This is a genomic window from Aliiroseovarius conchicola, assembly GCF_041403445.1.
GTDB classification, from domain to species: Bacteria; Pseudomonadota; Alphaproteobacteria; order Rhodobacterales; family Rhodobacteraceae; genus Aliiroseovarius; species Aliiroseovarius conchicola.
This window is the reverse complement of sequence record NZ_JBGEHL010000015.1, coordinates 1-52,735: the sequence shown is the minus strand read 5'-3', so window position 1 is coordinate 52,735 and position 52,735 is coordinate 1. Positions and strand designations below refer to the sequence as shown.

Annotated in this window: 46 protein-coding genes and 2 tRNA genes; 23 read left to right on the top strand and 25 right to left on the bottom strand. The window is 55.6% G+C overall.

Features of this window, described 5'->3' with window-relative positions:
• Positions 1 to 52 precede the first annotated feature (52 nt).
• The 3 genes from V6N04_RS16965 to V6N04_RS16955 all read right to left on the bottom strand — a co-directional run bounded on the left by V6N04_RS16965 (position 53) and on the right by V6N04_RS16955 (position 2,204).
• Entirely contained in the window at positions 53 to 346 is a 294-nt protein-coding gene (locus V6N04_RS16965) for an NINE protein (RefSeq protein WP_371171385.1), read from the bottom strand.
• 449 nt (positions 347 to 795) lie between these two features.
• Positions 796 to 1,542, bottom strand: a complete 747-nt coding sequence (locus tag V6N04_RS16960; RefSeq protein ID WP_371171384.1) for a pyridoxine 5'-phosphate synthase — start codon at positions 1,540 to 1,542, stop codon at positions 796 to 798.
• Entirely contained in the window at positions 1,539 to 2,204 is a 666-nt protein-coding gene (locus tag V6N04_RS16955) for a pyridoxamine 5'-phosphate oxidase family protein (protein ID WP_371171383.1), read from the bottom strand. The genes V6N04_RS16960 and V6N04_RS16955 overlap by 4 nt, the downstream gene beginning before the upstream one ends.
• A gap of 60 nt (positions 2,205 to 2,264) precedes the next feature.
• Between V6N04_RS16955 and pdxR the strand changes: the two genes are divergently transcribed.
• Positions 2,265 to 3,740, top strand: a complete 1,476-nt coding sequence (gene pdxR, locus V6N04_RS16950) for a MocR-like pyridoxine biosynthesis transcription factor PdxR (RefSeq protein ID WP_371171382.1) — start codon at positions 2,265 to 2,267, stop codon at positions 3,738 to 3,740.
• A gap of 222 nt (positions 3,741 to 3,962) precedes the next feature.
• Here the strand turns inward: pdxR and fosX are convergent, their stop codons facing one another.
• The gene (gene fosX, locus V6N04_RS16945) at positions 3,963 to 4,367 is read right to left on the bottom strand and encodes a FosX/FosE/FosI family fosfomycin resistance hydrolase (RefSeq protein ID WP_371171381.1); all 405 of its coding nucleotides are present in this window, start codon (positions 4,365 to 4,367) and stop codon (positions 3,963 to 3,965) included.
• Positions 4,364 to 5,572 (bottom strand): MFS transporter, encoded by a 1,209-nt coding sequence (locus V6N04_RS16940; RefSeq protein ID WP_371171380.1) that lies wholly within the window; start codon positions 5,570 to 5,572, stop codon positions 4,364 to 4,366. Before V6N04_RS16940 ends, fosX begins: the two co-directional genes overlap by 4 nt.
• 82 nt (positions 5,573 to 5,654) lie before the next feature.
• On the opposite strand from V6N04_RS16940, the gene V6N04_RS16935 reads away from it, so the two are divergent.
• Positions 5,655 to 6,617 carry a GlxA family transcriptional regulator gene (locus tag V6N04_RS16935; protein WP_371171379.1) on the top strand — a complete coding sequence of 321 codons (963 nt, stop codon included), beginning with the start codon at positions 5,655 to 5,657 and terminating at the stop codon, positions 6,615 to 6,617.
• A 60-nt stretch (positions 6,618 to 6,677) separates the two neighbouring features.
• The gene (locus V6N04_RS16930; RefSeq protein WP_371171378.1) at positions 6,678 to 7,214 is read left to right on the top strand and encodes a phosphotransferase-like protein; all 537 of its coding nucleotides are present in this window, start codon (positions 6,678 to 6,680) and stop codon (positions 7,212 to 7,214) included.
• On the opposite strand, the gene V6N04_RS16925 is transcribed toward V6N04_RS16930, so the two are convergent.
• Positions 7,211 to 8,089 carry a LysR family transcriptional regulator gene (locus V6N04_RS16925; protein WP_371171377.1) on the bottom strand — a complete coding sequence of 293 codons (879 nt, stop codon included), beginning with the start codon at positions 8,087 to 8,089 and terminating at the stop codon, positions 7,211 to 7,213. The two genes, V6N04_RS16930 and V6N04_RS16925, sit on opposite strands and share 4 nt — an antisense overlap.
• 120 nt (positions 8,090 to 8,209) lie before the next feature.
• Here V6N04_RS16925 and V6N04_RS16920 point away from each other — a divergent pair, with 120 nt between their 5' ends.
• Both V6N04_RS16920 and V6N04_RS16915 read left to right on the top strand, forming a co-directional pair.
• The gene (locus V6N04_RS16920) at positions 8,210 to 8,845 is read left to right on the top strand and encodes a LysE family translocator (protein WP_371171376.1); all 636 of its coding nucleotides are present in this window, start codon (positions 8,210 to 8,212) and stop codon (positions 8,843 to 8,845) included.
• A gap of 358 nt (positions 8,846 to 9,203) precedes the next feature.
• Positions 9,204 to 12,485, top strand: a complete 3,282-nt coding sequence (locus tag V6N04_RS16915; RefSeq protein WP_371171375.1) for a DEAD/DEAH box helicase — start codon at positions 9,204 to 9,206, stop codon at positions 12,483 to 12,485.
• Positions 12,486 to 12,550: 65 nt separating this feature from the next.
• Here V6N04_RS16915 and V6N04_RS16910 read toward each other — a convergent pair whose 3' ends face one another.
• A complete protein-coding gene (locus V6N04_RS16910; RefSeq protein WP_371171374.1) occupies positions 12,551 to 14,170 on the bottom strand; it encodes a DnaJ-like cysteine-rich domain-containing protein in 1,620 nt (539 codons plus the stop codon).
• A gap of 235 nt (positions 14,171 to 14,405) precedes the next feature.
• Positions 14,406 to 15,254, bottom strand: a complete 849-nt coding sequence (locus tag V6N04_RS16905; protein ID WP_371171373.1) for a helix-turn-helix domain-containing protein — start codon at positions 15,252 to 15,254, stop codon at positions 14,406 to 14,408.
• 547 nt (positions 15,255 to 15,801) lie between these two features.
• Between V6N04_RS16905 and V6N04_RS16900 the strand changes: the two genes are divergently transcribed.
• Positions 15,802 to 16,917, top strand: coding sequence for a tyrosine-type recombinase/integrase (locus V6N04_RS16900; protein WP_371171372.1), 1,116 nt, complete (start codon positions 15,802 to 15,804; stop codon positions 16,915 to 16,917).
• A 15-nt stretch (positions 16,918 to 16,932) separates the two neighbouring features.
• On the opposite strand, the gene V6N04_RS16895 is transcribed toward V6N04_RS16900, so the two are convergent.
• Positions 16,933 to 17,006: transfer RNA gene (locus V6N04_RS16895), tRNA-Cys, on the bottom strand.
• A gap of 261 nt (positions 17,007 to 17,267) precedes the next feature.
• Between V6N04_RS16895 and V6N04_RS16890 the strand changes: the two genes are divergently transcribed.
• From V6N04_RS16890 to V6N04_RS16880, 3 genes are all read left to right on the top strand, one after another.
• Entirely contained in the window at positions 17,268 to 17,921 is a 654-nt protein-coding gene (locus tag V6N04_RS16890; protein WP_371171371.1) for a protein-L-isoaspartate O-methyltransferase family protein, read from the top strand.
• Positions 17,922 to 17,969: 48 nt separating this feature from the next.
• On the top strand, positions 17,970 to 19,364 hold the full coding sequence (locus V6N04_RS16885) for a TolC family outer membrane protein (protein ID WP_371171370.1): 1,395 nt from the start codon (positions 17,970 to 17,972) through the stop codon (positions 19,362 to 19,364).
• A gap of 100 nt (positions 19,365 to 19,464) precedes the next feature.
• Positions 19,465 to 20,304: a hypothetical protein gene (locus V6N04_RS16880; RefSeq protein ID WP_371171369.1), complete on the top strand. Its 840-nt coding sequence runs from the start codon at positions 19,465 to 19,467 to the stop codon at positions 20,302 to 20,304.
• A gap of 8 nt (positions 20,305 to 20,312) precedes the next feature.
• Here V6N04_RS16880 and V6N04_RS16875 read toward each other — a convergent pair whose 3' ends face one another.
• Positions 20,313 to 21,758 (bottom strand): cobyric acid synthase, encoded by a 1,446-nt coding sequence (locus tag V6N04_RS16875; protein WP_371171387.1) that lies wholly within the window; start codon positions 21,756 to 21,758, stop codon positions 20,313 to 20,315.
• A 123-nt stretch (positions 21,759 to 21,881) separates the two neighbouring features.
• On the bottom strand, positions 21,882 to 22,199 hold the full coding sequence (locus V6N04_RS16870) for a DUF6280 family protein (RefSeq protein WP_371171368.1): 318 nt from the start codon (positions 22,197 to 22,199) through the stop codon (positions 21,882 to 21,884).
• Positions 22,200 to 22,416: 217 nt separating this feature from the next.
• On the opposite strand from V6N04_RS16870, the gene efp reads away from it, so the two are divergent.
• Together efp and V6N04_RS16860 are read left to right on the top strand one after the other, a co-directional pair.
• Positions 22,417 to 22,980, top strand: a complete 564-nt coding sequence (gene efp, locus V6N04_RS16865) for an elongation factor P (RefSeq protein ID WP_371171367.1) — start codon at positions 22,417 to 22,419, stop codon at positions 22,978 to 22,980.
• A 64-nt stretch (positions 22,981 to 23,044) separates the two neighbouring features.
• Positions 23,045 to 23,590: a pseudouridine synthase gene (locus V6N04_RS16860; RefSeq protein WP_371171366.1), complete on the top strand. Its 546-nt coding sequence runs from the start codon at positions 23,045 to 23,047 to the stop codon at positions 23,588 to 23,590.
• 70 nt (positions 23,591 to 23,660) lie between these two features.
• Here V6N04_RS16860 and ygfZ read toward each other — a convergent pair whose 3' ends face one another.
• Genes ygfZ through V6N04_RS16845 form a run of 3 tightly spaced genes read right to left on the bottom strand, consistent with a single transcriptional unit; the run spans position 23,661 to position 27,022 of the window.
• Positions 23,661 to 24,404 carry a CAF17-like 4Fe-4S cluster assembly/insertion protein YgfZ gene (ygfZ, locus tag V6N04_RS16855; RefSeq protein ID WP_476774979.1) on the bottom strand — a complete coding sequence of 248 codons (744 nt, stop codon included), beginning with the start codon at positions 24,402 to 24,404 and terminating at the stop codon, positions 23,661 to 23,663.
• Between the two features lie 54 nt (positions 24,405 to 24,458).
• Positions 24,459 to 26,339: an ABC transporter ATP-binding protein gene (locus V6N04_RS16850; protein ID WP_371171364.1), complete on the bottom strand. Its 1,881-nt coding sequence runs from the start codon at positions 26,337 to 26,339 to the stop codon at positions 24,459 to 24,461.
• The gene (locus tag V6N04_RS16845) at positions 26,336 to 27,022 is read right to left on the bottom strand and encodes a protein tyrosine phosphatase family protein (protein ID WP_371171363.1); all 687 of its coding nucleotides are present in this window, start codon (positions 27,020 to 27,022) and stop codon (positions 26,336 to 26,338) included. The genes V6N04_RS16850 and V6N04_RS16845 overlap by 4 nt, the downstream gene beginning before the upstream one ends.
• Positions 27,023 to 27,178: 156 nt before the next feature.
• Here V6N04_RS16845 and V6N04_RS16840 point away from each other — a divergent pair, with 156 nt between their 5' ends.
• Positions 27,179 to 28,378, top strand: a complete 1,200-nt coding sequence (locus tag V6N04_RS16840) for a pyridoxal-phosphate-dependent aminotransferase family protein (RefSeq protein WP_371171362.1) — start codon at positions 27,179 to 27,181, stop codon at positions 28,376 to 28,378.
• Here V6N04_RS16840 and V6N04_RS16835 read toward each other — a convergent pair.
• On the bottom strand, positions 28,375 to 29,499 hold the full coding sequence (locus tag V6N04_RS16835) for a pyridoxal phosphate-dependent aminotransferase (protein ID WP_371171361.1): 1,125 nt from the start codon (positions 29,497 to 29,499) through the stop codon (positions 28,375 to 28,377). The two genes, V6N04_RS16840 and V6N04_RS16835, sit on opposite strands and share 4 nt — an antisense overlap.
• 95 nt (positions 29,500 to 29,594) lie before the next feature.
• Here V6N04_RS16835 and V6N04_RS16830 point away from each other — a divergent pair, with 95 nt between their 5' ends.
• Positions 29,595 to 29,771, top strand: coding sequence for a Tat pathway signal protein (locus V6N04_RS16830; protein ID WP_371171360.1), 177 nt, complete (start codon positions 29,595 to 29,597; stop codon positions 29,769 to 29,771).
• Between the two features lie 62 nt (positions 29,772 to 29,833).
• On the opposite strand, the gene V6N04_RS16825 is transcribed toward V6N04_RS16830, so the two are convergent.
• The 4 genes from V6N04_RS16825 to V6N04_RS16810 form a co-directional block, all read right to left on the bottom strand.
• Positions 29,834 to 32,983, bottom strand: coding sequence for a valine--tRNA ligase (locus V6N04_RS16825; RefSeq protein ID WP_371171386.1), 3,150 nt, complete (start codon positions 32,981 to 32,983; stop codon positions 29,834 to 29,836).
• 128 nt (positions 32,984 to 33,111) lie between these two features.
• Positions 33,112 to 35,250 carry an autotransporter domain-containing protein gene (locus tag V6N04_RS16820; RefSeq protein WP_371171359.1) on the bottom strand — a complete coding sequence of 713 codons (2,139 nt, stop codon included), beginning with the start codon at positions 35,248 to 35,250 and terminating at the stop codon, positions 33,112 to 33,114.
• A gap of 251 nt (positions 35,251 to 35,501) precedes the next feature.
• A complete protein-coding gene (locus tag V6N04_RS16815; RefSeq protein ID WP_371171358.1) occupies positions 35,502 to 37,130 on the bottom strand; it encodes an alpha-D-glucose phosphate-specific phosphoglucomutase in 1,629 nt (542 codons plus the stop codon).
• Positions 37,131 to 37,169: 39 nt separating this feature from the next.
• A complete protein-coding gene (locus tag V6N04_RS16810) occupies positions 37,170 to 37,601 on the bottom strand; it encodes an Lrp/AsnC family transcriptional regulator (RefSeq protein ID WP_371171357.1) in 432 nt (143 codons plus the stop codon).
• Between the two features lie 130 nt (positions 37,602 to 37,731).
• On the opposite strand from V6N04_RS16810, the gene V6N04_RS16805 reads away from it, so the two are divergent.
• Entirely contained in the window at positions 37,732 to 38,871 is a 1,140-nt protein-coding gene (locus V6N04_RS16805; RefSeq protein ID WP_371171356.1) for a type III PLP-dependent enzyme, read from the top strand.
• A gap of 11 nt (positions 38,872 to 38,882) precedes the next feature.
• On the opposite strand, the gene metF is transcribed toward V6N04_RS16805, so the two are convergent.
• A complete protein-coding gene (gene metF, locus V6N04_RS16800; protein WP_371171355.1) occupies positions 38,883 to 39,749 on the bottom strand; it encodes a methylenetetrahydrofolate reductase [NAD(P)H] in 867 nt (288 codons plus the stop codon).
• Positions 39,750 to 39,846: 97 nt separating this feature from the next.
• Between metF and V6N04_RS16795 the strand changes: the two genes are divergently transcribed.
• From V6N04_RS16795 to V6N04_RS16785, 3 genes are all read left to right on the top strand, one after another.
• The gene (locus V6N04_RS16795; RefSeq protein WP_371171354.1) at positions 39,847 to 40,761 is read left to right on the top strand and encodes a LysR family transcriptional regulator; all 915 of its coding nucleotides are present in this window, start codon (positions 39,847 to 39,849) and stop codon (positions 40,759 to 40,761) included.
• A 62-nt stretch (positions 40,762 to 40,823) separates the two neighbouring features.
• On the top strand, positions 40,824 to 41,612 hold the full coding sequence (locus V6N04_RS16790; protein ID WP_371171353.1) for an inositol monophosphatase family protein: 789 nt from the start codon (positions 40,824 to 40,826) through the stop codon (positions 41,610 to 41,612).
• Between the two features lie 70 nt (positions 41,613 to 41,682).
• On the top strand, positions 41,683 to 41,883 hold the full coding sequence (locus V6N04_RS16785) for a hypothetical protein (protein ID WP_371171352.1): 201 nt from the start codon (positions 41,683 to 41,685) through the stop codon (positions 41,881 to 41,883).
• Between the two features lie 68 nt (positions 41,884 to 41,951).
• Here V6N04_RS16785 and V6N04_RS16780 read toward each other — a convergent pair whose 3' ends face one another.
• Both V6N04_RS16780 and putA read right to left on the bottom strand, forming a co-directional pair.
• Entirely contained in the window at positions 41,952 to 42,701 is a 750-nt protein-coding gene (locus tag V6N04_RS16780; RefSeq protein ID WP_371171351.1) for a rhomboid family intramembrane serine protease, read from the bottom strand.
• A gap of 44 nt (positions 42,702 to 42,745) precedes the next feature.
• Positions 42,746 to 46,204, bottom strand: a complete 3,459-nt coding sequence (putA, locus tag V6N04_RS16775; protein ID WP_371171350.1) for a bifunctional proline dehydrogenase/L-glutamate gamma-semialdehyde dehydrogenase PutA — start codon at positions 46,202 to 46,204, stop codon at positions 42,746 to 42,748.
• A 109-nt stretch (positions 46,205 to 46,313) separates the two neighbouring features.
• Here putA and V6N04_RS16770 point away from each other — a divergent pair, with 109 nt between their 5' ends.
• The 3 genes from V6N04_RS16770 to V6N04_RS16760 all read left to right on the top strand — a co-directional run bounded on the left by V6N04_RS16770 (position 46,314) and on the right by V6N04_RS16760 (position 47,510).
• Positions 46,314 to 46,793, top strand: a complete 480-nt coding sequence (locus tag V6N04_RS16770) for an Lrp/AsnC family transcriptional regulator (protein ID WP_371171349.1) — start codon at positions 46,314 to 46,316, stop codon at positions 46,791 to 46,793.
• Positions 46,794 to 46,877: 84 nt separating this feature from the next.
• A tRNA-Leu gene (locus V6N04_RS16765) sits at positions 46,878 to 46,964 on the top strand.
• A gap of 258 nt (positions 46,965 to 47,222) precedes the next feature.
• On the top strand, positions 47,223 to 47,510 hold the full coding sequence (locus tag V6N04_RS16760) for a CBU_0592 family membrane protein (protein WP_371171348.1): 288 nt from the start codon (positions 47,223 to 47,225) through the stop codon (positions 47,508 to 47,510).
• A gap of 98 nt (positions 47,511 to 47,608) precedes the next feature.
• On the opposite strand, the gene ychF is transcribed toward V6N04_RS16760, so the two are convergent.
• A complete protein-coding gene (gene ychF / locus V6N04_RS16755; protein ID WP_371171347.1) occupies positions 47,609 to 48,706 on the bottom strand; it encodes a redox-regulated ATPase YchF in 1,098 nt (365 codons plus the stop codon).
• A 101-nt stretch (positions 48,707 to 48,807) separates the two neighbouring features.
• On the opposite strand from ychF, the gene V6N04_RS16750 reads away from it, so the two are divergent.
• Both V6N04_RS16750 and trpA read left to right on the top strand, forming a co-directional pair.
• Entirely contained in the window at positions 48,808 to 49,224 is a 417-nt protein-coding gene (locus V6N04_RS16750) for a VOC family protein (RefSeq protein WP_371171346.1), read from the top strand.
• Between the two features lie 59 nt (positions 49,225 to 49,283).
• Positions 49,284 to 50,075, top strand: coding sequence for a tryptophan synthase subunit alpha (trpA, locus tag V6N04_RS16745; protein WP_371171345.1), 792 nt, complete (start codon positions 49,284 to 49,286; stop codon positions 50,073 to 50,075).
• Between the two features lie 10 nt (positions 50,076 to 50,085).
• Here trpA and V6N04_RS16740 read toward each other — a convergent pair whose 3' ends face one another.
• Positions 50,086 to 51,297 carry an NAD(P)/FAD-dependent oxidoreductase gene (locus V6N04_RS16740; RefSeq protein ID WP_371171344.1) on the bottom strand — a complete coding sequence of 404 codons (1,212 nt, stop codon included), beginning with the start codon at positions 51,295 to 51,297 and terminating at the stop codon, positions 50,086 to 50,088.
• 24 nt (positions 51,298 to 51,321) lie between these two features.
• The gene (locus tag V6N04_RS16735) at positions 51,322 to 51,822 is read right to left on the bottom strand and encodes a DUF2478 domain-containing protein (protein ID WP_371171343.1); all 501 of its coding nucleotides are present in this window, start codon (positions 51,820 to 51,822) and stop codon (positions 51,322 to 51,324) included.
• 121 nt (positions 51,823 to 51,943) lie between these two features.
• Between V6N04_RS16735 and V6N04_RS16730 the strand changes: the two genes are divergently transcribed.
• Positions 51,944 to 52,702, top strand: coding sequence for an urea carboxylase-associated family protein (locus V6N04_RS16730; RefSeq protein ID WP_371171342.1), 759 nt, complete (start codon positions 51,944 to 51,946; stop codon positions 52,700 to 52,702).
• The last annotated feature ends 33 nt before the right edge of the window (positions 52,703 to 52,735 follow it).

Genomic DNA, 52,735 nt, shown 5'->3' with positions numbered 1-52,735 from the left:
CAGACAATCCGGCAACGACGCTTGCATCACGAAAAACAAGCCGCATAATCAATCACACAAACGAGCCAGAGCCTCCAATGCTCAAGCCGCTATGATGTCCAACTTTATATGACGACGGACACATGAACAGGTCCACAATCATGCCAAAAAACACTGCATAAAGGCCGAACGCTCCGATCCCGCCCAAAAACAGCAAAGGTAAGGAGATCAAAGTTACCCATAGAAATATCTTCGCAACCTTGATCTCGCCCAAATAGAATCTGTGCGTACCGAACCAACCAACGATAAGTAGCAGCAAATAGGCGATGACTAGGTTGGGTTTGATGGTTTTTGAATTATCGGTCAAAAGACACCCGCTTAATGATATGCAAGCTCGAAGGCGACAGCTCGAGTCCCAAAAAAGCGTGTTTGTTGAGACGAGCGATCGTGTTCTTATCTGCACTGTTTGACGTTCTTTCCACGGTAACTCCTAGATTCCATATCGTCGAGGCGACTCATCATTTGGTTGTTGAGGTGTTAGTGAGCACAGCGGTCATTGGGACATCTGCAGCGAAAACTAACTTCGTCCCGCGCCATGCCCGTTCGCGGATGATGATGCGGATGGCAGCGATTTCCGAAAGCACGCATTCGTACATCGAGCGGCGAAGGTGCTAGGAGAGCCCCAGAGCCACCAATGCTGCGCCTTTTACCAATGTCCGGTTCGGAGAATATCACTGAATGCTCTGCGCAACCCTAGAGCAGTCGGTTACGAACGGACGAGCAGCGTACGTATACACTTACCTGCCCAAATTTGCGTCATTCAGTTCGACCTTCGCAGGCTAAAAGATATCTCTGCACCGTTTTTTCTATCCCAAATGTCAGGGTGTCACAGAACAGGGCATGGCCGACGGAAACTTCGGCTAAGTCTGGAATGCGCCTGACCAGTGGCGTCAAATTTTCAACCGTTAGATCATGCCCCGCATTCACGTCCAGTCCGTTCCGCGATGCTTCAACGGTCGCGGCGGCGAGACAATCCAATTCGTTCGCTTGCGTCTTGAGGTTCTTGTGTGCACCGCCATAGGGTCCAGTGTAGAGTTCCACCCGGTCTGCACCGGTCGCGGCGGCATCACCCATCACTCCAGCATCTGCATCTGCAAAGACAGCGACGCGTTGTCCGTTGGCCTTAAGGCGCGCGACAACCGGAGCAAGCAGGTTTCTTTCTTCAACAAAGTCCCATCCATGATCACTTGTTGGCTGCTCAGGCGCATCCGGGACGAGTGTCACTTGATCTGCACGAAAGTCATGTACGAGGGTCAGAAACCGATCATCGGGGTAACCTTCAACATTGAGTTCCCGGTCGGGAAACTCGGCATCAATCAGTGCGCGCAGGTTACGAACATCAGACGCTTTCGTGTGGCGCTCGTCGGGACGCGGGTGAACTGTGACACTAGCTGCTCCGGCGCTAAGCGCCCTTCGAGCCAAGTCCACCATATTCGGCCACGGTTGGTTGCGTCGGTTGCGGAGCAACCCCGCCACATTCATATTTACGGAAAGCACGGTCATGCCCGTTGCGATCCATATCGGAACAAAGTGACATGATCCGGAATTTCCAAACCCTCAAGGTTTCGCGCGTCCGCAATCGGTGCGCCGACGGTTGTGTGTACAGGAATGACACCCGCCCAGATCGGCAACGCATAATCTGCTTCATCATCGGATGGGCCGCCTGTTCGGATTTTGGCGCTACCTTCCGCGATCTCCATGCCTAGCACAGTCGTAGCCTTGAGATCTTGCGCATAATCGGGACGCAGCGAGGCATAACGATCTGGAAATAAACCATCCACAAAGCGGGCAAGCTTTTTCAATTTTTCTTGGGGGTTTTCTACTTTGAAAGCAGTCCCAAACAGCGTCACAGACCGGGAATTAACCGAATGATGCATCCCTGAGCGAGCAAGAACAAATCCGTCGAGGATCGCGACCGACAGACATACTTCAGCATCCAATGAACTGCGCAAAGCGCGGCTGGCCGAGGAGCCGTGCCAATAGACATGATTGCCTTCACGCCATTGCAACGTCGGCGTCACAAATGGCGCACCGTCGATCACATAACCAACGCTGCACATGGGTTGTGCGTCCAGAATTTCGTTGACGGTTGCACAGTCAAAATGTGCGCGCTCGTGCATGCGCCTCAGGCGGGATTTCTCTGAAACAGGCAGTGTTTCTGTCATCGCGTCGACTTTCTTAGGCTCTTGTTTCCCATGCGATGCCATTATATTGGCTATAAGGAAATGACCAATTATGCACTTTCAAAAAAGGCCAATTTGCAACGTGAACTGCTGGCAATCACGTTGGACACCCGGGCAACAGGATCTTTGCAGTCACAGCTCGTCGCTGCATTGAGGCGGATCGTTTCATCATCACCGAACGCAGCCGGAGAACGATTGCCTGCAAGCCGCATGCTGGCGGAAGAGCTGTCAGTCTCGCGTACAACTGTGCAGGCAGCCTATGATCAATTGATCAGCGAAGGAATTTTTGCAGCACGCCAGGGCAGTGGGACATTTATTACCGATGAAATCAGTCACCTCATTAAACCACTACCGCAGGTAAAACGCCTTGCTGATCCGCCCACACCCCGCCCTTGGCAGCCATTTCAAGTGGGACTACCTGATCAATCGTTGATGCCGCATAAACTATGGTCGCAGCATCTTGAGCGCGCATGGCGAGACCCCGACACGGCGCTTTTGGCGTCACCTGATCTATTGGGGTGGTATCCGCTACGTGAGGCGATTGCCGACCATTTGGAAGCATGGCGCGGGCTTGCCTGCGACCCCGAGCAAGTGGTCATTACTTCTGGTGCACGAGAAGCATTTGAATTGGTGTTCAACGGGCTTTTGGGTGTGGGACAGCATGTGGCAATTGAAGACCCGTGCTGGCCAAAACTGCGTGCTGTTCTGGAGGATACCGGTAACCTAGCCCATCCGGTGAAAATCGACGCTGAAGGGTTTAATCCCGCAGCAATACCCCAGGATGCGGAGGTGGTTGTTATCTCTCCCTCGCGACACTACCCAACCGGCGTTAGTTTGCCGTTGCCGCGACGCCTCTCACTTTTGGCATGGGCTGAGCAATGTGGCGGCCTGGTGATTGAAGACGATTATGACAGCGAATTTCGCTATCGTGGGCAGCCCTTGCCGTCTTTGTGTGGTCTCGATGGACTGCGGCGCACACTTTACCTGGGCAGCTTCTCGAAACTGATCAGCCCGGCTTTGCGTATCGGATATCTTGTTGTGAAAAAGGAGTATTTGCCGAAGCTACGGGCGCATTTGGCGAGGGTTGGTGCACGTGCTTCTCTTGTTCCACAGCCAGCCTTAGCGACATTCATGCAAGGCGGCGACTACGCAACGCATTTGCGCCGGATGAGGCGGACCTATGGACGTCGGCAACGGCACTTACTTGCCGCTCTTGCCCCGGTATCTGAGCTTTTAGATTTGCAAACAGACCCTTCAGGCATGCATCTATGCCTGTCGTTTCAACCTGAACTCGCGGAAAGAACAACAGATGTCGCCATTAGTGAACTAGCGATGAAGGCTGGCCTAAGCATCGATGCGTTGTCCGCGCACAACATTTCCCCGAATGGACCTCAAGGGCTTCTGCTTGGCTATGCAGGATTTGATGAAGACGCACTGACCGCGGCGGCCAGAGTATTTGCGGACCAACTTCATTCGTTTTTGAAAGGCAAAAGCAGTCATTCGAATTCGAACCCATAACGGCAGCAAAGTCCGCGCCATGCCCGTTCGCGGATGATGATGCGGATGGCAGCGATTTCCGAAAGCACGCATTCGTACATCGAGCGGCGAAGGTGCTAGGAGAGCCCAAATTGCCCGATTTCTGCGCGATAGCGAATGTCGGCTATGGCGTAAATCGGCGTCTTGAGCTGATCACAACGTATTTGCCGAGGATAGTCTGGATGTGACCTGCTTGTTCAGACTTTATCCAGCTGCATAGCGTTTCAGACGCTCTTCCAGTGTCCCGCTGTGCAACTCGAACATGTGGTTGTCGTTGTCGTAGAAATAGATCGAGCGGCCCTCACCTTCTACGCGGGCACGGCCTTCCCTTACTTCCAAACCGAGTGCGCGGATGCGGTTCATTCTATCGTCATATTCATCGTCTGCCATCTTGAAGGCCACATGGTTGTAGGTCTTAGACGGCAAAGGATCACCCTCCATGGTAGCAACCCAAACGCCTCCAATGTCAAAGAAGCGCTCTTTGGAGAGCGAAAACGTGTTTTCCCCGCTGTCGTAGATCTTTTTGGCATCCAGAACAGAGGTCAGCAGCAGTTCCATATTGTCGAGGTCTTTCACGATGAAGGTCATGTGGCTTAGTCCCTGGATCATGTGGGTAGTTCTCCTTCTTTGGTGGGCGTTTCTTCAAAACGCATGAGTGCTGCATAGACAAGCGCTGCGATCAGGACCGGGATGGCGGCGATGGCCAAAATGGTCCAATCCAGATGTGACACGATCGCGCCGGACCCGAAGGCAAAGAGAGTTGAGATCAAAGCGATCACCGTATTGTTCGTGCCCTGCACAAAGGTCTTTTCTGCGTCTGAGGCAGCTTCAACAATGAGATTGGTGGCAGCAATGATGCTGAAATTCCACCCAATCCCAAGAATGATCAGCGATCCATAGAAGTGAATGAGGCTCAAGCCGCTTGCAGCCAGCCCGGCAGAAATGAGTGTCAGCAAAAGGCCCAGGATGGCAATTTTTCTGGTCCCGTACCTTTTGATCAGGAAGCCCGTAACAAAGCTAGGTGCGAACATTGCGATCACATGCCAGCGGATGACGTCGCCTGCTGTGTCTTCACTAAACCCGCAGCCAATCATGGCCAGAGGCGTAGGTGACATCAGCAAAACCATGATGCCCTGAGAGACTGCACCGATGATAATGGCCCCACGAATTGGCCCGCGCGTGATGGCGTTAAGCCTGTTTTTCGGTCGCAATCGGTGCGCTGTGTCCTCGATGGAAGGTCGAGAGCTTTTCACCATCAGAAGTGGCAACATTCCGATCAGACTGAAAACAGATATGGCGAAGTAAGCACCGCTGAGGGGTGCCGCCTCAATCGAATTTCGGGACCAGATGAAAAGCTCAGGCCCGGAGAAGGCTGCCACGAGCCCGGACGTCAACATGATTGAAATCGCAACCGGCTGCCATTCTTTGGAGACAACCTCAGCGACGGCAAATCGAAAATATTGATAACAGGCCAAAGCCGAACCCAAAGCCATATGGCCGAGGCAGAGAAGAATGAAACTGGATTGCAGCATCGCCAGCGCGCAAAGCACCCCACCGAATACGGCACAGGTCCCTCCGACCATGAAGCCTGTTCTTCTGCCATATCGACCCATGAACCCCGCGAACGGAGCTGTTGCCAACAGCCCAGCCAGCATTTGTACGGCAGGCGGGAGTGTCACCAAAGAAGGACTGGATGCTAGTTCCAGCCCCGCCAAACCGCCCAGAATAATGAGCATCGGCATAGCTGTTGCAAGGATCGTATTGGCGGCCACAAGTCCGATGAAGCCAGGATTTGTGTGGGAGTCTAGGGACATGATGCATCTCTGTTGGCAAGGATTGACAGACCGTCAAATACCCTACAGAAGTAGTGTCTAAAATGACAAATGAGCATCAAAAATGGACAAGCGACCAAAACGCCGGACACTAGATGTTTTTCTTTTTGACGGCGTGAACTTGCTTGACGTCGCCGGGCCGGTACAGGCTTTCGACACAGCAAGGTATGACGGTAACAACGTCTATGAACACCGCTTTGTCAGCTTGGACGGGCAGGAAGTCACCGCGTCCTGTGGTTTGGCTATGTCTGTGGCAGGCCCACTAACAAGTGCTTCAAACGCAGATGATTTGCTTATTCCTGGAGGCGCGGTCGATCAGTTTCTGGACCACCAGCCGCTTCTGGGCATTATTGCGGCCCGGTCCCGAAGAACCGGCGACGAGCGGCTCATCTCTATCTGCTCAGGCGCACTCATCCTTGCGGCGTCGGGTGTTTTGGACGGGATGGCTGCCACAACCCATTGGCGGCGCGAAACGATTATTCGAGACTACGAAAGCGTGAAGTGGGACCTTGATCTCATCTGTACCGAAAGCGACCGAATATTCACGTCAGCGGGTGTGACGACCGGTATTGATCTTGCATTGAGTATCATCCGAAAAGACTGCGGAACTTCTGTTGCCCTCGACGTTGCGCGTGAGCTTGTTGTGCAGTTGCGCAGAACTGGTGGGCAAAGCCAGTACGCCATGCATCTTGCAGGTCAGTTCACACCAGACGACAGTTTGACCCGCCTCATAGAGCAGATCGTCGCGCGTCCAGAACAAACATGGTCACTGGAGGCACTTGCTGCGGAGGCGGGGATGAACACGCGCACCCTGAGCCGTCGATTCAATACCCACATGCAAATCTCTCCGGCCCAATTCGTGGAGAAAACACGTGTTGACCATGCACGGGGCATGATGGTTGAGAATATCCCATTGAAAACCGTGGCTGAGAAAAGCGGCTTTGGCGATTTACAGCGTATGAGACGCGCTTTTCAGCGGAGGTTTGGGGTGAACCTGGGCGATTATTTATCCGCCTTCAGGGGCTGACCCGGCGTGCCGCGTTCGTCTTCCGCCAGTCCCACGAGAGACCTGCCACGCTGCATTCTCGTGAGTGGCCCGTCGAGCGCGGGGAAGACGACACTTGTGGGTGCGCTTCAGAACCGGTTTCAGAAGATGTTCTTGGGTTTCGGGATTGATAGCATCCTGTATTCGCTGCCACCTGCCGACCTCGCGGCGATGAAGGCTGGGCGGTCGATCAATCGCGAGGGATACGCTTACAACCTGCTGGTCGAGGCGCACCACGCTGCGATCCGAGCTATCCTTGCGTCCGGATGCAGGGTAATCGTGGACACCGCCTTTCTGCGTCCCGCACATCGCATTGGCTTCGATACTGCGGTCAAGGGCTTCGACACATTCCGCATCGGTGTAACCTGCAACCTGGAGGAGCTGGACCGACGGGAACGCGAGCGCGGGGACCGCCCGATCGGAAGCGGGCGACGCGAGGCGGGCGTCGTTCATGAGGAGATGCGCTACGATCTCGTGGTAGACACGACCGACACGCGGGTGGATGCGCTACTGAACCAAGTGCTCGATGCGCTGAATGAGTGGTGCCACGCGAGCGGCTTGGACGGCAAGCGAACCTAGCCGTTAGGATTTCGACAGAATTCGTTTTGAATCCAATGAACTACGTCCATCACAGGTTTCGACGTAGCTGGCTGCGTCGGCCAAACCAGAAAAATATACTCTCCAGAAGCCTGCTTATCTCGCCAAACCTCTCTAAGACGGCCCGCATCAATATCATCTTGGACAAATAAATATGGTACGATTGCAATGCCCTGGTTGTTTATTGCCGCATCTATCGCCAGCGAGGCAGAGTTGAAATTCAATGGCTCCAGTGTCTCTTGCGCGCAATGACGCGCTAACAGTTTATCCCATCTTCGGTGGCTATCTTGTATCAGCGATGACGCAAGTACTCTCTCTAAACTGGGTTGAACGCCGATACCGGGCAGATCAGCACTGCACACTGCTACCAGTTCCAGTTCAATAAGCCGTTGCATCTGCTGTCCGTGACAGGTTCTAAAAGTTTTCCCATGTCGCAGAGCAATCTCGTTTTGATGCAAAGGCCGCTCAAGCACCTGTGCGCTGGCCTCGATGGTCAGTTTTAATCCCGGTTTCAACTTTGAAAACATCGGCAGTCGAGGGGCGAGCCATTTCCGCGCGATAGTCGGCGAAACATGCACCGTGACCTCATTGCCAAGCTGCCGGACTTGGCTTGCCGTCTTATCCAACATGTCGAGACAAGTTTCAACGGTTTGGAATAGTTCTTGACCAGCCCGTGTGAGTGAAACACCGCGCGGTTCACGCTCAAACAGCATTACACCCAACTCTAACTCAAGTTGCTTGATACGTTGGGAAATGGCGCCTTGAGAAAGGTTCGTCTCCACTCCTGCCTTGAGGAAGCTGCCATGACGGGCAGCGGATGCGAACATTCTGAGGGAGTTCAGGTTCAGATTTTTCACAAGCACTTGAACGTATTAGTTTTTCTAAACCCTATGGCTGAAATCATGGTTAGTCAATGAAGTGAAGTGGTGAGATAGGACAGAGAACCGTTCCGATGATGCTGCATGAGGGCCAACCCAATGCCTCACTCCGATATTCTTTTCTCGCTGCTCACTATGTCGGGAATTTTGGCTCTAGCCTGGATGACACCAGGCCCCAACATGCTTGCAGTGATTGACTCGTCTCTGAGAGGCGGCTGGTCCGCCGGATTCATAACAGGGCTCGGTATTTCAACCGGAAACGTCGTTTGGAGCATTGTTGCAATTGCTGGCAGCGATGTGGTCTTCCGTGAGTTTCCTCAGCTTATTCTAGCAATCCAACTGTTGGGGTGTGCCTATCTTCTATACTTGGGTTATCGCTCCTTAAGAACAACACTGACACCGAGTGCAGATAACGGTGTTCCACAAGCACCAAAGGGCCGCGGCTCATTCTATGTGACCGGGCTCATTGTCATCTTCACAAACCCAAAGGCGATTCTGTTCTTCGCGTCAGTGTTCACAGCGCTTATTCCACCGGATGCAAGCGCCACATGGAAGATGGCGGCCGTGTTTTTGAGCGGCGTCATTCCGACCCTGGGGCATACTTTCACCACGACGGTGCTGTCTCGGCCACGAATGGTGGAAAAATACTATGCCAAGCAACGATACATCTCAGCGGTGTTTGCCGTGGCCTTCTTTCTTATCGCCCTAAATCTGCTGACAAACCTCGTTAACTAGCAACAGGTAGCAATGCTGGTGTTAGCCGGGGTATCGGTCTATAGCGGACATTGAATCAATCGTCCCGAACGGCAGCAAAGTCCGCATCTTGATCCTTTAGTGGTTTATCATGCGACGGCAGGTGTGCGGATAACACCCGGCATTTGAGACTTTTCCCGTACGGGGAGTTGACCGCAGCCATGGTGTGCGCAAGCCTTGTCGCAAGCCTTGTCGCAAGCCTTGTCGCAAGCCTTGTCGCAAGCCTTGTCGCAAGCCTTGTCGCAAGCCTTGTCGCAAGCCTTGTCGCAAGCCTTGAGATTGAATGGACTCATCTGTTTTGTTTGTTATACTTATGCGTGTGTACCTTTAAGGCATTTGCATGAGCTTGTTTCCTATTTGGCGCGGGGTTGTCCGCATCCCTGCACTTCCCACGAAAATCCAAAAGTTTGGCGCTTCCACTCTTCGCCATAGTCTTTTTGAGAGCTTCGAAGCACAAGCTGAGATTTCTGATATCCCGAACAGTAGCTACAAGCGTATTGCTACCAGATGTAAGCCTCCGTTTGATACCATGCTGCTCCGTCCGAGGGGCGTGAAGCGAGTTGAAAGTGATAAGCTCGTGCTCGCAACTTCCGATAGCGACTGGCACGAGAGTAAGAGGCTTGATGATCTCCAGCTTGAGAACACTGCGTGCCTTGAGAAGGCGCTCTTTTCGCCTGAAGAAGTTACCGCATCATGGGCCGGAGACTTTAGCTTTCGGGAGTATGATCCGGAGACGGAAATTGCAGGCCTCAGGCGTCCTCAGATTGGTTCACTTCATGCGATTTCAGCCCACTTCGCTGTAGGAAGCGAGTTTGAAGAAGCGACCATTGTTCTGCCAACAGGGACAGGGAAGACCGAGACGATGCTGGCTTCGCTGGTATATCGTAAAATTCCCAGACTCCTTGTGCTTGTCCCCTCAGATGCTTTGCGCAAACAGATTTCTAGAAAGTTTGAGAAGCTGGGTATCCTTCGAGATCTTGACTGCGCTCGGGCGGAGACCTTCAACCCAAGCGTATTGACGCTTAAGCAAGGGATTCAGGAACTCGAGCAACTTGAGACAATCCTCAATCAGTGCAACGTCATTGTAACCCTCCCAAACACGCTTGCATCGTGTAGCGATGAAATCTTTGAGCGCCTTTGTCAAAGCTGCTCTGATCTGTACGTTGATGAGTCTCATCACGTTCCCGCTGCGAGTTGGCAAAGGGTGAAAGATCAGTTTTTTGGGCGCAAGGTCATACAGTTCACCGCCACACCGTTCCGGCAAGATCGCAAGCATATCGGCGGCAAGATCATCTTTAATTATCGTCTGAGCGACGCTCAAAGCGATGGTTATTACAAGCCGATCCGCCTTGAGACCGTGGAAGAGTTTGGAGAAACTCATGCTCGGGACTACGCCATAGCCGAAAGAGCACTCGAAGTGCTTCGAGCGGACATAGCAGACAAAAAAGAGCACTTCATGATGGCCCGCGTCACGAGGTGGGAACGAGCGGAAGAAGTCCTGAAAATCTATCAGAATCTGGCACCCGAATTTCACCCAGTAGCGGTATATACGGGAACCGGAAGAGGCCCAAAAAACAAAGCAGCTCTCGAATCTCTGATGAGCCTTGAGCCGAATACATCTCGGATTGTGGTGTGCGTGAATATGCTCGGAGAGGGCTTTGATCTGCCGAACTTGAAAGTTGCAGCGATCCACGAAAATCACAAGAGTCTCGCAGTAACGCTGCAGTTTGTTGGACGATTTACCCGTAAGGCAGACAATGTGGGTGACGCCGCAGTAGTAGTGAACATCGCAGATAGCAACGCGGAAAAGAGCCTCAGAGACCTCTACGCAGAAGGAGCTGACTGGGACCGAGTTATCAGCCGCTTGAGTGAAAACAAAATTCAGGGTGAGCTTGAACTTCAGGAGGTTATCGAAAGCCTCAAGAAAAGTGGGACGCTGCACGAAAAGCTATCGCTTTGGAACCTCAGTCCTAGTCTTTCAACGCAGGTGTATAACACCAAATGTGTCGCTTGGAATCCGCTAGCGTATAAGGAAGTTCTCAAAGGGGCAGGGCAGTACTGGCATGCTCTGAGTGATCAGGAAAACGTCCTGATTGTCGTTGCTTATCTTGAAAGCAACGTGAAGTGGGGACGCTATGAGAGTCTCAAAGAAAGCTCTTATGAGCTGCTGATTGCGTATTGGGATGAGGAGAACAATACACTCTTTATGAACTCGAGTTCGTATGACGCCATGAAAGTTGGATCAGTCGCGACGGCGATCTGCGGGGAGGATACAGAGCTTCTTACTGGCGATCCTGTTTTCCGCGTTCTCAACAATGTGCAGTTGCCACTTGCGAAAAATCTTGGCTCATCCCGTCTCGGGGCGATCAGCTTCACCTCCTACTTCGGACCCAATGTCACGGAAGGCCTCGCGAGTATCGAGGTGCGAGAGTCAGCGCTGAACAACATTGCATGTCTTGGCTATGAAAACGGAGAAAAGGTGCTCTGGGGAGCCGCTGCAAAGAAGGGAAAGATTTGGCAGCAAAGCAGTGGTTCGATCGACGATTGGCTCAAATGGTGTGCGAGCACTTTGCTCAAGCTGCAAGACGCCAGCGATGATGCTGAGAATATCACCAAGGGCTTCCTTCGGCCTCAAACGCTTTTGGCTCCCTACGATCAGCACCCTATCTCTATCCAGTGGGGTGAGTACCTTCAAAGCTCCTTCTCAAACTATCTCTCGCTTCACTTCGGAGAGCATATAGTACCCCTCTATCTCGCAGACTTGCGGATTGATGAGGTCGAAGGGGATGGAGCCATTCTCTACTCAGTTTTCAGCGATGAGCATGCGGCTCAGTTCCGCTTCAAGATCGATGAGAAGGTTCCTAATGGCTATTTTCATGAGCAAATTTCTGGGGAAGTGGTTCGCTTTCAAACGAGCAAGGAGCGCCTGCGAACCTTTGATGAGCAGATGCTCGTTGACCCGCTGCTGGTGCGTTATGTTGACGGCACTTATTCGTATAACAAGTTCCACATTCCCTTTGATCTTGAAGCAGACGACTTTCCTGCCGAGCGGCTTGAAGCGATTGACTGGACGGGCATTGAGCTGAACCGAGAGTCGATGGGGAAAAACAACAAGGAAAACACTGTACAGTACCGTAGTTTTCAGGCGCTCGAGTCAGAACATGACCTCATTTTCAATGACGATGACGCAGGGGAAGCGGCTGACCTTGTCTGCCTCAAAGATGTAAGCTCCGAAGAGATCCGTCTCACGCTCGTACATTGTAAGAATGCCAAAGGCGGGAAGACCTCAGGTGAGATTGAAAATCTCTACACCGTCTGCGGCCAAGCGCAGAAGTCGATAACAGTGAAGCACGAAGGCCTACAGAAGCTTTCGGTCTCACTCAGGAGGCGTCACGAGAAGTGGGCGAAGCAGGGTGCTTCGCGGGTACTAAAGGGTGATCTGAAGCTGCTATCCTACTTTGTTGAAAAGTCTCGAAAAGCCAAACTCACCTTCAGTGTGGTGATTGTTCAGCCATCTGTCAGCGCTCAGACCTACACGCCTGCCATGGCGAAGCTTCTGGCGAACACTGAGCTTTTTTTGAAAAGCACAACTGAGGCAGAATTTCGCTTCATAGGCTCATAGGAAGCCTCGGCGGACAAAGCCCGCTTCTTTCTATTCCGTTCGAAGGCGCGAACCCCAAAATGCCTTCAATGAAAAAGCATGGATAGGCCAAATAGATACTCACCTATGCCGCACATGGTGTTGTCCCAAATGCCTCTTTCGAAGCGACAAACTTGCGAGCCCTTAACTTGAGCGGCGACAACGAATGCAAATGCTTGGGCAGCGGCCAATGCGGCTGCAGAGGCCTTAAGTACTCCAGTGCCGATATCTACTTCCTCGCCGATGGCCTCCAGCGCTCGCTGAGATCGCTTTTCTCTTCGATTTTTGCTTTGCAAGAACCATGCAACCCATGCTCCGTAGATCGGAACGCCAAAATAGACTTTTGCGAGCAACGAGCTGATAGAGCCGCTGGTCGGAATAAGCAGCACGAGTAACAAGGCCGCGAAGGCCAGCCCGCACAAGATTGCAATGGAACGGCTCTCGCCTTCCGTAAGTCTCAATGCAAGGCGTTTGCGGGCTTCTACGGCCAAATCTGTCAACTGCTGGCTTGGATCGAACTTGTTCATCTCGCCCAAGTCGATAGGCGGCTTGTTTCTGATCGCCTCAAGATACGCTCGCCCGAGTGGATAGGCCTTCAGATCGGCAAGTGCGTCGTTCTCCAATAGCTGCACTGTGCGCGCACATATCCGCTCCAGGTACGCAGGTGAGCGATAGGGTTCCATGCTCTCGTGACCCAAAATTAGTGCCGGGTCGTTTTCGCTGTCCGATGCACGGGCCGCATGCGCTATTGCGTCGTATTTGTACTCCCCATTTGCGCCTTCCGCCCGATACTTGAGGTTTTGCCTCTTTAGTGCTGATTTTTGCTTCAGAAAGCCCGGAACTTCGCGCATGTACCGCTCAAAGGTTAATTGGTCATGCTCGCATACGAGTTGAGTTTTTTTGTCAATTACTGGCGTGTAGGTGAGGTTGAAGCCTTCCTTGCCTGCGCCTTGGCATGTCGAGCAGACGTTCTCGCCGGTCCCGGAACAACCACCACATTGGACTTCGCTTCGACCATCGCAGCAGGGGCAGGTGCGACTCCCATTTTGGCATCCACAATATATGCTGCGCCCCTTTCCGCCGCAGCCCGGGCAAGCTCGCGTTCTGGTTTCTAAGCGATAGAATGTCTGTCCGCCAACTCCTCTGTAGGGCACGTTTTCGCTGTAATCTTGCCGTCCACTGCCTCCACAACTGATGCACCTTAGCAGGCCGCTACCATCGCAGTTGGTGCAGGTGACATAGCCACTTGAACAGCTAGTGCATTTTACAACTCTTCTTCCGCCGCAGGAGCGGCATCGTAGCTTGCGGGCTCCACTACAGCTTTGACAGGTTCGGCTGTGGCTGGCGGAGAATGGCTTTTTGAATTGCTCGAATTTTCCGTCTTGGGCCGGGTCGGAGATATATGCCTTCAGCCAGTCACCATTGATGCGGTCATGGAACGTACGGTCTAGCTTGGCCAGAGCTTCAGTGCGGGTGTCGTGCGAGTCTGGCGGCGCAGTTTCTTCCACAACTTCTTTTTCGAGAGTGACTGTTGCTTTCACCGAGAACGAGAAGGTCGCCGTCTCAATGTTGAACTGCCGATCTTCCTCCGAACCCGTATCGATCTGGTCCTGTGCGATGATCTGCTGAAGGCGCGAGCCTATCCTGTTTGCTTGTTCGTTGATCATGGTGCGAGGCGGGCTCTTCGGGTTTGGCGTCTGGTCTTGAACAATACGAAGAGCCTACTCAAAGGCTTCATCTCTTTGTTGGAGCCTGGAAAATAGTTTACTTTTCGATTGCGCTTTGGGTGTCGAGGCCGCAAGCTTTCCCGCAAGCTTTCCCGCAAGCTTTCCCGCAAGCTTTCCCGCAAGCTTTCCCGCAAGCTTTCCCGCAAGCTTTCCCGCAAGCCTTCTGAAGCGGGATTCAAGGATCAGTCTCCGCCATCCTTTCCCGGATCATGTCCAGAACTCCGTTAGCTTTCATTCTACGGACCTCTGTCACGCGGGTAAGAGCTTGGTCAAATTGCTTATCGTCGCCAGTTGCGTAGGAGTGCTGCAAGAGCTGGAATTGCTGTTCAACGCTTTCGGCAAGAGCCTCGTCGCTATGCCCATCAAGTATTGGGCTTTGGTAGCTTGGGTTCTTAAGCTCTTTGTCTAGTTCTTCAGCCATTTCCTCATCGGCCAGATCATCCGTCAACCGTTGTGCCACTCTCTTGATCGAATGATCCGTCCGCCGAACGGAGACTGGCCAGTCGGCGACTTTGAGGACAACGTGTGCTATGACCTTATCGACTGGCGCGGAACGATAGGCTTTTAAGCAAGCTGCAAAGAGGCTGATGGCAAGCCTGGCGTCGTCCAGTCGGCACCGCCTGTGCGGTACTTCCGGCGGTAGTCCAAAGATATCGGATAGCTCAACGTCACCGCGGGTGACGATCTTTTCGACTATGTCGCCGGGTACGGGCGTAACGCCAGTCTCATAGTTGTAAAGTGAACGGCGAGTAACACCCAATTCATCGGCGAAATCTGTTCGGGATAGCCCGCGTTTCTTGCGATAGTCGGTAATGCCCTTCGCAAGTGAGGCTGGCTTTCGTGTTCGCTTGAGTTCTTTTGTGCGCTTCTCGGCAAGGTTGAATTCATACCTCTTCTGCCATGCTGCACGGCGCTGTTTGTCGTCCCAAGTTTCGAGTCGGCGAAGACTTCCGTCATTCCCAAAATTGAAACCTCGTCCATTAAACATCTCAGCACCCAAAATTATGAGAAAATATCTTCCCATAGATACTGAAGGTTTGTCTAGGGCGGGATTGCCTCTGGAAATGTGCAGAAACCTGTAGAAACCTGAATTTCAATACATTTAGGTGAGGCTTCAAGTGCAAAATCTCGAAGATATGCTAACCCCAGAGGAATGGTGCAAAAGGTTGCGCAAGACGGGTGCAGTCGTGTCAGCTCGGGCGTTGCGGACCAAGGCTCGAGAGCATGGTCAGTTCTATTCGATAGGTCGAGCAATGATGCTGAGCGCCAAGCAACTCGAAACACTCATGAGCCTCGATGCCTCAAACACGGGGGCTGAGTGATGGATTTCAGCGTTAAAGCAATCAGCCTAGTTTCGTCTGATGACCTCGCTGCGGCGCTTGGTTTTGCATCCCCGAACGATGCGTTTCGCGGGTTTTGTCGCAATTTGGGGATCACGCCAGTTCGAAGAAACCCGAACTTCTTCGACCCCAAGCTTGTAAGGCTCCGCTTGGATCAAGCCCAAGGGCTGCCAGCAGCTATCGCCGCAGGTGCGAATGAAGGTGACCTAGTTGCAGCAAGGAGGGCAAGGCGTGCCGCGCAGTAGTTTGCCAAAAGGAGTTCATAGGGTCCGACGTAAGACTGTCGAAGGCATTCGGTACCATTTCTATGCCTGGCGGGGTGGTCCAAAATTTTGGACTGACACGGTCAGAGAGCCACGTGATCCAAAATTTCTGATCGCTTACGCCGAAGCGATCAAGACGCGGCATTTAGTCGACTATATGACGCCGCAAATGGTGGACGACTTCCTGGACAGTACAGCGATGCCCAAGGGCGAACGAACACAGGCTGACTACAGGAAGTGGGCGCTACGTTTTGCAGAAGAGTTCGTCGACGACCCTGCGATGCTTTGGGAAAACCCAAAGTCGCGCGGGGAGTTGAACGAGTGGCGGGCCAAGTGGAAAGACTCGCCTAAGCAGCATGACTATGCTGGAACCGTTGCCGTGCGCATTCTGAATTGGGCTCGTGACGAAGGGAGGATCGCTGCGCACTACTGCGACCGCCTTCACCGTATTTACTCCGTGGATCGGGCTGAGATTGTTTGGACCGAAGCGGACCAACAAGCGTTCAAAGACGCTGCGCCATCTTGGGTGAAGCGCGTGATGATACTCGCGTGCGAAACAGGACTGAGGCCCGCAGACCTGGTGCGCCTGACACGAGGCAACCTTGAAAGCTTCGACGGGATTGACCGCTTTCGGGTGCGTACTCAGAAGCGAGGGCGGGTAGCGCATATCCCTGTAACGCCGGAACTGCGACAGTTGATCGACGAAACGCCCGCCGATCAGCTCGTTTTGCTGGTCAATGACCGGAATAAACCGCTTCGGCCAACATCGGCTAGCCGAGCCATCACACGATACCGAGACCGCATAGCTGAAAAGCTGAGCGATCCGACGCTCAGGCTCCAGGATACGCGCGGAACGGCTGCCACAAGGCTTCTTCGGGCAGGTCTGGGACTGAACCAAATCGCAAATCACATGGGTTGGTCGCTTCGTTACGCCGCCGCTGTGATCGAACATTATGCCGCTGTTTCGCCTGCTGAGAGCGCGGAAGTCCTCGACTTACTGCAGCGCGAAAAGCAGCGCCGCGAGGGCAAAACTGTAAACGCAACTGTAAACGCCCTTAACGGGGCAAAGAGAGGAGAGAGCTAAGTGCTTGAAATTAAATGGAGGCGAGTACCGGAATCGAACCGGTGTACACGGATTTGCAATCCGCTGCGTCACCACTCCGCCAACTCGCCTTACGTCCCGTGTCTCAGGGCTTGGTGGTGTGGGCGTGTCGTAGGCGTATTTGTGGCCAAGCGCAAGTCCAAACCTAGCTGTTTGGCGATCGATTTCCGGTCGATCATGGGCATCTAGCTAGCGGCACATCACCCCGGTAAAGCGAAAGAGGTGCGTATCATGAATATTGGTCATCGTCGCGGAAGCCGCTTGCGGGATTGCTGAGGCTGACTATCTATGGCAAGACACTTAACTAACGTCTTTAAAATGATAGGCCTAACATGACCGATTTTGCCATGCGCCGCTCGATGATGGTGGACACACAGGTTCGCCCGTCGGATGTAACCAAATTCCCGATTATTGATGCGATGCTGTCAGTGCCGCGCGAGGATTATGTGCCAGACGGAAAGCGCGAAGCGGCTTATATGGGAGAGAACATCTCGTTGGGCGGCGACCGGGTCGTGCTTGAGCCCCGCACATTGGCCAAGATGCTCGATGCAGCGGATATCCAGCCAGATGAACTCGTGCTCGATCTGGGGTGCGGATTGGGGTACAGCGCTGCGGTGTTGGCCCGGTTGGCGGATTTCGTGATTGCTGTTGAAGAAGACGACGCGATGGCGACCGAGGCACAAACAGCGCTTTCCGAGCACGGAGCAGACAATGTGGCTGTGATTGCCGGCCCGTTGATTGAAGGGAGCGCCAAGAACGCCCCCTACGACGTGATCATGATAGAAGGTGCCGTGGAAACGGTGCCAAGCATGATTACGGACCAGCTTAAGGATGGTGGACGGATTTGTGCTATCTTTGCCGATGGCATGCTTGGCACCGCAAAGATCGGCTACAAGATTGATGGTGACATCGTTTGGCGTCACGGTTTCAGCGCGGGGGCCCCTTTGTTGCAAGGCTTTCAAAAGCCAAGCGCTTTCGTACTTTGATTTAGCCAATAAGCGACTTAGCGTCGGCCGCGAACAAGAGGTGCCAAAATGAGTAAATTCATCAATTCCAAGTGGGCCGGATACGCGCTGGGAGCGGTTCTGACAGCCACCGGAGCCTCTGCCGTGATGGCGGAAAGCCTGTCCGATGCGATGGCGTCAGCGTACAAGCACAGCGGATTGCTGGAGCAAAACCAAGCTCTGCTGCGGGCTGCGGATGAAGATGTTGCAATTGCTCAGGCAGCCTTGCGTCCGACGTTAAGCTATGCCCTGCAAACTGGATTTGCCGATCCCAATCTTTCGGTTTCCGGAAATTCCGGTTGGGCGACATCGGCAGAGTTGACCGCTCAGATTCTGATTTTCGATTTTGGTCGCGGAAAAATGGGGCTGGAGGCTCAGAAAAGCCTGGTCATGGCGACGCGCGATAGCTTGAAAGGGGTCGAGCAGCAGATTTTGCTTCGTGCGGTGAAGGCATATCTGGATGTTCGATCTGCCGCGGAAAACGTGCAACTTCAACAAAACTCGGTACGTGTCCTGACGCAAGAGCTGCGTGCGGTGAATGACCGTTTCGAAGTGGGTGAAGTGACGCGAACAGATGTGGCACTATCCCAAGCCCGCATCGCAGCTGCGCGCGCGGCAGAGGCATCTGCGCGTGGTAATCTTGCCATCGCACGCGAGGAATACCGCGTTGCAACCGGGCATCTTCCGGGGCCATTGTCGGCGCCGCCTGCGCTTCCCACAACGGCCAAGACGCTTGAGGCAGCCAAGGCGGTCGCTCGCCAAAACCACCCGGATATCCTTGCCGCGCAGAACAATGTCGCTGCAGCAGATCTTGCGATAGGAATCGCACAAGCTGCGATGAAGCCCTCGATTGTGGGCAACGCCGAGACGAAATGGCAGCAACAAGGAGGTCAAGACAGCACCTCAGCATCCGTCGGCATCAGGCTTCAAGGTACAATCTATGCGGGCGGACGGCTGTCGGCTGAATACCGTAAAGCCGTGGCGCAGGCCGAAGCCGCAAAGGCTGGGCTGCACTATGCGCGCCATGGTGTTGATCAGGGGGTCGCGAATGCCTGGGCGCAGTTGGCGATTGCACGTGCGTCACTGGAAGCCACAGATCGACAAATTCGCGCGAACCGAGTTGCGTTGCGCGGGACACGCGAAGAGGCGTCGCTGGGGTCACGGACAACATTGGATGTGTTGAACGCCGAACAGGACCTTGTGCAAGCTCAGACCAACCGTGTGAATGAGCAATCAAATCAATATCTTGCCGTTTACTCACTTCTGTCTGCCATGGGTCTTTTAACGGCGGAGCATCTGAACCTTGGTGTCGTCATCTATGATCCCGAAGCCTATTTTAACGCCGTGAAATCGGCCCCGGTGCATCGCATCAGTCCGCAGGGTCAGCGGTTAGACAGCCTGTTGGAAACACTTGGCAAAAAATGAAACAGTTCGTTTAGTTGTGCGAACGCCGCTCATTGGGTAGAGTTCCTGTAATGAAGGCCGGATCGACCGGCCCAAGGAGCAACTATGCAGGTGGTTTTGCATGTCTGACCCGGTTTCAAATGCCGAGATTGAGGACGTTCTTTCATCGATTCGACGTCTGATTTCCGAAAGTAATACGCCTTCAGGGCCTGATGCGTCTGCGAAAGCTGACAAGCTGGTTCTGACGCCGGCATTTCGCGTGCACGACGACGAAGCAGCGCCGAAGGTTCCGCCCAAGGCCAGCGCAAGTACTCCCGTTTCCCGGGTTGAAGATGCGGCGCCAGCTGCCGATATATCGGTTGTACCAGACGACACGACGCCGGTGTTTTCGCATCGCGGGTATTCAAAAGCTCCGGTTGAGGATGCTGAAGAATTGCCGCTGAAAACGGATGACGCCAGGCCGACGACTGGCGCCCGAACAGGCCCGATTGATGTGGCGGAGGAGAAGATCTCTGATCGCTTCGATTCTTGGGAGCCTGACGAGGGAGAGGAAACCACCGCCTCAGATGTGCTTAAGTTCCATGCAGCTCGGTTGAACGCAGACCGACCAGATGGCAGTGAGCCGATTGTAGGAGAGGCCGATATTCAGGCTTGGCCATCCGATAAGCCCGTGCCGGACGCACCTTACGTGGACGTACAGAATGAAGATTCTGCTGACGAGGCGATCGTGCTGACACCCACAGATCAGACCCAGCCGACATTGCGTAACCTACCTTCCAAATCTGTGGAGATTGTCGGTGAAGATACAGACATCATCGATGAAGAGGTGGTACAGGCAATGGTCGCCAGACTTGTTCGCGAAGAGCTTCAGGGAGAGGTGGGCGAGAAAATCACCCAATCTATTCGTCGCTTTGTTCGCCGTGAGATCGAACGCGCGATCACCCTAAAAGGCTTGGAGTAAACGCGCGGTTAGTGCGCAATCTCAAGGAACAAATCTAGGTTTAACTCTGTCTCGAGATGTTGGGCCAGATCGTCCAGTGTTTTGTCTACTTGGGCTTCAAATCCGGTCTGACAACCTTCTGCCCCAAGGGTTTGAAGGTAAGTGTCGCGAAACGCGTCGGCCGAAAACAATCCGTGTAGATAGCAGCCCAAGATACGGCCATCGGCGGTTGCCGCACCTTCTTTCTGACCATCTATTGATAGCCATGCATTCGCGCGATCAGGGCCGTCCGTTTGGCCCAAATGAATTTCATACCCCTCCACTGGACACCCCGTTGCAAGGTGGACAGCCTGCGTCAGTGCAAGAGTTTTCTTAGGCTCTAGGTGAGTGACGACATCTAAATGTCCAAGGCCGGGAACGCGCCCGGGTGGCCCTTCGATTCCGTCATTGTCGATGATCTCGCGCCCCAGCATTTGGTAACCGCCACATATGCCGATGACATGTCCGCCGCGCCGGATGTGGGCGTGCAGGTCGATGTCCCAGCCTTGTGCGCGAAAGTCCGCAAGATCGGCAATTGTGGATTTCGAGCCGGGGATAAGTACGACATCCGCGTCACCGGGCAACGGACGGCCCGGTTCGATAATGTCGACCGTCACATTAGGTTCGTTCACCAGTGGGTCCAGATCGTCAAAATTGGCAATGCGGTTCAGGCGTGGCACTGCGATTTTGAATGCGCCACCGGGGCGGGTGGCAATGTCCATCACATCTTCGGCCGGTAGACGCCATGCGTCCGCGAACCAAGGTAAAGTGCCAAGGTCACGCCATCCGGTGCGGCGCGCAATCTCGGCAGCGCCCTCAGCAAATAATGTGGGGTCTCCACGGAACTTGTTTACCAGAAATGCTTTGATCCGGTTGCGATCATTGTCTGGGAGGACCGCGTGTGTTCCAACAAGTTGGGCAATCACGCCGCCTCGGTCGATATCACCTGCCAGCACAACCGGTAGATCGGCGGCCTCAGCAAAGCCCATATTCGCGATGTCACCATTGCGAAGGTTTACCTCTGCGGGGCTGCCGGCCCCCTCCACAATTACTAGGTCGCGCCCATGGCCAAGCCTGTGGAAGCTTTCAAGCACACGCGGCATCAGCTCGGCTTTCGCTTTGCCATAGTCACGCGCCTTCATTGTGGCAAAGCGTTGGCCCTGAACGATGACCTGCGCGCCGGTATCCGTCTCGGGCTTCAGTAGCACGGGATTCATGTCAACCACGGGATCCAAGCCGCAGGCGCGAGCCTGCAGAGCTTGCGCGCGCCCAATCTCGCCGCCATCAACGGTGACGGCAGCGTTGTTCGACATGTTTTGCGGCTTGAATGGCGCGACGTTCAGTCCACGCTTCACACAAGCGCGCGCAATCCCCGCTACCAGCAGAGACTTGCCAACGTTTGAGCCCGCGCCCTGTATCATGATCGCTTTGGTCATAAAGGTTGAATAGGTGCTTTTCACACACCTGCCCAGTGCTGATGCGACCCAAACCTTGCTACAAACGAAAAACGCGCCCAAAACTGGGGCGCGTCATTCGAATTCAGGCTGTTGGTACTGGGGTTAAGCAGCTTCTGCCTGGGCCGCGTTGCGACGTTCGCTTTCCTCGCGGCTCAGCGCCACCGAGGTACGGATACCTTTAGAGACGAACTCCATCAGGCCTTTCACGACGCGTTCGTTCGGGTCGATACCCGCACAGCTCAGCACTTCACGTCCGTCACGCGAACGTGCCCAACGGGCGATTTGATCCGGCCCGTTGCCATATTTTTTGTCGTCTGCAATCGCGTCATCCAACGCGGCAAGCACCACTGCAGCAAATAGCTTGCGCGAGCGATTGCCCTGTTCGTTGTTGAAAGCAGTACCGTCTACGGAGTCCAGCATGGTCGTCCTTTTTTATTCTTGCTCTTGCGCTCATCGGAGTAGCGGACAATATGGCGTTTTCTGTGCGATTCGGTATCCCCGCAGCCGCATGTCTGCTATGCGCTATTTGCATGGCTTGATTGTCGGAATTGGCAAGATAGCGCTATCTTGCCAGACCCGGACCGCCAAGATATAGGTGCAGGTCAACAGAGTTCAACCTTTTGAGAAGGTTTAAGAGATGCCCAAGATCAATGGTAACGAAATTCGCCCCGGCAATGTGCTGGAACACAATGATGGCCTGTGGGCTGCGGTAAAAGTCGACCACGTGAAGCCCGGTAAGGGCGGCGCGTTCGCTCAGGTCGAAATGAAGAACCTGCGCAATGGCTCCAAGCTGAATGAACGGTTCCGGTCGGCCGATAAAGTCGAGCGCGTGCGCCTTGAACAGAAAGACCAGCAGTTCCTTTATGAAGATGACGGGATGCTGATCTTCATGGACACCGAGACCTACGAGCAAAATCAGATCCCCGCCGATCTGCTGGGCGAACGCCGCCCGTTCTTGCAAGATGGCATGACGATTGTGGTCGAATTCTATGACACCGAGGCGCTGAACGCCACGCTGCCCCAGAAGGTCACCTGCACCATTGAAGAGACCGAGCCAGTGGTCAAAGGCCAGACAGCTGCCAACAGCTTCAAGCCCGCACTTTTGGACAATGGCGTGCGCATCTCGGTTCCGCCTTTTGTCGGGCAAGGCGAGGCAATTGTGGTCAACACCGAGACCATGGAATACTCCGAGCGCGCCTGATATGCGTTCGGTATGAGGAACAGGGCAGGGCGGTCGCCTTGCCCTTTTTCATTGGGAGTTTTCTGTGACGACAATCCTGTTCAACAAGCCGTTCAATGTGCTGTCTCAGTTCACCGACAAGGGGACAGAGGGCAGCGATAGGCAAACGCTGTCAGACTACATTGATGTCCCCGGTGTGTATGCGGCGGGACGTCTTGATCGTGACAGCGAGGGGTTGTTGGTCCTGACGGATGACGGTCGGCTACAGGCCAAACTTGCAAACCCGAAGCACAAGGTTGCAAAAACATACTGGGTACAAGTCGAAGGCTTGCCGGATGACGCCGCACTCAAGGCACTACGCGACGGTGTCGATCTGAAAGACGGACGAACGCGACCTGCCAATGCGCGCCTGATTGATGAACCCGAAGGGCTTTGGCAACGCACGCCACCAATCCGGGTTCGAAAATCCGTGCCTGATTGCTGGATTGAGTTGAAGATTTCGGAAGGCAAGAACCGACAAGTCCGCCGAATGACCGCCGCTGTCGGTCACCCCACTTTGCGCCTTATCCGGCATGGTATTGGAGCTTACACGTTGGATGGCCTGGGACAGGGAAAATGGCGTTACGCCTAAGATACCGCCCCAATTCTCTTTCCGAAAATATCCCGGGGGTGAGCCACAAAGTGGCGAGGGGCAGAGCCCCTTAGCCGTCCCAACTCACAGACGCGCCACCAGCAATCATACCCGTGCCCGCGCGGTCAAAGCGCAAATAAGCGATGGCCTTCCCATCCGACTGCGTAAACAGCATGCCCACCGGCTTACCATCCCGCGTGATCGGAGTGGCCACTGGAGCGTCGCCAATCACATCGACTGTCGCAAACCCTTTTTTCAGTTCCGTCTTGTGCTTCATACGGGCAGTGACCTCTTGTCCGACGTAACAGCCTTTGCGGAAATCGACACCGCTCAGACGCTCGAAACCAGCTTCGAGCAGATAGGAGTCAGATGTTAGCTCAATCCCGGTTTCCGGGATGCAATGAGCGACGCGAATGGCGTCCCAGTTTACGCCCGCTTCGCCTGGCCGCCCGTCATAGCCTCGCCAGCCAAGGGCTGGATGGCGAGGGTCGGCATATGCACCCTCCGAAGGCGTCCCTAAGCCGCGTGCCGGCGTAATATCCGTGGCCTCAATCGCGACATCGGCGCGCAACTTGTACATGGCCAAACGTTGCGCAAGCGAAGGAGCAATGTCTGAGGACACATCAACCAATATTGCGTCGTCATCGGGCACCAAGAAGAAATCCGCAAGATATTTACCCTGAGGCGTCAGCAGAGCCGCATAGACGATCCCGTCTGCGAGCTTCTTGACGTCGTTGGAAACGAGGCCTTGCAAGAAGTCCTCCCGATCTTTGCCGGTGATACGCAGTACTGTACGGGTCGAGGTTGTGGTCATCATGATCTCCTGTCGCACGTCAGATATAGTCGTGTGTGCACCAAACAAAAGAGGTCAATCGCGTTTACGGCCCCAAAGCCCGCCGGTGAACAAACGACGCAGGGACCAACGGGCGGGTTCTTGCGCGTCAAACGTGACATCACGACGTGTCCGTCGTGACCTTTGCGCAGGTGTCGCAGTTGTTCCGTCGCCATCTTGGAACTGTAGTTTGTAGAGCTGCGCATAGATGCCACCGCGTTCCAGCAGCTCATCATGGGTACCTTGATCGACAACCTTGCCCTGATCCATCACGACGATCTTGTCCGCATCGCGCACAGTCGCCAATCGGTGAGCAATGACCAATGTGGTGCGGTTCTTAGACAGCTCATCCAGCGCCTTCTGCACCAGCTTCTCTGATTTCGCATCAAGCGCTGAGGTCGCTTCGTCCAGCAAAAGGAAAGGCGCATCCCGTAACACCGCGCGCGCGATGGCGACCCGTTGACGCTGCCCACCCGAGAGGTTCGATCCGCGCGGACCAGCCTGTGTGTCCCGGCCGTTTTCCATACGCGGTAGAAAGTCGGATACATGGGCCACATCAAGCGCGTGGTTCAGCTTTTTCTCGTCGACGTCCTTCCGACCCATCAGGATGTTGTCGCGCAGGGTTTCGTCAAAAAGCAGAGCTTCTTGGGCCACCACGGAAAACAGTCCCCGAAGCTGATCCAGCGGGAGCTTTGTGACATCTGCGCCCCCAATCGTAACCTGTCCTGTCTTAGCGTCGGCCAATCGGGTGAGCAGATTGAATATCGTACTTTTCCCCGCGCCAGATGCCCCAACCAACGCGGTTGTTTTGCCGGCTTCGGCGGTGAAGCTGGCACCGCGCAAGACCGGTGTATCCCCGTAAGAGAAGACGACGTCTTTTAATTCGATCTTTGCCTTGCGCGCTGGGCCAGGCAGTGCAGCAGGTTTGGGGGGTGACAAGATCGACGGACGCTCATTGAAAACGCTTCGAATGCGTTCCAAACTGGCCATGGCCGCCTGCCAACCGCCCGATACTTTACCGAGGTTGCGCAACGGATCGAACACCAACGCCATGGCTGTGAAGAAACTCATGAACTCGCCGACGGTTTTGGCGCCAGAGTTGATCTGAATGCCGCCATAGACCAGGACGCCAAAAAAACCGACAGCGGCGATGATGTCCACCATCGCAACAATGCCGCCCTGATAGCTTGTGCTTTGCAGGTGGGTGCGGGCAAAGGTACTGACTTCGCGATCAACGCGCCCCTGTTCGTGGCGTTCTGTGCCTGACAGTTTGATCGAGTTGATGCCATGGAAAATTTCGTCCAGACGGGTCGAGATTTGGGCCGCAGCCCCCCGACTATCGGTTGTGGTGCGCCGCACGCGTTTTTGCAAAATATTCATGGGGATCGTCAGGATCGGTGCGGCAGCAACCGCCACGACGACCCAGAGCCAATCAATCCAAAGTGCAACGCCAAGCAGGGCCAAAAGCGAAACAACATCACGCGCGACGGCCGCTAGCACGACTTCCCAGATGTTTGCGATGGCTTGCGTGTCGCCACGCACCCGTTCAATCAAAGTGCCGGGAGAGTTGTCGCGAAAGAAGCTGCTGTCGAGCGTCAGCATATGCGCAACCATGTCTGATTGAAGCTTCGCCGCGACACGCTGCCCGACATAGACCATCAAGATGCGATGGCCTAACGCAGCAAAGGCACGCACGATGAAGATTCCGGCAACCGCAAGCGCGACCCCAAAAATCGATGCGCGATGCCCAGACGAAAAGGCCACATCGAACATGGGCCGGATCATGTAGCTTAGGCCACCAAGCGCCAGACCCTCTAGCAACATCAGGAACATCGCAGCGAACAGCGGCCACCGATAAGCGCGCATGTAGCTTTTCCACATCCAGCGGATCATGTCAGTGCGCTTGGTGTCGCTCATCCTTTGCTCCGCTTGGCGTGAAACGAGGCGGTGATCGCCTCGGGGTCGTAGTGGTTGGTTAACCAATCCCGGACCGAAATTGGATCGTCTTCAAAGTGGTCCGCGTATGTCTCAAGAAGATGATCCAGAATACCGGCCTTTGACCAGCGCTGATGCGCGTATTTCAACGACAGTTGCGCGCGCGCCGCGTCCAAATCGGCTCCTTTTTGGTCCAACAAGTAAAGTGCGGCGGCAATACCGGTTCGATCTGCACCGGATTTGCAATGGATCAGCATGGGTTTCTCGACCGTTTCCATAAGATCGAGCAGATGCAGATAGTCCTCTTTGCTGCCCAACACGCGTGCGAAAAGTTCATGATCATAAAGGGTCATGCCATAGTCGGCGCAGGCTTCTTTTTCGAACAGGTAATAGGAATATGTATCTTCGCCACGCAGGTTGATGACCGATTTAATCCCGATATCCGCGAGCTTTGGAAAATGCACGGGGTCGGGTTGGTTTGACCGCCAAGCCTCATCTGACAGCTTATAACGGTTGGGCAATATACGCCGCAGGAAGGCGTGATCCACCAGATTGTTGTGACGGCGCGCCGCCTGGCGTCCCTCTGGCGTCGAGATATCTGTGCCGAACGAGCGTTTCCAATTGCGCTCTGTCTGTTTGATCCGGGCATGAAGCTTGGAAAACATGGTGTCTCTGGTGGCTTGGCCCGGCAAGTTACGGGCAATTCCTTCGCCATGTAACCTGTCAGGCAGGCCCATACAAGATCAGGTGCGCCGACACGTCTTGACGGCACCTGGGGCTGGCAGTACCGCTTGGGTGATTTACTTTGCCCTGAGGTCACAATGACACTTTCCTTTGGACGCCCGTTCTTAGCTATTCCAGGCCCTTCGGTGATGCCTGATCGGGTGCTTGCCGTGATGCACCGTCCCGGTCCGAACATCTACGAGGGCGAGCTGGTTGAGATGATGCCAGACCTGATCGAGGGTTTGCGCGGCGTTGCCCGCACCCGTCACGACGTGGCGATCTATATCGCAAACGGGCACGGTGTGTGGGAAGCGGCATTGGCCAACGTGCTGTCGGAGGGTGACAAGGTTCTGTCGCTCTGCACTGGCCGTTTTGGGCATGGCTGGAACGAAATAGCTGAGGCCCTAGGGATCGAAGTTCAGGTGGAAGAGTTCGGGATGCGGGCGCCCGTAGACCCAGACCGGGTCGAGGCGGCTTTGCGTGCCGACAAAGACCATAAGATCCGCGCTGTTCTTATGACACATGTGGATACATCGACTTCGATATTGAACGACGTAGCCGCCGTCCGGGCCGCTATAGACGCCGTACAGCACCCGGCGCTCATAATGGCAGATTGCATCGCGTCCATGGGGTGTGACCGGTTTGAAATGGATGCTTGGGGCGTGGATGTGGCCCTTGCAGCATCGCAAAAAGGTCTCATGGTACCGCCGGGCGTGGGGTTTGTTTTCTTCAACGACAAAGCGATTGCCGCACGCGCGCGGTTAGGTCGTGTTTCTCGCTATTGGGATTGGACGGATCGCGCAAATCCCGAAGTCTTTTATCAGTACTTCGCGGGCACCGCGCCGACGCATCACCTTTATGGCCTGAAAGAAGCACTGACGATGATCCATGAAGAAGGCGGGATGGAGGCTGTTTGGAACCGCCACGCCCATTTGGCGCGTGCCGTTTGGGCGGCGTTTGAAACGTGGTCGCAGGACGGGCCGCTGGAATTGAATGTGGCCAATCCGGCGCATCGTTCGTGTGCTGTGACATCAATTCGGATCGGTGCGCCACATGGCACGATGCTTAGACGCTGGACCGAGGAAAAAACCGGCGTCACGCTGGGGATCGGTCTTGGAATGGACTCGGAAGAAGATCCCAACGCCGACGGGTTCTTTCGGCTGGGTCATATGGGGCATCTGAACGCGCCAATGGTGATGGGCGCGCTGTCGTCTATTCAGTCGGGGCTGATCGCGCTTGATATTCCACATGGGGACGGCGCTTTGGATGCAGCAGCGCGCGTGATTGCCGAAGCTTAGGTTTTGAGTTTGGACATGGCGGCATCCAACGCCGATGGCAACGCCTGAGCCACCAAATCCAGCTCGTCGGGTCGCCCTGCCGAAATCCGGATGCAACGGTTTTGCGGTTCCGCGAAGGGCATACGTACGAACACATCGCGTGCTATCATCTCGTCCAAAACAGCTTTCGCAAACGCGCCGTCCTTCCCGCAATCCACCGCCACAAAGTTGGTGGCCGAGGGTAGGGTGGTCAGTCCATTCTGCTGTGCAATCTCGTCAATCCGCGCGCGGGCGGCTGCGACGTTCCCAACGGTCTGCTCCAGATGGTATCGATCTTTCAGCGCGACCAACGCACCCGCCTGACTGATCCGGCACATACCGAAATGGTTGCGAATTTTGTTGAAGGCCGTGATTAAGGGTGCGGCCCCAATGGCATATCCAACCCGGGCGCCCGCCATCCCATAAGCCTTTGAAAAGGTGCGCATACGTATGACGCGCGGATCATCAGTATCTAACGCAGGTGCTGTCCCTGCTGGGGCAAACTCCACATAGGCTTCATCCAGTATCAGCAGGCACCCCTCGGGCACAGCCTCAATCATCCGCTGCATCGTCGGCGCATCGTGCCATGTGCCCATCGGATTGTCGGGATTGGCGATGTAGACCAGCTTGGCACCCGTCTCGGCGGCTTTGGCAATCAAGGCTTCGGGGTCTTCGTGATCATCCTTGTAGGGCACAGTCTCGAGCCGCCCACCAAATCCCGCCACGTGGTAGTTGAAGGTCGGATAGGCGCCTTGCGAGGTGACAACCACATCCGCCGGCCCAATGATCAATCGCACCAGATAGCCGAGAAGCCCGTCTATCCCCTCACCCACAACGATGTTTTCGCCGCCAATCCCGTGATGAGACGCCAACGCATCGCGCAAATCGAAATTCTCGGGGTCGCCATACATCCAGACGTCCGAAGCCGCTTTCGCCATTGCGTCGATGGCATCGGGCGAGGGACCGAATGTGTTTTCATTCGCTCCCAGTCGGGCCGAAAATTCACGACCACGCGCGCGCTCCTGCGTCTCGGGCCCGACGAAAGGCACGGTTGAGGGGAGGCTGTCGGCAAGCGGGGTCAGGCGGGCATATGTCTTTGTCATATCAGCTTTAGAGCAGGGCAGTTGCGGCTGGGCAAGGTTGTAATTCGCCCCGAAGCACTTACATGAGAATCGTTCTTAACAGTGGAGGGCTTAGTATGCCCAAGATGAACCGACGTGCTTTTCTTGCCAGTGCCGCCGCCGCAGGGGCTGCGACGCGCTTGCCGCAATTAGCAGTTCAAGCCGCAAAAACACCGCCTATGCGTCGTGTGCTGACGCTGGTTTACGACAAATCACTGGGCATGATGCGCGCGGTCGAAAAGATCGTGCCGTGACCCAAAAGAAAAGGACCGGGGAAATCCCGGCCCTTTGCATGTTTATTGAGTTTTCGGTTGCCCTAGATCTCTTGAAGACGGGCAAGGGCGGTTAACAACGTCGCTTCCTCTTCTTCACGGGCGGCAAGGTTGCTGCGGGCTTCGGCAACGACTTCAGCAGGCGCACTTGCTGCGAATTTCGGATTGTTCAAACGTCCCCGCAGACCGCCCAACTCTTTGCCAAGCTTTCCGAGTGTTTTCTCAAGCCGCGCAATCTCTTCATCCACGTCGATGATGTCAGCCAAGGGCAGGGCGAAGATGCCACCTGCCACCGCGACGGTGATGCAGCCCTTGGGCAGCTCGGCCATTTCGGTCACTGAATCAATGCGTGCCATGCGCTTGATCATCATCTCGTTATTCGCCCAGGCGGTGCGACCGGCCTCATCCAGCTCTTGCATGATCACCGGGATTTTCAGACCGGCCTTCACATGCATTTGTGCGCGGGCAGAGCGGATGTTTTCGATCAGCGAGATCACCCAACTCATTTCACGGCTTGCATCCTCATCGACCAACCTATCACCATAAGTCGGCCAATCCGTGTGGATAAGCATCTTTGATGCATCACCTGTCGCGACCCCACGAGTTTCGTCGATTTCACCCCAAAGCTCTTCTGTGATGAAGGGCATGATCGGGTGCAACATGATCAAACTTTGGTCGATTACCCAAGCGAGTGTGGCCCGAGTTTCCTCGGCTGCAGCGGTCTCGCCGTCCTTAAATATCGGCTTTGTAAGCTCGACATACCAATCGCAAACTTTACCCCAGAAAAACGAATAAAGTGCATGTGCTGCGTCATTGAAACGGTAGGAGGCAAAAGCATTGTCCACTTCGTTCAATGTTTTCGCTGTCTCAGAGATGATCCAACGGTTTAGAGTTAGCCCGACCGCTTCAGGTTTGAAATCCGGGTCTGGTTTACACCCGTTCATCAGGCTGTATGATGTTGACTGCCAAACCTTGTTACCAAAGTTGCGATATCCCGCGATGCGGTCTTTCGACAGCTTCAACACACCACCGATTGAGGCCATCGAAGTGTTGGTGAACCGCAACGCATCCGCGCCGTATTCATCAATGATATCAAGCGGATCAATCACGTTGCCCGTGGTCTTGGACATCTTCTTGCCCTTCTCGTCACGGACCAGGCCGTGCAGATAGACCGTGTGGAACGGGTTCTTGCCAGTCACCGCTTGGCTCATCATCATCATGCGCGCGACCCAGAAGAACAGGATGTCCTGTCCGGTGATAAGCACGTCACCGGGGAAGAAGCGTTCGAGTTCATCGGTGTCCTGAGGCCAGCCCAGCGTACCGAAGGGCCAGAGGCCGGATGAGAACCATGTGTCGAGCACGTCGGGGTCGCGGTAGAAACAGATGTATGCTTGTCCTTCCCAGTGACCTTCGTCTCCGACATCGGAGAAACATCTGAATGCGTCTTGATCAACTTCGGAGAAGCCACCGCCGCCAAAGCTATCGCTTTCGAACTTCGAATAGTATTCTTCGCTAGCTTTTTGCCACGCAGTTTCCCAATCGGGAGCGCAGAACGCGACAGGTTGTGAGTAATCAAGCTGCTTGGTTTTTACCTCGCGCGGATTTATGAGCTGGTCGCCAACCTTATCGTACTGTGTTTCAGTGCCATCGATGACTTTTGGCCCATACCAAACCGGCACCTGATGTCCCCACCAGAGCTGACGCGAGATACACCAGGGCTCGATATTTTCCAGCCAGTGATAGAAGACTTTCTCGCCGCTTTCGGGCATGATCTTCACGTCGCCACCCCGCACAGCGTCCAGCGCGGGGCCGGCGATTTTCTCGGCGTCCACGAACCACTGGTCGGTCAGCATCGGCTCGATCACCACGTTTGAGCGGTCGCCGAACGGCTGCATAATCGGTTTGTTTTCGACGTAAGGCACGGTCTCGGTGACTTGGGTCTCGTTCCCGTCTTCATCCTTCTCGGTCCGCGTGACGTCATGCATCACGGCCAGACCTTCGGCGGTGATCTGGTCAACCACCAGTTTACGTGCCTCGAACCGGTCCAGACCGCGATATTCATCGGGGACTAGGTTCATCGCGGCGATTTTTGCCTCGTCGAAATCTTCGTCTCCGTTCGCTATGCGCTGGGCGATCTCGGCCTCTTCTGCATAAGGGCGGCCATCCGCGCGCATGTGCCCGCGCGTGTCCATCAGCGAATACATCGGAATGCCGCCGCGCTTTGCGACCTGATAGTCGTTGAAGTCATGCGCGCCGGTGATTTTCACGGCACCGGAGCCGAAATCCATCTCGGGATATTCGTCCGTGATGATCGGGATCAGGCGGCGATGTTCTTCCGGCCCGACCGGGATTTCGCAGAGCTTACCGACAATGGGGGCGTAGCGCGCATCATCGGGGTGGACTGCCACGGCACCATCGCCCAGCATGGTTTCGGGCCGCGTGGTCGCGATCGAGATATAGTCACGCGTCTCGCTCAGCGTGATATTCCCGTCTTCGTCCTTCTCGACATAAGTGTAGGTCGCGCCACCCGCCAGCGGGTATTTGAAGTGCCACATATGACCGGGGGTCTCGAGGTTTTGTACCTCAAGGTCCGAAATCGCGGTTTCGAAATGGGGGTCCCAGTTGACCAGTCGCTTGCCGCGATAGATCAAACCTTTTTCGTACATTTCGACAAAGACTTTCAGCACGGCGTCATGGAAATCCGCCGAGTTCTCGTGCCCCGTGCGCGGATCACCCGGCGCGCCAGCCATGGTGAACGCGTTGCGCGACCAGTCGCAGGTGGAGCCAAGGCGTTTCAGCTGATTGATGATGGTCGAGCCGTATTCGCCCTTCCATTCCCAGACTTTATCAAGGAACTTCTCGCGGCCAAGTTCGCGGCGACCGGGCTGTTGCGTCTCGGCCAGCATCTTTTCGACCTGCAACTGGGTGGCAATGCCCGCGTGGTCCTGACCCGGTTGCCACAGCGTGTCAAAGCCACGCATCCGGTGCCAGCGGACCAGAATGTCCTGAAGTGTGTTGTTGAACGCATGGCCCACATGCAGCGCGCCTGTGACGTTGGGCGGCGGGATCATGATGGTGAAGCTGTCAGCGCCCTGTTTGGCATTCGCCCCTGCTTTGAACGCGCCTGAATCTTCCCAGGTTTTATAGATGCGTGCCTCGGCTGATGCTGCGTCGAATGTCTTGTCCATGGCCATGGTCGTCGTCCCAAATCGGATAATTTCAAGACCGTTTACCCAAGTGCGCGCCAAAGGGAAAGCCCGGTGCCAAAAGACAACGCCCGAGCAATGGCCCGGGCGTTGTTTCATCTGAAATTTGGGTTGGGTCAGAAATCCATCTGATACCCGATCGAGGCCATCAAGGATGGTTTGTCTGAATAGGCCGTCTGGTGCACGCCGAGCCCAAGATCATAGCTGCGTCCGCCGCTGAGATCGTGGGTATAGTGTGCTTCCGCAAACAAGCGTTGTTCGTGTTCCAGAGTTGGCCCTGCGATTGCAAATGTCGTCATACCCGGAATAGCGCTTGAGCCGGTTACTGAGCTATCAGAGCGTGACAGGTCGAACTCCAACCCAGCGGTCAGCTTGATGCGGCCGTTGTTTGACACTGGCATACGGTAGTCAGCGCCCAACGTGGCAACGGTCGCGTCGATCTCATAGGCGTTATATGTGACGGGGAAGGCCACGGCGTCGGTTTCAGAATAGCCATCGCGTTTGACGCTTGAGCGTGCAACCCGAAGGAGCGGGGTGATCAGGGATGCGCCTCGGCTTATGCCATAGCCCAATTCAGCCGATGCAGCACCTGCGCTCATGTCGGTGTTGCCGGTCCCGCGCTCAGTGTTCGCCAGCGCGGTTGACCGCGTGATGTCGACGTTGGCCGAGCTTTGTGCCGCCGCCACTTTCCAGTTCAGCCCCTCGGTTCTGGGGTGCCCACCTTGCAGATAGATGCCGTAGGTTTGGAAGGTGCCATCAATGCCAAAGCCCGCAAGGCTGTCGCTATCGCCGCCGATCCCGACGTGACCGCCAAGTACCAGGTTGTCGTTGATCGCGACGGCTCCGATCAGGCCAGCGATTGAGGTGTTGTTGGCGTCGGGGTTATTTGATGCCCCAGCGACTGCTTTCAGTGAATACGGGCGCGTGGTCCGAGCTTTGTTGCGCGAACCAGGGTCGCCGCTGATAGGCATTTCAAGCGTTTGGCCCATTGCAAATTGAACGAGCTTGTCCAACTGGGCTGCTCCCGCGGCCTGCTGTGCAGCGTTTTCAGATACTTGGATCAATGTATTCACATGGTCGATCATGGTCCCGCTGGGCTTCACGGCATCGCGCCAGATGAAACCTCGGCTGTCGCCATCGTCATTCGAGGCAACACCAACGACAACAGATCCATCAGCGCTGATCCCATTTGCGAACGACGTCCCGCTGTTGTCGCTGGTCAGATCGCCCAGATCGGTGGCCACACCGGCACTGTCCCAGCGCAATGCACGGAACCCGGGTGTCGTCGTATAGCGTGCGGCACCCGCAACGTAAGAGCCATCTTGACTGGCTGCGTTTGCAGTGGAAAAGACAACATTCGCTTCGTCGGTTGAATTTAGCTGCACCATTCCGGTGCCCGTGGACCACCGGAAAGCGCGCCTGCCCGCAGCGGTTGGCGTGTTCGACAGGCCAACAACGACAAGCCCGTCGCCACTGACACCATTCGCTTCACTAAAACCCGCGACTGAACCTATGGTTCCGAGGTCTGCAATTGCGCCTCCGACGATCGCGCGAAACGCGTGATTGCTCCCACCAGTTTCTGCGCGGCCCACGACGATTGTGCCATCGTCGCTGATGTCGTTGCCGCGGGTTTCACCGAACAGCTCAAGACTTGGCACCGCCACGATCGAGTTCGTTGCACGCGTCCAGACAAATGCGCGATCATAAGGAGCTGGAGAGGATATATCGGGTGGGTTCGGCGAGACACCGTCGCCCAGAAGTGTCCCGACAATCACACTGCCGTCGGCGTTCGTCCCATTTGCTTCGCTGAATATTCCAGCAATCGATGGTATCAGCACGGTTCCTGTCGCTTGGGTCCAGTAAAACGCGGTGAACTCCCCAGCGTCGAATTGATACCCAGAAATGACTGTGCCATCTTGGTTAGCACCTGTGGCGAAGCTTTCAACAGTTCCCGCAAGGGGCGTCAGGTTCGTTAGGGTGCCGCCAGAGAATCGAAATGCGCGAGGATCCCCCGCAGCATTTGTTGCGTTTCCTACTGCGACCGAGCCGTCGCCAGAGACAGCGAGAGCGTCCGATTGGGTGAACAGGGCGGAATCGTCAAAAACCGGAATCTCTTCTATCGTAGGCATCGCTGTTTGCGCGAAACTTGTGCCAACATAAAACGCAAACGCCGATGCTGCAGCGAACGGCGTTTGGATGCCTGTGAATATGCTCTTCGAGCGTCGGAGTGCTCGGTCCTCAAATTGTTTGCTCATTTTCCCTCGCAACGGAATGATCACCCCGCGAACTGCACACTGGCATATGCCACACCGCGGCAGTTCAAGGCGAATTCTGTGGCCCCACAAACTTCTAACAAAATTCCCGCGTGCAAACGGGTTCGATATTAATAAACTTGTAACAAAATTGGTCCTAGTCGTAAAAAAACAACTAAATGATGTGCCCGCTGGTGGCAAGTGACCGATATTTTCGGCGGAACAGGTTCACTTTATAGTGGAAAACCTATGTACTAGGTTGCCACATCGGGCATCGCGCGGCCTGTGAATTGTTCGATTTGTGCAATTTCGGCGGTTGCGCCGATCACGGATTTCAGTGCGACCTGCGCATCTAGACTGTGATCCTCACCCAAATCCGAGAACTGCTCCAGATAGACGCGCAAGGTCGCACCCTCCGTTCCGGTGCCAGATAGACGCAACATTGCCCGCCCGCCCTTCTCGAAAGTCAGGATGATACCTTGACCCGTTGCGACTGAGCCGTCGATTGGGTCGGTATAGGTGAAGTCGTCGGCTGACTTGACGGTAAGGCCGGAAAAACTCTGGCCAGCAAGGTCTGGCATCCGCGTTTTCAGTGCGGCCATCAGCGCGTTGGCATCCTTGGTTGCAATGCCTTCGTAATCGTGACGCGAATAGTAGTCGCGACCATAAGTGGACCAGTGATCGCGCATGATATCCGCAACGGATTGCTTGCGCACGGCCAGTATGTTCAGCCATAGCAGGACGGCCCATAATCCATCTTTTTCGCGCACATGATCTGATCCCGTACCCGCGCTTTCCTCGCCGCAAAGCGTTGCGCGGCCCGCGTCCAGAAGGTTGCCGAAAAACTTCCATCCGGTGGGGGTCTGGAACGCCTCGATGCCCATTTTTTGGGCCACCCGATCTGACGCGGCCGAGGTCGGCATGGATCGCGCTACCCCGGCAATACCGGACGCATATCCCGGAGCCAGATGAGCGTTGGCAGCTAACACCGCAAGGCTGTCGGACGGCGTGACATACACTCCGCGTCCAAGCACCATGTTGCGATCGCCATCTCCGTCCCAGGCGGCGCCAAAGTCTGGGGCATCTGGCCCCAACATCAGATCATAAAGCGGCTTGGCCCAAACGGGGTTTGGATCGGGATGACCGCCGCCAAAATCCTCGCTGGGGATGGCGTTGATCACGCTTCCGGGGGCTGCGCCCAACCGCCGTTCAAGAATGTCGACCGCATAGGGGCCGGTGACCGCGTGCATGGCGTCGAGCTTCATGGTAAACCCGTCGGCAATCAGACCCCGGATTGCCGCAAAGTCGAACAACTGCTCCATCAGCTCGGCGTAGTCGGCAACCGGGTCGACAACCTCGATCACCATTTCGCCCAAGCGAAGGTCGCCAGTTTGGGTCAAGGGGGGCAGCGCGTCGTCCCACACGTGATAGGCGTCGATGGATTGAGCGCATTTTACGATGGCGTCAGTCACGGGCTCGGGGGCGGGCCCACCGTTGGCGATATTGTATTTCAAGCCAAAATCGCCATTAGGTCCGCCGGGGTTGTGGCTGGCCGATAAGATCAACCCTCCATCGGCATTACGCTTGCGGATTAAATGACTGGCTGCGGGTGTTGATAGTATTCCGCCTTTCCCGACGATCACGCGTGCCACCCCGTTTGCGGCCGCAATCCGAAGTATGGTGGCCATGGCCTCACGGTTGAAATACCGGCCATCCCCGCCAAGAACCAACGTTGCTCCGTGCGGTTTGATCGCATTGAAAATCGCTTGCGTGTAGGTCTCCAGATATCCTGGTTGCGAAAACACAGCGGTTTTCTTACGCAGGCCCGAAGTGCCCGGAATTTGCCCGTCGATCGGAGCGGCGGGGACGGTGGTAAATGTCATAGTAGCCTCGCGGTAAATCTCATTAACAATCTAGTTATTCTATCCGAACCTGTTTATCCGCGTCGAGAGGTGGATCAGGCTCTCTGAACTTTTAACCCCATCGATTTCGCCAATCGCATCAAGTGTTTGGTCTAGCTCGGCCGTCGATGCGGCGGCAAGTTGTAGGATCATGTCGAACCGACCTGAGGCCGTGTGAGCCGTTTCAACTGCGTTCAGTGTCTTCAGACGCGCCAGAACCGCAGGGGTCGATCTCGGCTCGATCGCGATCAGGACGGTGGCGCGGATGCGATCGCCACGCGCGGCATCGCCTAAGCGAAGCGCATAACCGGCGATGATGCCTTTTTCCTCCAACCTTTCGATCCGAGCCTGAACGGTCGATCGCGCTAGACCAAGCCGGCGGGCAAGTGTCGCCACAGGCAAACGGGCATTTGCTTCAAGCTGCACAAGCAACTCGCGGTCTTTTTCGTCCATATGGTCGGTCCTTTCGATCTTTCGGCGGAAAATACACGACATATCGCCCGAATTGCCACTAGAAATCGACGGCATCCGTTCGGATTCTGAAATAGAACCGTGAATAGATAGAAAATCCAAGCGAGCGAACATGAGCAGGCAACCATCGATTTGGCTAACAGCCCTATCCCACCTGAAAACCGAAACACCGGGACAGCCGGTCTTGTATTTTGCCCCCGCGGTGCTTCAGGCAACGGCGCATCGGTTTATCAACGGCTTTGATGGGCTTGTAACCTATGCGGTAAAGGCCAATGACAGTCGCGCTGTTTTGGAAAATCTCGTCGCTGCCGGGGTCAGCGCCTTTGATGTGGCCAGCCCCGCCGAAATGCGGGCGCTTCGTGCGGTGTCGCCCGATGTTGCCATGCACTACAATAATCCGGTCCGTTCCAAAGATGAGATCGCCGAGGCGGTGTCCTACGGTGTTGCCTCCTATTCCGTTGATGCGCCACACGAATTCGACAAGTTGCGCGCGCAAGTGGCACCGGAGGGTGTTGAGATTGCTGTACGATTGCGTTTGCCGGTGGAGGGTGCTGCTTATCACTTTGGTGAGAAATTTGGCGCAGATCCTGAACACGCGGTTGACCTGTTGCGCAAGGCGAAAGACGCGGGCTTCAAGGTTTCGATGACTTTCCATCCAGGTACGCAATGTACCGATCCGGCAGCGTGGTCGACCTATATCGCCACCTGTGCAGACGTTGCCCAACAGGCGGGCGTGAAGCTGGCTCGGTTGAATGTAGGGGGCGGGTTTGCTGCAGACCGTGGTTACGTGCAGGATCTGGAGGCCGTGTTTACGGCTATCCATGATGCAGTTGTCGCAGCCTTTGGTCCTGACGCGCCAGAGCTGGTCTGCGAACCGGGGAGGGCGATGGTTGCCGAGGCCTTCACTCTGGCTACTCGCGTCAAGTCGATCCGTGAGGATGGAGCAGTGTTCTTGAACGACGGTATATACGGTGCCTTGTCCGAGGCGCCTTCGATTGGTGTACCAGATCGGATCGTGACCGTAACGTCGGATGGTGCGCGTCACAGCGGTGATGCAGTCAAACGGGTCGTGTTCGGACCCACTTGCGATTCAATCGACCAATTGCCTGATCCGCTGGCCTTGCCAGCAGACCTTGCCGAAGACGATTACGTCCTGTTTTCAGGCATGGGGGCCTATAGCCTTGCCACGGTTACACGGTTCAACGGGTACGGGTTGGTTGATATGATCACCGTCCAGCGGGCCGGATTGTAGTCGGGCGAGCCTTAGGCCACGTCCTGCAATGCCAGACGCGGCGTGATACCGAGCGCGCGGGCGACGTCGCGTGTCAGCGATGGCTTGTTCAGCGTATAGAAGTGCAAGTCTTCGACGCCCCCGTCAATCAGGTCCGAACATAGCTCGGTGCAAAGCGCTGTGGACAGCAGGTCCTCACGCTCGTCGCGCTGGGCTTTAGCGAATGCATCGTCCAGCCAGCTTGGAATATGGGCACCGCAGCGTTCAGCGAACTTGCGTACGCCATTCCAATTCTCAATCGGCAGGATGCCGGGGATGATCGGCACGTCGATCCCGGCCTTCTCGCATTTATCGCGGAAGCGGAAGAACGTGTCATCCTCAAAGAAGAACTGGGTGATGGCGGAGTTTGCACCAGCCTCTACCTTGCGTTTCAGCCAAGCCACATTCTGATCCAGATCGGTGCTCTCGGGATGCGGATCGGGATAGGCGCCCACACGAATGTGGAAGTCGCCCGTGTCGGCCAACGCTTCGATCAGCTCTACCGATGATCCAAATCCATCGGTACGCGGCGCGAACCCCGACGTGCCCTTCGGGGGGTCACCGCGCAAGGCGACGATTTCAGAGACCCCGGCCTTGGCGTAGTTCTTCGCAATCGCCAGCGTTTCGGCGCGTGTTGCTTCCACACATGTCAAATGTGCGGCCACGTTAAGACCATAGTGCTTGTGGATCGTTTGCACCGCATCATGAGTCAATTCACGGGTTGTGCCCCCGGCACCATAAGTGACCGAAACAAAGTTAGGATCAAGCGGGGCAAGTTCGCGCACCGTGTCCCAAAGCCGGAAGGAAGCGTCTAGTGATTGGGGCGGGAAGAACTCGAATGAGATGTTAGGCGTGGTCATAGCGTCCTCGGACAAAAATACATCGGTTGGCCTCTTGTGCCCGATTGTCCGGTGTGAGACAAATTCATAATCCTCACGATAAACATGAGTTTTGTGCATGTATTTAGAATTTCGTCACCTCCGCACGATCCGTGCGATTCAACAGTCCGGCAGCTTGGCGCGTGCGGCTGATATCCTCCACATCACACAGTCGGCCCTAAGCCATCAGATCAAAGGGTTGGAGGACCAGGTGGGGATGGAACTTTTTCATCGGCGCACCAAACCGATGCGGTTAAGCCCGGCGGGTCTGAAGCTTCTCAGACTGGCCGAGCAGATATTGCCAGAGGTGTCGCGGCTGGAAGAAGAGTTTCGCGCGCTTCAGTCCGGGCGGTCGGGGCGATTACATATCGCCATCGAGTGCCACGCCTGTTTTGATTGGTTGTTTCCGGTGCTCGACAAATTACGTCACGCTTGGCCGGAGGTTGATTTGGACATCCGCCAACGGCTGGCATTCGATGCAATCGAGGCGCTCCGCCGCGAAGAGGTGGACTTCGTGATCTCATCGGACCCTGTCGATATGCCCGGTATCTCGTTTGCGCCGCTTTTTGATTACGAGCCGCGCTTTGTGGCGGCCTCTAGCCATCGATTGGCGTCGCATGACCATGTTTGCGCGGAAGATTTCGAACCCGAACTGCTGCTGACCTATCCAGTCGAGCGCGCCAAGACCGACGTGTTCTCTGGGCTGCTGACACCAAACAGGGTCGAACCTCGTGCCGTTAGGCAAGTCGAGATGACGGAGATGATCTTGATGTTGGTGGCGGCTGGGCGTGGCGTGGCTGTGATGCCCGATTGGGTCTTGCGCGGGATCAGCGACAATCCCGATTATGTCACGCTGCCGCTGACAAAAACGGGTTTGTCCAAACGTATGTATGCCGCCACGCGCGAAGAAGATGCGATGGTTCCCTATGTCGCGCACATGATCCGGCTATGTCGATCGGAACCTGTCAAACTTCAACGCGCGCGCGGGGGCTAAACAGGCTTGGCAAACAAGGCGCGTCGGCGTATACGCGCCGTCTGAGAAGCTAGGAGCGCCCCATGGAAGGCAGTGCAAATCTGAACGTGATGATCAAGGCGGCCCGGATGGCCGGTCGTAGCCTTGTGAAAGACTTCCGCGAAGTCGAGAACTTGCAAGTGTCGATGAAGGGGGCGGGCGACTTCGTATCCAAGGCAGATATCGCAGCTGAAAAGATCATTCGCGATATTCTGATGGAGGCGCGTCCCAACTACGGCTGGTTGGCCGAAGAAGGTGGGGAAGCCGAAGGTAAAGATCCGACTCGCCGCTGGATCGTCGATCCGCTGGATGGCACGACGAATTTTCTGCACGGGCTGCCGCACTGGGCGATCTCGATCGCGCTGGAACATAAAGGCGAGATCGTCGCAGGCGTCATCTATGATGCTGCAAAAGACGAAATGTTCATGGCCGAAAAAGGCGAAGGCGCTTGGCTAAACCAAAGCCGTCTTCGGGTATCGGCCCGCGGGCGTATGATCGAAAGCCTGTTTGCAACCGGATTGCCGTTTGGCGGGCGGGCCGATCTGCCAGAGACTTTGCAAGATCTCGCGCGCATACTGCCGGGCTGCGCGGGTATACGGCGCCTTGGGGCGGCTGCGCTCGACATGGCTTATGTTGCTGCTGGCCGTTACGATGGGTTCTGGGAACGTGGACTGCACCCTTGGGATTTGGCAGCAGGCATCGTAATCGTTCGCGAAGCCGGAGGATTTGTAGAGCCTATCAATCCTCAAGGTTCTGCCCTTGCAGACGGTGAGATTGTTGCAAGCAACGAGGCCATCTTTGAGAAGTTCTCGGGTTTGGTTCGCAACAGCTGACTTCGCCCAGAAGCTGCAAAATACCGCTTGAAGGTCACAATCCTGCCCGATTGTACGTCAAGATAGCGGTATGGAACGATTTACCAATATCACGGCCCGTTTGTATGGGCTTGCCACGGACGAAGATGGTGCTGTAACCGTCGACTGGATCGTGTTGACGGCCGCCATTGTAATGCTTGGTATGGCGAGTTTGTTTATTGTCGGGAGTAATATTCCGGGTTTAGCTGATCAAGTTAGTAGTGTGGTGGCCAATCAGGATACTGGATCCTAACGGGAGCGAGCCTCTAGCGAGATTGTTCGAATCCGACAAGTCACTTCGATGCCCTCATCTTGCGGAAGTTACCTGCGACGGTTTACCTTGGGTATTCGGCTTTTGCCCACGCTGTAACTTGCCTCGGGATGATCCGGGTGCCCATGCGTCCGGTCCCAAAACGTCTTCCCCCCAAGGCTCCTCCAAACTGGCAGCACAAACAACAATCCAGCGATAAACCCACCCGCATGTGCCCAATGGGCGACGCCGCCACCGGTTTGGCCAAGGCTCAGCGCGCCGTTTACAACTTGCAGCCCAAACCAGATGATTAGCATCAGCCATGCTGGGAACGGGATCACCTTGAAGATCACCACCAGGATGAGCAACACGTCGACCCGTGCCTTCGGGAACAGCAACAAATATCCCCCCATCACACCGGCGATAGCCCCTGACGCACCGACCATTGGGACAGGGCTGGCTGGGTCAGCAAGTATTTGCAAAAGCAAGGCCCCAATGCCCGAAACAAGATAGAAGACTGCAAAGCGGACATGGCCCAGAATATCTTCGAGGTTATCGCCGAAGATCCACAAAAAAAGCATATTCCCAGCGAAATGCATGAAACCGCCATGTAGGAACATCGAGGTTACGGCCGTCTCGTAGCCCTGTCCGCTGGTAAGTCGCACAGGGATTGCCCCATAACTCAGATAAATACGGCTTAACCCGGCATCATTTCCGTAAAGCGGCAGCATCACCAAAAACACGATCGCATTGATCGCGATCAGGCCATACGTCACATAAGGCGTGCGCTGGGACGGGTTGTGATCTCGGATCGGAAACATGGAATGACTTGACCCGATGTTACGCACCGGGTCAAGCTTTGGGGCTATTCTGCCGACAAATCAGGGGCTTGCGATAACATTAACAACTCTGCATTGCCGCCAGATGCGGTCGTGTCAACGCAGAGATGACGTTCGTGGACCACGACCTCGGGCGTAATAGTACCAGTTGTCAACGACAGGATTGCGCCAGAGCGAGATGCGAGCGCTATGCCCAGTTTACGCGCCGTGTCCTCGTCACCCCAGTAAACCGCACCTCCGATCCCATCGACTTGCTCTAATATTGTAGCCTCCAAATCGGGGGCCAGCACTGCGATGCCACCCAGGGCCTCGATATCAGCCTTTTGGCGATCAGCAGCAACATCGCCGGGGCCAAGGCACAGGATGGGAGCACGCGGATGGGTGGAGAGTTGGTTAAGCTCCCCTGTCGGGCCGGGCAGGCGGTCCGAGCCAAGTGTGGCGTCGCGCATCGCGGCGACGACGGCACGGTCCAGCTGGGTCTTGGTGATGTCCGAGCTGTGTTCGCTTGCCGCGTTAATAGGCGCGGGGCCGGGGGCGCAGAACCGATCCATATAGGAGGGGCCACCCGCTTTCGGGCCAGTGCCAGACAGACCTTCGCCCCCAAAAGGTTGAGAGCCAACAATCGCGCCAATTTGGTTGCGATTCACATAGGCGTTGCCCGCGTGAATGCGCTCCACCACATGCTGGACGCGGTCGTCAATCCGGGTGTGCAGCCCGAATGTCAGCCCATAGCCAGTGGCGTTCACCGTGTCGATCACACCGTCCAGATCCTCGGCTTTGAAGGTCGCGATATGCAGGACCGGGCCAAAGATTTCGCGCTTCATCTCCGCGATGCTGTCGACCCGGATTAAGGCTGGGGGGATGAAGTGGCCGCTGGTCGGCGCCGCAAGTTCATGAACCAGCCCGTTGTTGGCGCGCGCGGCGTCAACATAGGCGCGGATGCCGTCATAGGCTTCTTTGTCGATGACTGGTCCCAAATCGGTGGACAACTGCCAGGGGTCAGCGGGCGTCAGCTCGTCCATTGCGCCGACAAGCATTTCGGTCAGACTGTCGGCGATATCCTCTTGCACATAAAGGCATCTCAGGGCTGAACAACGCTGTCCAGCAGACTGAAAGCTTGAGGCCACGATGTCGCGCACGGCCTGTTCGGGCAATGCCGTGCTGTCCACGATCATCGCATTTAGCCCGCCGGTTTCCGCGATCAGCGGGGCGGAAGGCGCGATGAATTTTGCCATGGACCGTCGGATGATCTGCGCCGTCTCGGTCGACCCGGTGAAGGCCACGCCATCAATGCGCGCGTCAGACGTGAGCGCCGCACCCACTGTTGCGCCGTCGCCGGGCAGAAGTTGCAGAGCTGCACGTGGCACCCCAGCTTCGTGCAGCAGCTTCACGGCCTCATAAGCAATGATCCCGGTCTGCTCTGCTGGTTTTGCAAGAACGCCGTTTCCGGCCGCCAAGGCGCCCGCAATCTGACCGGTGAAGATCGCAAGCGGAAAGTTCCAAGGCGAGATACAGGTAAACAACCCGCAGGGTTCGCGCGTCAGATGGGGAATGCGCGAGGCGTAATATCTTAGAAAATCGACGGCTTCCCTTAGTTCGCCCATGCAGTCGGGCAGGGTTTTCCCTGCCTCTCGTGACAACAGGGCGAAGAAAACCCCAAGGTTGGCTTCGTAAAGATCGGCCGCGCGGTTCAGAACGGCGGCGCGTTCCTCGGGTGCGACGTCCCAAGGCGTTGCAGCGGCCAGCGCAGCCGAGACATCCTGCGCGCTGGCCCATGTGATCTTACCAACCGCGACATCGTTTGACGGGTTCGTTACGTCAACAACTTGACCGCCGCCGGTCGCGGTTGCGAGCAGCGGCTGGGCGGTGAACTCGGTTTCGGCGAACGCGTTTCGCGCCTGATCAATACGGTCCAAATGTGGGTCGAAGGTCAAATCCAACCCCATGGAGTTTTTGCGCCCCTCATAAAGCTCGGGCCCGGTGGGGACGTGCGGCGATGGGTGGTCGAGCGCGTCAAACGGGCAGGCGGCGACCTCCTCTGGGGTAACGCTTTCATCGACGATCTGATTGACAAAAGAGCTGTTAGCCCCGTTCTCCAACAATCGGCGTACAAGGTAAGCCAGCAGATCACGATGTGCGCCCACGGGAGCATAGATGCGGCAACGTGTGTTGTGCTGGTCCATAATGATCTGATGCAGGCTTTCGCCCATACCGTGCAGTCGCTGGAATTCGTAAGCCTCTGCGCCCACCCCCGCGGACTTTGAGATATCCAGAATGGCCGCCGCCGTGTGTGCGTTATGCGTCGCAAACTGAGGATATATACAATCAGTCATCCCCAGCAGCCTGCGCGCATTAGTGATGTAGCTGACGTCTGTTGCGACTTTGCGAGTGAAAACTGGGAAACCATCCAACCCTTCGACCTGTGCGCGTTTGATCTCTGTGTCCCAATACGCGCCCTTAACCAAACGGACCATGATCTTGCGATCCAAGCGCTTGGCCAGCGCATGAAGCCAGTCAATCACCGCGCCCGCACGGTGGCCATAAGCCTGTACCACGACGCCAAACCCGTCCCATCCGGCCAAAGCCTTATCGCCAAGAACGGCCTCGATCACATCAAGCGAGATTTGCAGCCGGTCGGCTTCCTCGGCATCGATGTTGAACCCCATACCGGCCGATTTCGCCAGCTGGGCAAGGGCCGCGACACGAGGTACGAGGACTTCCATCACCCGGTCACGCTGGGCGCGTTCATAACGTGGGAAAAGAGCAGACAGCTTGACCGAGATGCCCGGATTCGCGGCGATATCTTTCGAATGGCAGGCGCTCGCGATTTCAGAAATCGCCTTGGCATATGACATCTGATAGCGGCGGGCATCGTCGTCGGTCAATGCCGCTTCGCCCAACATATCATAGGAGTAAGTGAAACCCTTTGCTTCCATCTTTGAGCCGCGCTTCATGGCCGAGGCGATGGTTTCACCCAGCACGAACTGGCTGCCCATCTCTTTCATCGCGCGCCCAACGGCGGTGCGGATCACCGGTTCACCCAAGCGTTTCACCGCACCACGTAGCGCGCCGACAATGCCGGGTTCATGGTCATCCAAAACCTTGCCCGTCACCAAGAGCGCCCAGGTCGAGGCATTCACCAGCGAAGATGACGACCGTCCAAGGTGCTTCCCCCAATCGCTGGGCGCGATCTTATCTTCGATCAGCGCATCAATGGTTTCCGCGTCAGGCACGCGCAACAGGGCCTCGGCTAAACACATCAGCGCGATGCCTTCATCCGTCGAAAGGCCGTATTCGGCCAGAAAGACCTCCATCATGCCGGGGTCGGACGACGCGCGAATGGCGCGGACCAAATCGGCCCCATTTGCCGAGATCCGGGCGCGATCATCGGCTGACAGCTCAGCGGCCTTGGCCAAGCTCTGGATGTGGCTTTCTTCGTCTACATAGGCAAGGCCATCAATATGCTGGCGCAGAGCATCGATCATGTGTGGATCCTCTTGGTGTTCACGTATCCTCTATGATATGCCGAAGACGCTGGTCGGTTTTCCTGAATATTATCGATCCGCAGTCATATTGACCAAAATGTGGTGTGGAATGCGGGACAATAGGAAAGTCGAACTTGATGCCTTCGACCAGAAGATTCTTAACGTACTTACGGGCGATGGCCGTATCTCCATCACCGACCTTGCCCGAATGATCGGTCTGTCCAAGTCCCCGACCCAAGCCCGCGTGCGCCGGTTGGAGGCAGAGGGCGTGATCACCGGTTACCGGGCAGACGTTGATCCGATCCGCCTTGGCCGGGACCACGTCGCCTTTGTCGAGGTGAAGTTGTCAGACACCCGCGAGTCCGCGTTAAGGGCCTTCAACGCTCAGGTTGCACTTATTCCCGAGGTCGAGGAATGCCACATGCTGGCGGCTCATTTCGATTATCTCCTCAAGGTGCGCACTCAGGACATGCGGGATTTTCGACGCGTGCTGGGTGAAGCAATATCGGCGCTGCCTCATGTGGCGCAAAGTTCGACCCACGTGGTGATGCAAGCGATCAAGGATGATGGAAATACGGTGCCGATCTGACCCATTTGCAATGTGATGCATCTGACCGATTGCCTCTGGTTTGCGGACGCGCTAGGAAAAGCCGGGGATCAACCCCTGCCCAGTGCGGGCGTGATGGAATGGTAGACATACCAGACTTAAAATCTGTTGGGCCTTGTGCCCGTGTGGGTTCGAGTCCCACCGCCCGCACCAATTCATTTTACACGTCATAGGTGTCCACGGTCTTTGGGCAATCAACTTGCGAAACATATGCCGTTTGCCCGCTGTTTTCGCTACGTGAATTAAGCGTCAATTCATGGGCGGTGCTATTGATTTACGTGCCAGATTATCGAAATCTGAGTTTAGGCACGGTGGTGCAGGATTTTACCAGCTGCCATCAGCCTACTGATTTAATTAAGATTTTTCGATAACCAGATTATTTACTTAAGCCTTTTGATTGGGTGGTGAGGTATGAGCCATTTTAGCTCGTTAGACGGTTGGGAAGTTGTTGGCCTTTTAGGTGCCGCGATTTACTGCACAACATATATGTTGGTTGCCTTCGACGTAGTGACCAGCAAGAAGACCTGCTACTACGCGTTGCAATTTACAGCAGCAGGTTTTGTCGCTCTCAGCTTGACGGTGCATTTCAATGTTGCATCGCTCACCATTCAACTATTTTTTATGTTGGTTTCGGTTTTTGGTTTCGCAAACCATTTGAAGGGGCAAAGCACAGGTTCAGCAGACGAACAGGCGCTTTGATAGGAACGAGACCTCTCCCTGAGTGCGTTGTCCCACGCGCTCAATCGAAAAGCCGGGTTAGGGGTGGCCCGGCTTTTCACTTTTCTTACTTGGAGTAATCAGGCGTTGAACAGGAAGTGTAAGACATCGCCGTCTTTGACGGTGTAGCCTTTGCCCTCAGCGCGCATTTTACCTGCTTCCTTGGCACCACTTTCGCCGTTCAGCGCGACGTAGTCGTCATAAGCGATGGTTTCGGCTCGGATGAACCCACGCTCAAAGTCGCCGTGGATGACGCCAGCGGCTTGAGGGGCCATCGTGCCCTCTTTGATGGTCCAGGCGCGGGCCTCTTTCGGGCCGACTGTGAAATAGGTTTCCAAATGCAAAAGCTCGTATCCGGCGCGGATCAAGCGATCCAACCCGGCTTCTTTCAGGCCAAGCTCTTCCAAGAACATTTCCATGTCGTCGGCGTCTAGCTGGCTGATTTCCTCTTCAATCTTGGCAGAGATCACGACCGAGGCCGCGCCTTGTTCGGCGGCCATCTTTTCAACAGCTTGCGAATAGGCGTTGCCTTTGGCGGCGTCGCTTTCGTCCACGTTGCAGACGTAAAGGATTTTTTTGGTGGTCAGAAGTTGCAGCATGTTCCATTGCTTGCGATCTTCGTCATCCACGTCGACTGTGCGCGCGGGTTTGCCATCTTCCAGCGCGGCTTGCGCAGCACGCATCAGACGTTCCTGTTGAACGGCTTCTTTGTCGCCGCCACGTACCTTGCGCACGATGTTTTGCAAGCGTTTCTCGATGCTTTCAATGTCCGCCAGCATCAGTTCGGTTTCGATCACTTCGGCGTCTTCGACCGGGTTCACGCGGCCTTCGACATGGGTTACGTCGCCATCGTCAAAACAGCGCAGCACATGGGCGATGGCGTCAACCTCGCGGATGTTGGCCAGAAACTGGTTGCCCAATCCTTCGCCTTTAGATGCGCCCTTCACCAGACCAGCGATATCCACGAAGGTCATGCGGGCTGGAATGATCTCTTTCGAGCTTGCGATGGCGGCCAGTTTGTCCAAACGCCCATCGGGCACGTTCACCTCGCCCACATTGGGTTCGATGGTGCAGAAAGGGAAGTTGGCTGCCTGTGCGGCGGCCGTCTTGGTCAGTGCATTGAAAAGCGTCGATTTGCCGACATTTGGCAGACCCACGATACCCATCTTGAAACCCATCACGGCCTCCGTCGTTTGAACACTCGGGCCTTCTAGGGCTTTGACAGCATGGGCGCAAGCGTGGTGGAGTGGGGAATGCAATCAAAAGAAGGAGGTCTGCCATGCAACCCATTCCTTATCTGTTCTTCAACGGCAACTGCCGCGAGGCGATGACCCATTATGGGATGATCTTTGGAAAGGGTCCCGAGATCATGTCGTTCGAGGATATGCCCGAAGCTGATCGCGCGTCGATGCCGGGTGTCCCTGATGATGCTGTGATGCACGCCGGGCTGGCCATCGGCGATGGCTGGCTTTTTGCCAGCGATGATACGACCGGAGATACGCCTCAGATGGCCGGGTGCAATGTTTGTGTATCGCTGGCGGGCGACGATGAAACCCGACGGGTTTTTGATGCGCTGGCCGATGGCGGGGACGTGCGCATGCCGCTTTCACCGATGTTCTGGACCTCGCTTTTCGGTACGTTGACCGACAAGTTCGGCACCCGTTGGATGATAATGGCCGACAGCGACTATCAGTGAGCCATTGATTTTCCTGTCCCGCTTCGGCAAACCGGGCAGAAGCAGGGAAAGGAGAGCCCATGACTCGCATCGACGCCAAGTTTGCCGCGCTAAAAGCCGAGGGCCGCAAAGCATTCGTGACATATATCATGGCCGGTGATCCGGACGTGGACACCTCGCTTGAGGTTATGAAGGGTTTGCCATCGGCTGGGGTCGACGTGATCGAACTGGGTTTGCCTTTTACGGATCCAATGGCCGACGGCCCGACTATTCAGTTGGCCGGTCAGCGCGCGCTTGGAAGCGGAATGACCCTGCAAAAGACGCTCGACATGGCGGCGGAATTCCGTAAGGGCGATGACACAACGCCGATTGTGCTGATGGGGTACTACAACCCGATCTACAGCCGCGGCGTGGACAAGTTTCTTGCTGACGCAAAGGCGGCGGGTGTGGATGGTCTGATTGTCGTGGATCTTCCGCCAGAGGAAGATGACGAGCTTTGCATCCCAGCCCAAAAGGCCGGTCTGAACTTTATTCGTCTCGCCACGCCGACCACCGATAACAAGCGGTTGCCCAAAGTGCTGCAAAACACGTCGGGCTTTGTTTATTACGTATCGGTCACAGGTGTGACGGGTGCCGCCGAAGCGCAGGCCACCAATGTCGGCCCCGAAGTGGCGCGCATCAAAGCGGCAACCGATATCCCGGTTATCGTGGGCTTCGGTGTGAACACGCCCGACAAGGCCGAGGCGATCGCGAGTATCGCAGATGGCGTTGTGGTGGGCAGCGCGATTGTCTCAAAAATTGCCGCAAGAGAGCCAGTCGCGGACGTTTTGGCATTCGTGAAATCGCTCGCGGACGGGGCGCATCGCGGCTGAATGCAACACGTCAGATTACGGCGCGTTCACCAAATGGTTGGCCGGATGTGATCCGGTCGTAGCCAAAGGTCGTCAAATCCATCGTCTGGAATGCGCCATGTGTGATCAGCTCGGCCAACCCGCGCCCCATCGCAGGGGCTTGCTGCAGTCCATGCCCCGAGAACCCGTTGATAAAATAGAAATTCTCGAGCTGATCATGGGGGCCAAGTACGGCGTTTTGGTCAAACGCATTATACGCATAATGCCCGGCCCATTCGGTCACAATCCGTAGTGCCTCGAATTGTGGAATGCGGGTTGCGACGATGGGCCAGACATGAGTTTCCCACAGGCTGTGATCCATGGTGAAATCATCTGGATCGACAGCCGGGTCGGGGTCGGGACGTGCGCCGATCATATAGGTTTCAGGCCCGTCTTGCCTGAAATGTACCCCTGAGGGATCGATTGTGAGCGGTAGATCGCACGCCAGCGGCCGCTCGGCTTTCACCACCCAAGTGAAGCGCTTTCGTGGTTCGACAGGAAGGCTAAGCCCGGCCATTTTTGCGACGCCTTCAGCGCGTGGTCCGGCGGCGTTGACCAGATGGGCGCATGACAATGTCTCGCCAGATTTCAGCGTGACCCCGGAGACCTTGCCATGGGCGGAGTTAATGTTTGTGACCTCGCCCGAAACATATTCGACGCCGGCCTCAATCGCCTTGCGTCGGAACCAATCGAACAATGCGCCGCCGTCCCAATATCCTTCGTCCTTCGTTCCATGGCTGCCCAAGATGATATCGTCCACATGATAGAACGGGAAAGCCTCGGCAAGTTGGTCGTTCGAGAGTATCCGAGTGCTTGCGCCAAATTTGCTCTGCACCTGTTGCGCCGATCGCAATTCCTCGGCGCGTGATGGCGTATCCGCCAAATATAGGTAGCCAAAGGATTGGATCGACAGATCGTCAACACGGGTGTCGCCGCCCATATTGGCGCGCAGGTTCTTGATGAAGTCCACGGTATACTGGGAAACCTGAACATTCAGGCCGGCGCTGAACTGTTGGCGCAGACAGGAATTGGTGTGTGCGGTTGAACATGCCGCGTAGGTTGGGTCACGCTCGACCACCAATATTCGCCCTTGAAAATCAGAGCTTTGGCTTAGCCACCATGCGACCGACGATCCCATCATCGCCCCACCTATGATGATGACATCATGGTTTTTTTGGGCGGGGGAGGACGTGAAGCCGACCATCAGATCACCAGACGCGTTGGCGTGCTAACGGGTTGCATCCAGCGCCCAATTCATCACCGCATCGTGCTCTGGTTCCAGTTGTTGGGCATCGCCCACGAACGCCATAAACGCATCGCGGGACCCTTCCGAGACGCCGATGATTGCAGGGATGTCGCGGGCAAGCGCTTCGCCCACCGCTTCGCGAAATCCGCGCCCTTCGGCCTCTTGCTTGCCGAATTTATTCACGATCAGCAGGTCGGCATCATCCTTCAGCCGTGCCTCGGTCTGGGCAACGGCTGTCTCCAGCGCCTCTGGGTTTAGTTTGCATCCGCGCGCATTCGCCCCGAGGAACTGACTGATGCGGATTTTCGGGCCATCCGGCAGCACCAAAACATCCATGTCGCAGTGATGCTCCTCGGCTCGTTCAGTGTCCAGCTGAACCGTTCCGCACAGCGTCAGGCCGCGTTTTCCCAAAGCTTCGGCCACGCCCGCCAATAGCAGGTTGGTTTGGCCCCGACCGGGTGCGATGACATAGGCGAGTTTCATAAGACCTCCGCTATTGCTGCATATCTGATGGCAACTGGACAGCTTGTTGTCAATCAAGCCATTGGTGACTTGATCGGCGACGTGGAGTGTGGGCTGATAGGGCGAACAAAGGATCAACCTGATGAAACCACACCACTCTGCCCACCCTGCACCCCAAGATGCAAAGGCCAAGCGCGCAGTGCCTCCGGTCATTTGCTATCCTGCGGACAGTTTGACCGCGCCAGATATGGCGCTTTACCGGCAGACCAGACAGACAGCGGTAAAATCGGCAGAAGTGCTGGTTCCGCCCCGTGACGCGCGCAGCTTTAGCGTGCCAGCGGGTCATTTTTTCCGTATCACATCGGTGGACGGCCCGCAGGTGGGCGATCTGAACCTTTGGAATGCACATGATTTGTCTGAAAGGTTCTATTCAGGCAAGACGCGCGCGCTTCATGGCACGCATTTGTCCACTTCAGATCGGATTTGGACAAGTTTTCCAAACCTGCGGCCCATGGCCACCATCACCGATGACACGCTGGATTGGTACGGTTTTGACGAATTCGGAGGCTCCGTTCACGACGTCATCGGCACCCGTTGCGATCCATACACTCATAACCTGTTGTCCGGCGGTCAATACCACCAATGTTGTCACTCCAATCTGACACGGGCACTTGCCGATCATCTGGGTTGCTCTTTGGCCGAGGCGGAGCCGCATATTCACGATGTTCTGAACGTCTTCATGTGCACCGGTTTCACCCGAGATACCGGACAGTATTTCATGAAATCCAGCCCGGTGCGGCCCGGTGATTATCTTGAGTATCCACGCCCTGGTTCCAACCCACCGACTTCCAGTCGGTTCTGCTTCAGCGTGAAAGAATCGTCTTATGATCATACCCTGTAGAAAATGAGCCGCAGCCGGGTCGTAGGCTCATTT

What these genes read in the sequence shown, in the direction of transcription:
- V6N04_RS16875 (WP_371171387.1), bottom strand. Translation starts at nt 21,758, where the DNA reads ATGACCAAAGCGATCATGATACAGGGCGCGGGCTCAAACGTTGGCAAG.
- V6N04_RS16935 (WP_371171379.1), top strand. Translation starts at nt 5,655, where the DNA reads ATGGACAAGCGACCAAAACGCCGGACACTAGATGTTTTTCTTTTTGAC.
- V6N04_RS16870 (WP_371171368.1), bottom strand. Translation starts at nt 22,199, where the DNA reads ATGCTGGACTCCGTAGACGGTACTGCTTTCAACAACGAACAGGGCAAT.
- metF (WP_371171355.1), bottom strand. Translation starts at nt 39,749, where the DNA reads ATGACCACGCCTAACATCTCATTCGAGTTCTTCCCGCCCCAATCACTA.
- pdxR (WP_371171382.1), top strand. Translation starts at nt 2,265, where the DNA reads ATGACCAATTATGCACTTTCAAAAAAGGCCAATTTGCAACGTGAACTG.
- V6N04_RS16955 (WP_371171383.1), bottom strand. Translation starts at nt 2,204, where the DNA reads ATGACAGAAACACTGCCTGTTTCAGAGAAATCCCGCCTGAGGCGCATG.
- V6N04_RS16910 (WP_371171374.1), bottom strand. Translation starts at nt 14,170, where the DNA reads ATGATCAACGAACAAGCAAACAGGATAGGCTCGCGCCTTCAGCAGATC.
- V6N04_RS16830 (WP_371171360.1), top strand. Translation starts at nt 29,595, where the DNA reads ATGCCCAAGATGAACCGACGTGCTTTTCTTGCCAGTGCCGCCGCCGCA.
- V6N04_RS16770 (WP_371171349.1), top strand. Translation starts at nt 46,314, where the DNA reads ATGCGGGACAATAGGAAAGTCGAACTTGATGCCTTCGACCAGAAGATT.
- V6N04_RS16735 (WP_371171343.1), bottom strand. Translation starts at nt 51,822, where the DNA reads ATGAAACTCGCCTATGTCATCGCACCCGGTCGGGGCCAAACCAACCTG.
- V6N04_RS16790 (WP_371171353.1), top strand. Translation starts at nt 40,824, where the DNA reads ATGGAAGGCAGTGCAAATCTGAACGTGATGATCAAGGCGGCCCGGATG.
- V6N04_RS16730 (WP_371171342.1), top strand. Translation starts at nt 51,944, where the DNA reads ATGAAACCACACCACTCTGCCCACCCTGCACCCCAAGATGCAAAGGCC.
- V6N04_RS16905 (WP_371171373.1), bottom strand. Translation starts at nt 15,254, where the DNA reads ATGGGAAGATATTTTCTCATAATTTTGGGTGCTGAGATGTTTAATGGA.
- trpA (WP_371171345.1), top strand. Translation starts at nt 49,284, where the DNA reads ATGACTCGCATCGACGCCAAGTTTGCCGCGCTAAAAGCCGAGGGCCGC.
- V6N04_RS16825 (WP_371171386.1), bottom strand. Translation starts at nt 32,983, where the DNA reads ATGGCCATGGACAAGACATTCGACGCAGCATCAGCCGAGGCACGCATC.
- efp (WP_371171367.1), top strand. Translation starts at nt 22,417, where the DNA reads ATGCCCAAGATCAATGGTAACGAAATTCGCCCCGGCAATGTGCTGGAA.
- putA (WP_371171350.1), bottom strand. Translation starts at nt 46,204, where the DNA reads ATGATCGATGCTCTGCGCCAGCATATTGATGGCCTTGCCTATGTAGAC.
- V6N04_RS16845 (WP_371171363.1), bottom strand. Translation starts at nt 27,022, where the DNA reads ATGTTTTCCAAGCTTCATGCCCGGATCAAACAGACAGAGCGCAATTGG.
- V6N04_RS16815 (WP_371171358.1), bottom strand. Translation starts at nt 37,130, where the DNA reads ATGACATTTACCACCGTCCCCGCCGCTCCGATCGACGGGCAAATTCCG.
- V6N04_RS16960 (WP_371171384.1), bottom strand. Translation starts at nt 1,542, where the DNA reads ATGACCGTGCTTTCCGTAAATATGAATGTGGCGGGGTTGCTCCGCAAC.
- V6N04_RS16780 (WP_371171351.1), bottom strand. Translation starts at nt 42,701, where the DNA reads ATGTTTCCGATCCGAGATCACAACCCGTCCCAGCGCACGCCTTATGTG.
- V6N04_RS16920 (WP_371171376.1), top strand. Translation starts at nt 8,210, where the DNA reads ATGCCTCACTCCGATATTCTTTTCTCGCTGCTCACTATGTCGGGAATT.
- ygfZ (WP_476774979.1), bottom strand. Translation starts at nt 24,404, where the DNA reads ATGACCACAACCTCGACCCGTACAGTACTGCGTATCACCGGCAAAGAT.
- fosX (WP_371171381.1), bottom strand. Translation starts at nt 4,367, where the DNA reads ATGATCCAGGGACTAAGCCACATGACCTTCATCGTGAAAGACCTCGAC.
- V6N04_RS16940 (WP_371171380.1), bottom strand. Translation starts at nt 5,572, where the DNA reads ATGTCCCTAGACTCCCACACAAATCCTGGCTTCATCGGACTTGTGGCC.
- V6N04_RS16840 (WP_371171362.1), top strand. Translation starts at nt 27,179, where the DNA reads ATGACACTTTCCTTTGGACGCCCGTTCTTAGCTATTCCAGGCCCTTCG.
- V6N04_RS16795 (WP_371171354.1), top strand. Translation starts at nt 39,847, where the DNA reads ATGTATTTAGAATTTCGTCACCTCCGCACGATCCGTGCGATTCAACAG.
- V6N04_RS16760 (WP_371171348.1), top strand. Translation starts at nt 47,223, where the DNA reads ATGAGCCATTTTAGCTCGTTAGACGGTTGGGAAGTTGTTGGCCTTTTA.
- V6N04_RS16915 (WP_371171375.1), top strand. Translation starts at nt 9,204, where the DNA reads ATGAGCTTGTTTCCTATTTGGCGCGGGGTTGTCCGCATCCCTGCACTT.
- V6N04_RS16885 (WP_371171370.1), top strand. Translation starts at nt 17,970, where the DNA reads ATGAGTAAATTCATCAATTCCAAGTGGGCCGGATACGCGCTGGGAGCG.
- V6N04_RS16805 (WP_371171356.1), top strand. Translation starts at nt 37,732, where the DNA reads ATGAGCAGGCAACCATCGATTTGGCTAACAGCCCTATCCCACCTGAAA.
- V6N04_RS16820 (WP_371171359.1), bottom strand. Translation starts at nt 35,250, where the DNA reads ATGAGCAAACAATTTGAGGACCGAGCACTCCGACGCTCGAAGAGCATA.
- V6N04_RS16810 (WP_371171357.1), bottom strand. Translation starts at nt 37,601, where the DNA reads ATGGACGAAAAAGACCGCGAGTTGCTTGTGCAGCTTGAAGCAAATGCC.
- V6N04_RS16850 (WP_371171364.1), bottom strand. Translation starts at nt 26,339, where the DNA reads ATGAGCGACACCAAGCGCACTGACATGATCCGCTGGATGTGGAAAAGC.
- V6N04_RS16835 (WP_371171361.1), bottom strand. Translation starts at nt 29,499, where the DNA reads ATGACAAAGACATATGCCCGCCTGACCCCGCTTGCCGACAGCCTCCCC.
- V6N04_RS16750 (WP_371171346.1), top strand. Translation starts at nt 48,808, where the DNA reads ATGCAACCCATTCCTTATCTGTTCTTCAACGGCAACTGCCGCGAGGCG.
- V6N04_RS16740 (WP_371171344.1), bottom strand. Translation starts at nt 51,297, where the DNA reads ATGGTCGGCTTCACGTCCTCCCCCGCCCAAAAAAACCATGATGTCATC.
- V6N04_RS16880 (WP_371171369.1), top strand. Translation starts at nt 19,465, where the DNA reads ATGTCTGACCCGGTTTCAAATGCCGAGATTGAGGACGTTCTTTCATCG.
- ychF (WP_371171347.1), bottom strand. Translation starts at nt 48,706, where the DNA reads ATGGGTTTCAAGATGGGTATCGTGGGTCTGCCAAATGTCGGCAAATCG.
- V6N04_RS16890 (WP_371171371.1), top strand. Translation starts at nt 17,268, where the DNA reads ATGACCGATTTTGCCATGCGCCGCTCGATGATGGTGGACACACAGGTT.
- V6N04_RS16785 (WP_371171352.1), top strand. Translation starts at nt 41,683, where the DNA reads ATGGAACGATTTACCAATATCACGGCCCGTTTGTATGGGCTTGCCACG.